The sequence below is a fragment of the Kovacikia sp. CALU 1929 genome (assembly GCF_056784235.1).
The window spans coordinates 173,015-230,202 of the sequence record NZ_JBXBCF010000049.1; the positions used below are offsets into that span (position 1 = coordinate 173,015).

Sequence of the window (57,188 nt, forward strand, 5' to 3'; positions counted from 1 at the left end):
TTAACTACCTAATGGCATAATCACTTATATGGCTCTTCTGCCTTTAAGGTTTTCTGCTCGATTGGGCGATCGCTCCTCGTTGTGAGCGCCTAACGCCCTTAAAATGAGAAGTGACCTCGCTGTTTGCACCAGCTCAGGTCACTTAGTCGTTAATCAGTCGATTTTCATCCCTTCCGGTAAGGAGAGGGTTTCTAATGCTTATGGTAACACCTCATAAAGCCGAGGGGGACACTTCCGCAGTACTTTCCTCATCTGATCAATCATGCAATCCTGACATGGATTTGCATGATCTACTGTTCTTGAGTCAGAAAGCTCTTGCAGACCTGCAATCGTCAGTTGCTTCGGTAGAGCAATGGCGTAGGTTCTTCGAGAAAGATGCCCTTTTCGGACAGCTTCATGCATACGAGGACAAGAATGGACATACGCGATGGAATTATTATCCTCACGGTGAAGACCCTCGCCCAGCAAGGAAAGATAAGCGACAATATGTGCGAATGGCGGAAGTAAGTGAATATCGGAAGGCGATCGCTTGCGGTGAGACGGCAAAACAGCTACGGGCAATTGAGCAGCAGTTGGTAGACCTTTTGCAGGAAGCGCGATCGCTTCAATAGTTAGAGTTCTTGATCATGTAGTTGCAAGCAACTTTTGCATGATCTAGAAGTTGATCTGACTGCTAAACGGCTTACAGCGTTATTGGATCATGTAAAAAGCTTTTTGTTTTGCATGATTCAATAACCATAGATAAATGTACAAAGCGTACATCTCATTAAGCTGATGCTATAGCTTTATCGTCTTCGAGTAGGCTGTTTCCGCTGAGAAGTCTGCCCACTTTGCATACTTAGCAGTGCTTTGCGGATAGCAAGTTCAGCAGGCAACCCACGCAGGTACCACCGTAGTGCTACCTCAATGAGTTGGATTTCAGTCCACTCGACGGTATTGAGCAGGGAGACGTTGTTCTGGGCGTAGGATCTCAGGAATTCCTGAATAATAGTCGCTACTGGAGTGGGACAGAGCTGAATTAACTCAGAAAGATTAAATTCGCTAAATTCATCTTTGGCTTTTGGCAGTCGCAGGTGAATCAGGTCAGTAATCTCAACATAGGGTTTGTCGAGTATTTCCTGAATGTTGCTACGCAGGTTGATTCCAGGCGTTTGTATCGACAGGTTGTCAATGGTTGCTGGTAAAATGCCACTGCGTCTAAGGTGTTGTTTCAGGAGAGTATGAGCTAGTTTGATAGTGGATATATTTTGTTCCTCTGAGGGTGATTGCAATTCCACTGCGGTAAATTGCTGCTTAAGCTGTTGCATTTTTTGGACAGAAGAAGACGGGTTTGGAGAAGATAGGGCTTTCTCGATCTGCTGAACGATCTTTGAGTCGTGGATGAAGACAACAACTCTTCCAGTAAATCCAATGTTAAGTGCTTTCCGAAGTCCCAAAATGAGTGCTAACCAATAGCTATCTGTACCAATCTGGTCAAAAAACCGACTGACCGTTATAGGACGTTGATCCGTCAGTTGGAGAATAGCGGTAACAACACCGGGTCCATTCAATGTCCAACGAGCTTCCACAAGGGTAAGGGTGAGGATTTGAACAGATGACTTGGCTGAGCGATCGCTTGAAGGTTTTGTAGTGGTCGATGCAGAGGGTAGGGGCGCGCAGCGGAGCTGATCCCTTTGGGATCGCGATAGATCCAATACTTTCCCAGGCTTCTTGATTTTGGGTAGGATGGTCGTCTGAATTGAATCGACACGAGGACGAGATGGACGGAATGGAGGCAGTTCTGGAGTTCGTTGTTCTGCTTCTGTTGCTGTAGTGCTTTGGTGGTTACAGAAGGGACACGGGCGGAAAGGCTGCTCCCGTGTTCGTTCATAAGGGCTTTCTTCCCATTCATGGGTCGGATCGACTGAACATTGCCACCAGACCGGAACAGCACTGTTCCAGGGAATGGTGTCCGCGCTGTGGTTGCCATTTTTTGTTGGATGCAGTTCTGGGGCGATCGCTCTGGCACAGGTGGAAATACTGCTAGAAAGTAGAGGAGCGGGGTGCGCTTTAGTTGGGGATTGAGTGTTTACTATGGGGGTTGATGGTTCTGGTGCTTCATCTGTAGAAGGTTGAGGGGCTGAAACAACTTCATCAGGCAATTTATCAGACAATCGCACCGTTGATGAGGGTGTGTCTGGCTCTGGTTCTAATGTTGGTTGCTCATGGAGAAGAATGGCTGGGCGGCGAGGATGAGAAGGATCGCAAAGAGGGCATCCTGGGTATCGGAAGCGGAAACAAATTGAATCTCGCCATTCGTGTTTGGGGTTTTGGGAGCATTGCCACCACACCCGTCGGTAGGATGCAGACGTGAGTCGATCTTTCCGAATCATGCCATTGTGGTTTGGATGCCACTCGTTCAGCAGATCGGGATGATCAATTAACCGATCTGAAATGGCGATCTCAGTTTGACTAGCCAGCGAGGTGGAAGAAGGCATGTAGAGAGTTTCGATTTTGAGCTTCTAATACCGTTATACTGTATGTGCTTTAGTTTTTTTGATTGTTAAACTAAATCAATCAGACATTGTTTTTGGGTTGAGAAATTGGGTTTGCAGTTGTAAATCCTACTACTTCTCAGACGAAAGCAGCACCCGTTTGGTGTATTAGGCTTGCTCGGTCTGAAGGTGGATGCGTTTTTGGTAGATTCGATCAACAGGAACAAAGCATCCAGCGAGTTCACTAGACAATTTAAGGATAATGATGTGAGGAATGCTAACTGACTACAATGGGTGCTGAGTGGGAAGTTTCTGCTGAGTGCAATAGCTCTTGAATATAGGCTTGGAGTTCCTTCAACTCTTGAGGATCTCGTTCATGGAGATGGTGCTTGATCTCACTGATGGTTGCTCGACGATCGGGGGTGGGAAGTGATGCAGTTGGAACTAAGGTTGAGTGGTGAGAGCCAAGGTTTGAATAGAACTGTTGTGGCGGGAGTTCAGCAGATTTAGATAACTCGGAGTTCTCCTGAGTTGCCTCTAGAGAGGGGATGGTATCTGAAGGAGCAGGGTTGGGATCAAATTTAATCAAGGGCGGGGGTGCATCAGGATGTCGCCATCTACGGCAATGAGTCGGCATATCGTAGATGCGTTCTTCTTGGATGGTGTCGTGATAAAAGCCGCAATAAATAAACCCGTCTCCATCGCTGGGGTCGTCTGGATCATGCCAATCGCAATTATGACAGCAAGGAGTTAACCCTGAGTCAAATGATACGGCTTCTGGTTCAATATCCTCAGGTGTGATAGCTTCGACGGCGATCGCGCTCAACTTCTCAACCTTTTGTTCTGTCCATTGTTTAGCGCGATCATACCACCATGCTTCTACTGTAAGGGGATTTCCCATTGCATAGCTAAGTGCTACTCCAGAGAGTTCACAGTTCACAGCAACCCGGTAGGGTAGTTTCGGACAGGGATAGGCACTGATACTCCAATGAGGACCGATCAAGACTTTGACCTGTTCAAATTGTTGGGTCATAAACTCGGTTCGCCAAGCTTTGTACTGTGACATTAAGTCGTTGTAGTGCTTGAAGTAGTGCGGAACTCCCTGTCGATCAACCAGATAGAATTTGAAGTCTTCATTGTTGTCTTCACAGATGCGGAGTGTACCCCACATGCTGACGAGCATACTATATCGAATGAACCGTTCAGAGTTTTCAATGTCCTGGGGACTGCGATGAGTCCGGATTAATTCGACAACCTCGGTTTCAGTTGGGGTTGCTCCTGAAGTGACCAGTTCAAAGAATGCTTCGCGGGCTTTGATTGGAACGGACATCCCGGCTATGCGATCGAGAGCAGCAGCACTAATCCGGTCTAGTTGGTGAAGTTCTCCCCGTTCTTCAAACGGTAGAAAGGCGCGAACAATGCGCTGTACCCGATCTGCCATACTTTCTCCCAGTCCAGTTTCTTGAGATGCCAGGAAAACAAATAGTTTTCGCTGCCCGTGGGAGAAAAGTGGTTTGATTTCCAGCAACTGCTTTCCAATTGTGTAGTCTTCAGTGAATCGCCGCCGTGCATACTGCCGAATGCTGATTGTAGTGTCGCGAACGAACTGTTGTTGTTCGGGAGATAATTGAGTAGTAACAAACTCATCGAGCTGTTGTTTTAACTCAAAAAATGCAGAATTAGAGGAACTCGAAAGTTCCCCACCACTGGGATGATGAGTCATGGATGTTTAAGAGTGCTTGTGAAAAGATGGGTGATGCTCCAATAGTACTGAAGATCTAAAAAAAAATCACTAGAAAATGTGAGTTTTACTGAGGAGAGATCGGGTTTTGCTTGACGCGATCGCAGTGATATCATTTGTTTCTCATCCATAGGGAGTGTTTAATCTTAGATGTAGTACGTTAGAATTACCTCAGCACCTAGCCTACGAAGTGGATGATGTTCAAATTGCGTTATTAAATGCGATTTGGGGTGGGACTAGGTGATATGGGTGAACGGGTGCGGACTATGGATGGTTCAGCACCCGTCATTATTGGGAGTCTGTTGAGTTTGAGAAATGGAGAATGTCTGGCTAGAACAATCCAACCAAACAGGTTTCAGTTATTTATTTTTGTTGTTGCCTCGCTTAAATGGTTTATAAAAGAACTTTCAGTCGCGAGGTGTGATAGCCGGTCCAGAAATAGCGCAATAAATCTGAGTCGGTTGGTGGTACAACCTCAGAGGAAACTTTTGGTAGTTGGTACGAAAGTGTGATGGTGCCTTCATTGTCGCGGTTAATCGGGATTAGACTCTTGCATAAGTGTTGTTGCCGATCCATTCCTGTAATTGCGATCGCGGAGGCTGGGTGAGGGGATGTTCTTTCAAAGGTTTCCGTAATCAGAAAGGTGTATTGAAGGTAAGGATGATGAATTTCAAGTCTCAATCCGGTACGGAACATGAATGCTAGTTGTTCACTTGGGCAGTAAAAATCATCTTCATCCAGTGCCAGGTTCGATGTCCAATTCTGTGATGTATTTAGTTCAATCAACAGCAGTTTAGGAATCCAAACATCAGGTTGAACAGATTGGCAATAATCAATTGTCTGGTCGGTGTATTGACGCAGCAATGCAGCAAGGGTTGATCCCCTGGCAGGTGAAAGGGTGTGCATAGAAGGCTTGGGTGTAGAAAGTGGATGTGCCTTGATAGTATTTCAGCTTGAGTCAAGTTAGCCCTATCTCTCGGAGGATGTTTTCCGAAAATAGGTAGCGCCATGACATATCGATTCTCTTACAAGGGCTTGTTCTTGCTACGGGAAGGAGTTTTAAGCTAATAATTTGTATTTGCTTAGTTACCTAGTTGCTCAACGACGTAACGCCTTAATTACTTGATGGCTAAAGAAAATTTAGCGCTGAAGAGTCAGGTTAGGCAGAGCACATCTGTATTAAACAGCAATTCTAGAATTACTAACCCCAAATATAATCGGTGTAGCTCCTAAAGTCAGCGATCGCCTCGTCCGTTAAGTGTTAGTGAGCGGGAATGGTTAACGTGGTTTTCGTAGTAACTGGAAGGATTTCAAGCAGGTCTGTAATGCTTCGTGGACGATAGCCGCCGGAGTAGTTTTCTGTGATTCCACGAATCGCTGTAGCGATGTCTGCCAAGACCCGGAAGTTCACGGTTTCGTTCCGTCCGTGATAGAGGTTGTTGATTGTTGCAGGAGAACAGCCGCTTTTGTCGGTTAATCGTTTCTGGTTAATGTTTAATTCCTGCATTAAATTCTGAATACGAAATTCGATTTCCAAATCGGGGTTATTTTCCCAGTAGGCTGGTAGGTAAGGTTCAGCATCTGCAAGGTCAACCAGTTGGGCAATGGATTTTAAGCGGAAGTAGCGACAAACCGCGATGATTCCTCCAGTGTGAAGTTCAATGGTGTTACCACGCTTCATGCGATTTAGGGTCGTTGCTCCAACAGAACCTTCAAGCTCCGGATAGACGCGCTTAATCTGTTCCGCTAAGGTTGCGGATCTGCGGATACCCGCTTGGTTCATGAGCTTATCCAGCTTCCAATTCCAGCGCATGATTTGCAAAGTGATTCTTTGGGTTCCCTCAAGCTAGCAAATTTGAAACTTGCAGTGATAGATAAACCGGGCAGTTATATTCAGTTAATGGGCTAATTGCTTGTTTTGCCGTCTGACCAAAGGGGGATTTTGATTTGAATATCTCAAGTAGGCTGTCGTGAAATTAGAAGAGATTTCTTGTGAGATTCATATTAACGTATAAATCCTAAGAAGAATGCTCCGATGGTTGTTCGTGCAACAGACATTTTTCTAAAAACTGAATTGTGTAGAAGTGCCAGAATCTAGATGGATTCAGAATGAGTGGGGCTTTCGGTTGAAACAGAGGCTGGTTAAGATATCGCCACAGTGGAAATCTCATTTTTTGTTTGTTCACGTAGAGATGAATGAATTACTGTCTGTGGCTGGCTAACTGCTGTTAGTTGATTCAAACGATGAGTGATTTTTGTAAAAATTTCGATTGAAGGATGACAGTGCGTTGGCTTTCCGGTAAATTTCTTATTTGTGCGCCAGGAGTGCGAATTGATGGAGTAGTGGGAGTGAGTCGCTCAGTGGCAATTTTAGCGAGAGCAGTGATGACAGGGATGGACACTTGTGCAGATTGGGCAGCTATCCGAACAGGCGTTCCATTCCGCATAAGGACAATCATGTGCTGTACCTTTGTAACGATCGGATCATTCGCTTGAGTATAGCCACGAGTGATCGCCAACCGAAGTCCTATCTCCAGGTCATCTGCTGTAATCTGTCGGCTATCCACAACGACTGGTTGGGAGAGTGCATTGGGAGCGATTCGGACACCCAGGTAGGTCGTGGTGTTGCCCTTGCTGGGGATGATGTTGAAGTTGTAGCTTCGCTGCTGTCCTCGCTGATCGATAGTTTCGATTCGCAAGTTGGTAATTGCAGCAGTAGTTGCGCCGGGAAATTTCAGAGGTTGGATAGCACGCAGATATAGACTTTTTGCCTTACCAAGGGGAGCACTGGGAGTGTAAACAACTCGCGAGGGGTCTGCCAACAAAATGTAGGTAATAATTTCATCAGTCTGGCTGAAGTCAATGGATGTGGCTCGTCCTGGGATGATCTGAAGGTCAATTGTTCCGCTGTTAGCTGTTTGTCTATCAATAATTTGATAGGGACTGCTGGTAGCAGCTTGAGCAGCAGTGGGTTGAATAAAAGATGCAGTGCTTAAACTCAGTGCCAGTGTTGCTAGGAGGTGGAAATGTTTCATGGATTTACCCTCAAAATATTCTGAGCCATGATCATAACGGTTGTACCTCTGGGAACAACGGCGATGTTTGGCAGATTTTCCTGGCGGCGCTGCTGTTCTTGTTCACGGGCTGCAATGCGTTGCTTCATTCGTTCAGTAGCAGGCTGTAAAGCTCCTTGCAGAATGGCTCCGACAACATTTGGATTACGGCTGCGATTGGTTATGGTCTGACTTATTCCGTTGCCACTGAAAGTGCTACTGCTTTCAGTGCGATCGCGGTTGAGCACCTCTCCAAGTTGACCCAGCCCTCCCAGGATTCCGACCAGAAAGTCGTCACCTTTGAGCAGAGCAGGATCGACATCATTGATATTTTTGCCCAACAGTGGTTCACCATTGCTAGAGCGAATGACGAGAATGTTGGGGGGTAGAGGGTAGTGCTGAATTTCCCCACCACGATTACGGATAACTGCAATGACACTGGTTTGAGGAACATTACCAACAAGAGCCGTTTGGGTAATTAATTTGGTTCCTGCGGGTAAGGCAATATTGCCATCTTTCGCAAGCAATGGTTCATTCAACTCGATCGCGCCCCGTTCAGAGATAGAAGTTTTCCCATTCTGCCCCCACACCAGCGGGACACTAACCGTTCCAATAGCAGAACTGCCCAATGCCACTTCTCTGGGCTGATAAGTTGTAGAGGAGGATGGAGAAAGAGATTTGGCGTTGCTGACTTCGGCTTCAAGGTATGAAGCAGGCTCTGAAGCTTTTGGCGTGACAGAAGCGGGAGCATCAAAAGTCGGAGGTGCTGTTTCTAGAGAATCTAAATCAGTTGAATTTGCTAAACCAGTAGAATCTGTAGGTTCTGCGGTTGAACGGTCTGTGTCGCTAGAATCTGGGCTAGAGATTTCTGAATTCATAGCAACAGCCGCTGAATTGATGGGGTCTGTTTCATCGACCGAAGTGGATTCATCCATCGCAGTTATCTCATCAATTGGAAAACCTGTTTCATCAACTGCGATCGCGATATTGACTGAAGCAGATTCATTTGATGGACTTACTGAATTATCGGTAGCTTGAGTAACATCCTGATGATTGAGAATTCCGTATTCCCCTTGTGTTAAATCATTGGAAGGGGGTGGAGGATCTCCGATCGTAGCTGTTTGAATAGTTGTTTGGGCATACTCTGGAGGTGTTGTAGAAGCTGGCTGATTTAAGGTGCTGACAGGCTGGATGGCGGGATTGGCAGTAGCGGCTGTGGCTTTGGCGGTTGCTGTATTTGTAGCGTTGGGTGAGTTGTTAACGCTGTCTCCTTGCTCTTGTCCTAACTGCGCGAGCTGTTCCCAGGTTTTGAATGGATCAACAGGTTTTTCAGGCTTCGTTTGGGTAAGACGGGGTGTCCTGATTGGTACTGCGGCACGAGCAGGAGACGCGATTCGTTGAGGAATTGGAGCAGGGCGACGTGCGGGACGTTCTGCAACTGTTCTAGTGCGAGGAGTGCGAGGTTCGCGGGAATTAGTTCGCTTCTTGGTCTTTGACGTAGAAGCTTCCGGTTTCGGTTGGTTTGATTCTTCCAGACGACGTTGCTGTTCTGCAAATGCAAGTTGGCTCTTAAGTTCAGCGGTTTGATCGGGCGTTGTAGCAGCCGCTGGAGTTGCCTCCGGCTTTTCTCTTTTGGCTTTCTCGACAGGGGATTTGGGTGCCAGGAAACCAGTCCAGACAGTGACGATCGCCAAGAGTGCGACACCAATGCCACCTGTCACTGCAAACAGTCGAACACTTCCTTTTTGGGATGGAGAGCGTTCAGTAGAAGCTTCCTGGTCCTGTTTCAGTAGAAATTCCTGACTAATCAAGGCATCTTCTTCAGGATTGTAGTTGCCCGCAATGTGGTTGAGTTCTTCGGTAGTTAATAGGGTTGATGAATCATTAACTCCTTCCATTTCAGGATGAGAGCGTGATGTTGAACTTGGTTTAACATCATCTTCTTGGATTGTGTTTTTACTGTTTGTAGATGTAGTTTCATTACTTTCTGGAAAGGTTTTTGAAGTATCATCCAAATTACGTTCCGATGAAGCAGAGGAATTCGGGTTAGACGAATTTTGAGGCTCCTGAGTTGGAGAATTGGTGGAGAAATCAAAGAGATTGTTTGCCATGATCAACAACAACTATTGAGTTTGGTTCGGCTTGAAGGGCATCATTTGGATGATTTCGAGTCCGGCAGAGCGAAACTCATAAACTTTTTGATCTAGTGAGGATGCATCTGCTCCTAGCGGTGGAGGGAGCTTCTCTACAGCCTTCACTGAGAACGTCCAGTTAAGTGGGTAAGATTTGCTTTGTCCAGTTTTACGGTCCACTTCGAGTCGTTCTGCAAGGACATCCACATCCCAGGTTGCGATCGCGGTTTGTCGCGGTTCTGAGACGTAACGAACAATTGTGGTACTGCGGATTTGCCCGTTAAAAACTTCGTTGGGTGTCAGCTCCGCAAGAATGGGTTTTGATGCTTCCCCAAATCGAGGTTCCATCATTAATGTAGCGGCATTTGCAGCAGTAGTGATGCGTCCTCGTCCAACTTTAATTCCTTTGTCCGGTTGATCAGTGCCAGGAATTTTACCATCCCAGTTAAACGTCAACGCCAACCAATTGCCAACAAATTTTTGGATGACTTGAGGATAGCGAAATAACCGTTCTTCCTCACTGATCCAGAAGGTGGAACCGTTGACAAGCTGGACTTGAGTGGTTCTTCGAGTGGCGAGTGTATTTTGTTTACCTGCAATAAACAGAATTCCTAACGTGTTGAGGCTGCTAAGCGCAAGCAGCCCAAGAACGCAAATTGCCAAAAAGTTCCTCTGTTCAGGCAACAAGGGTGCCTGATATTTTTTGATCTGCATGATAGTTAAAGTCTTGGAACTAGCCTTTTTGGATTTTGGAAACGGCAATGCTGGTTGCTGTACCGAGTGCATTGCTGACTAAATCGGAAATTCCTTTGATGTTGTTTGAGAGGGTATGGAACAGGGCAATCCCACCTCCGCCAGCTACGCTGACAGCCAGAATAGGTGCGAAAATGCTGAGGAAGATGAGAAATGCCAGGTCACTAACTGCAATAGTTTCGGCATAAGTCATAACGGTTGAGCACAACCCAACGACGATGTTGTACCCAAGCTGCATGCCGATTAAGGCAAAGAAGCTAATCAACCAGGCGATAATGGGACGACCCTGAAGCGGGAGTAAACTAAGACCCATCGCAATCGGAGAAAACAGTGCGGTGAGCAGCATGGCAGCTTCGAGCATGTTGACGAACGCCCACTGCAAGGCGTACAAAATTTCTCTAGCCATGAAGAGGAATGGTGAACTGAATACGCCGCTTAATGCAGGTCCGAGGTCAAGGTTTCCTTGTGAATCTGTATTTTGATTGACATATTGAGTAACTCCGTTGACCCATCTCCGTAGAGCTTGTAGAGGTCCCCCGTTCTCTCGTTCAGCTTCGACAAGAACTTGTTCAAGAACGGGTTGCTTCTCAGTCCAGCATTGTTGCAGTTTGCCAGGAGGTAAGTTTTTGCACTCGTTTAGAATGCCTTCAATACGGGTTTTGGCAATTGTTGAGATGCCAGTGGCAGACATCGCGGTCTGAAACGTCACCTCTCCAAGTTGGATTTGCATGACTTTTTGAACCTGTGCCTGTCCAACAGCTTTGATCAGTTGTACGCTGCCAGAAAGTAACCCACCGTTACCGCCAAGGAATACCAGGATGACGAGTGGCCAGACAAACATGCTGACCAGTTCTGACCAGGAGTGGCGATCGACGATTTCTTTGCCTTGAGTAAAGACCAGGTAGATAATGCTGAATGCTGTAAGGAGCAGCCCTAGACTGACTAGGGCATACCATAATCCTGATTGTGGATCGAGTGCTGCTTCCCAAACTTGTTGCCAGGACTGGTAGGTTGCCTCAGCAAGGTTGATGGAATCGCGCAGGTTGATAAGGGCATTTGCATCCTGGTTGTTAAAGGGACCTGGTCCAAGTTGTGCAAGAAGCTGGAACACCATGACTGAAGATTGAAGAAAGGATTGGGGATGGTACTACCTAAACGCAGGTAGTACCGGAGAGGGGATTGTAACTACTGCTGTTTGCGGTCTTGCCCTAAGACAAAGCCTCCAGGCATGAGCATGAGTCCCCCTTGGCGGGCAGCGTTCATCGCAGCCGATGAAGTCTCGCGTCGATGGCTGATGTTGGACCCGGCAGTTTCTTCGGCAATTTCCGCTGTCAAAGTGTTGCCGATCGCGCGATCAACTCGTGCCTGTTGAGCTTCATCCATCAGTTTCTTATCTACCTGACTGCCCAGGGCTAATTGCTGTGAGACGTTTTGCAGGATTTGCTGAGTAACATCCAGGTTCTGAGATTCTTCTCCCAAGGATGCGTTTTCATTGGCTGCCGCTTGAGTTTCCTGCATTACCTGCATCATGCGCTCTTGAGCTGGTTTGCTTAAGGTCGCTTGCTGTGAGGTATAGAGGCTGGAGCTGCGAAATGCTTCGTTGCTAAGATCATTCCGAACGGAAAATGATCCCTTCCCGCCCATCCGGTTTTCCAGTGCTTCTGCTAATTGACCACTGCTGGTTTGGTTGGTTGAACCGTTGAGAATGCTAGTAACCAATTGCCCAAGATCAGGGGCTTTGAAGGCTCCCAGTGTCGATTGAACCAACTGTCCTAAGTTGTTAGGAAAGTTTTCGATGAACTGGCTAACTTGATTAACTGCCTGTTTACCCTGATTGAGGGTACTGGTGATGAAATCTTGAGACTGTTGTGTTGCCGCTTGTGGGTTTGCTACGTAAGCCCTTGGCTGTGCAGGATTAACTGGGTTGACTTGAGTGGTAGCGTTAGGGTCTTGTGTCAATGCTTGAGCATTAACTTCAGGAGCATAGACACCGATCGTTAACGCGATCGCGCTAGCAGCAAACCATTTGATAGTCGGGTTTTTCATAAAACTAACTCGCTTTCCGAGGATGTTGATGCGAACTTTCTGAAGAAAGTGCTTGTTTAGAAGGTTCTTTAACAACGTGCATCGTAAGAACCGGAGGGGTTCGCCCGATTGTTTTGAGTTCAATCTCTTCGCGACGGGCGTTACAGTACTCACGGCTGAAGTGACTCATCCCCATGAGTTGACCTTTCATCGTGTTGGGGTAGTAAGCCAAGATGCGGTTGCGCGCAGCAACTTCATCGTGATTGTTGGCAACACTGGCTAGAACCATCTCTCCCGGATAGAACTTGACATCCCAGAACCGTCCAAGGGTTTCGATTGTCCAACACGAGCAAAGTTCATTGTGTCTGGGCATATAGGTGTCAGACGCATTTTTAGCGATGATGCGAGGGTCATAGCCGAAGTACTTTTGATAGGACGGGATTGCCCCGTTAGTAATGCGCCCAGTTAGGCGATAGTTCATGTTTTGAATAATTTGGCTACCTGTGGCGCATTCAGCGATCGAGTCAGGGTCTTGAGCCAGGAGAATCATCGAGATTCCTTCTTTCCGTCCGGTTGCACAGGTTTCGCCAACAATCTGTGCAAATCCATTTCGTTTGAGCAGAACGGACAATTCATCCCCAACAAACAGACTTTTGGGGTGAGATAGGGCATTACGGATGCAGGCAGTGTGGGCAGAAATTGCCATTAGATATGCATCCTGTTCGTTGCTTAGGTCGCTGAGTCCGAAAAATTTCACGGCTGGTTCTGGTGAGAACGTGCTGGGGCGACCCACCGCTTTCCCAAGTCGAGAGACGAGTAGAGCGCTGATTTGGCTGTGGATTTGATTCAGGGCACGGGCATCAATTTGCTCAAAGGATTGCAGATTGAGTCGTTCACGGGAACAGAAGTTGAGCAGATCGGCGAGTACTGGAATTTGTTGCCATTCAGGTGACTTCCAGCCGTGTTCAAACGCTTTGTTGTAGCGATCGATGATCTCAGGATCGCGCAGGAACATATCCAGCATTTTTAGGAGTAGGGCATCGACTCGCTGAGCCAGGGCAGGGTCATTCAGTTTCCCCATTGCGATCGCGGTTAGGGCGCGTCGAATGAACTCTTTCCAGGACATTAAGCGGCGTTCAAGCTCACTTTTGTGTCCTTTGAATTTGCGGAGGTCTGGCGGTTCAAGCAGGTTGGAACTGCCACTCGAAACATCATAATAAGCACCCTGATCGCCCAGTAGCTCGATCGCGACTTTGAAGGTGCTGTTGGCTCCACTCGAAATGTCCATCCCGACGACTGGGATGTTTTGGGCTAAAGCTTCCAACATGAAGCGCCATGCCGTGACACTTTTACCAGAACCAGAGGTCCCGATCATGAGTGCTCGTTTTGCTTCTCCAGAGAAGAGATCGATGTAGACAGGTTTACCGCCCCGAGCCGTTAGAAATTCAACTCCACGACGGTCAATGTTTTTTGGGGTAGTCAGCGGTAAGAAGCCTGCGATCGTTTGAGTATCAGGGGTCAGACGACGCTGGCTGATCAAATCGCTGCTGTGGAGTAGCCACTTTGAGGTGACCGGAAGCGTTTGCAACCACACATCCCAGGCGATGTTGTCTTCTCGTAAAACCTTGGCAGAGTCAAAGCTGTTGCAGAGAAGATTACAGGCATGTGTGAGTTCTTCAGCAGTGTTGCGGTAAACCAAAAAAACGGACGCACAGTTGAGAGCGCGGGCACCTTCGTATAGCTTACGTTGGGCTTCAAAGGACTCCTCCTGTTTGACTTCTGCTCCAACGTCTCGTCCTTGCCCTTTTACAACGGCACGGGTGCGAGCGGTTTTGGACTGTTTAGCTTGTTTAGCCAGGTTATCTTGAACGAAGAAATTATTTGCTGAGGAGATTTCGACCCAACTCTCAGTGTTGTGTACATAGGGTGCACTGGTAACTTTCCAAATCCATTTCAGTTGTTCGCGAGTATTTGCCCAACCTGCTGGTGTGTCTGCCATTGTCAATACGGTACATTCCTTGCTTTTGCCAGCGATGTAGACGCGATCGGGATTTCCATTGTGTTGAGGGCACGATGATTTTCCGCTTTTCCCTTCGACAAGCACTGTGACTGAGTGTTTTTCGGTTGTCTTCGTTTCTGAGACGAATAGTCCGGTTTCGGTTTCTTCAAGGTGTAGAACTTGAGGAATTTCAGGGGCAGGTCCATCATTAAACCTCTCCCACAACCACTGCCAGAGTTCCTGGGAGGTACATGGGCGAACGGGTAAGCCCATTTTGGTGGCAAGTATTAACTCCCATTGCACAAATCCCTCCTGATAAGCTTTGAGCAAGAGTTTTTTGAAGAACTCTTCTTCGTAGTGTCGCTTGTTGTCAGACACGGTATTGAGAACTGATTGAACAGCTTTATTGCCGAGCGTGATCAGTTTGCCGATCGCATCTTTGCGTTGAGAATCAGCTTCACTATCAGCGCTCCAACTGCAAAAAACCATTTGTCTCCACGTTTGACGGGAACCACGGCGGCTAAGGTCTTGAATGCGTAGCTGTTCGTTGCGAACTAGAACCGATACAGGTGCAAGGTCGCAGGTATCTGAAAGAATTGATAACTCTTGTTGACGAGCTTTATCGTCGCTGTAGCAGCCGGTGCAGAATGTGATCTTTTCTCCAGGTGGTAATTCCTTCATGCCTTCTTCGATCGCATGAGCAAACTCTGTAACCTCGTTTGTGAACAGGATGTCGTGGATACCGTCATTGTGGAAACCAAAGATTAATTGGTAGTGACCACCTTGTTCCAGCAAAAATGCTGCAACTTCGCGATCGTCTTTCTTGATTTCGGCTAAACAGCAGAGGTTAAGTTCATTTTGAAACGGCATAAAGGTGCTCCTGCCTCCAGACTGTTTGGGAACGATGAGGGGTTTGATGCGGACCCTAGTTTGATGATCTGCAATCCGCTGTCGAACCCTGAAAGAACGAAATTTGGAGATGGGGGAGATGTAGAGAGTACGACCGTCAATCCAATCACCGCCTGATTTAGCACCGGGAGGATTGCGGAATTTGTCGATGAAGAGATGGGGTTGTTGTCCGGTCAGTAACCACCAGCTCAATCCCAACCAGAAGGTGGAAACCCCAAACCACACATTGCCCAGACTAAAGAAGCCGTTGGTGACTGTGTAGCAGATGATAGCGATCAGGATGAATGGGATGAGTTGCTCGGCTGGTATGAAGCCGATGCTGGCTTGTTTGCCAAGAATCTTGTTGATTTTGACGAAATCACGTTCAGGATCTTTATACATACCAGTTGCTCAGGACTCAGCAGGAGGATGGAATTATGGGCGTGTTAAGCAATTTGGGATAACAGAGATATCCCATGATGTACAGCAGAGTGAATGCCATTGGAGATAAGGGCAACATTATTGCTAATACTGGGTAGCATCGCGGCAACACCACCTTCGTCATAAAACAGGGCGGTCAAAACATCGACTGCAATCACAATGGCAATGGCGATCGAAACTTGAGTCACAATAGGTCGCCAGTCATTGCCTTGTTGTGCTTGGTTGTAAGCGTAAAGTGAAGCAGCAACGACCAGTAGCAGAAATGCAATTCGGAATAAATTGAAAACCAGATGAACAACGTCTTCGGGAATTCCTTCGCCGCCTGAAGCGGCTGCGGTATCTGTGACAACGTTGGTCACAAACGTTTCTAGTCCGCCTAGAAAAACAGCGTGTGCTGGGGTGGATAGGTCTAAGAAGATTCCGACTGCGAAAATAGCGGTGAGGACATGCCAAAACTTAAAACGAGTTCTGAGTTGACGTTCCAGTGCTGGAATAGAATGTCCAACAAACCAGACGCTAGAGGCAATCAGTGCAGCAGCACTCAAAGCACACAGCAGTAAAGGATCGCGAAATCCGACGTAAAGAATGACGAACGCAGCTAATGCACCGAAAGCCAAGTTCTTGGCTTTGTTGTCATTTTTAGAACGACGGGTGGAAATAAGTTTTGGATAGTCATGTTGGTCTGATTGCAATTGCATAGGTTCAATGGATTGCTAAAGTTTGTCTACTACAGCTCAACTTGTTTAGTTGTTCTGGTTGGTGTAGCTTCTGTCTGTTGTTCCCTGTATTCGTTGGGTTCCTCAGAGGAAACGGGTTGCTTCTGCTCTGTAAGTAGCGGGTCGATGACCGCTTGCAGATAGTGAGTGGAAATGTCGTTCTGGCGAATGCTCGCTATCCGACCAAGTGCGCGTTCTGTGATTGCATCGAAGACAGGTTCTTCTGTCTTTGCGTTAAATCCTTCAATGAGGTACAGATTGCCTTTCATAGGAGTGACTTCAAATCGAAAGTCGGATTGGTCATCTTGACCTCCAACTTCAGCATTGCGTTGATTTTCAGGAGTATTGGGGTCAAATAAATCTGGCATTTTTGTCTTCAACAGTTCCACGAAGTCTTGAGCGGTTGCCTCTGATTCATAGGTTTCACGAGTTTGAGGAAGCTTTAGAATTCCGGCTTTATCTGCCTCAGACAAGCCTGCCTCGGTTTTGACTGTCCATTGCTTGTCGTTGATGCGGAATGCGTCGAATGCCGCAGCACCGTTGTTATCCACAATCAGGACATGTGCATTTCCTGTGTTCTGATTCAGATAAAGTGCTTTAGTGTCGGATAGTGGGATACCGTCAGTTGCCCTGTTTTGACTGATCTCCTGAGTCACCCAGGCATAGCGCAGTAGTGCGTCTGCAACTGGAGATTCCTTAACCTCAACGGCTTCTACTGTCTGGGTAACAAGATGTTGGTCTTTTTGTGATAAGGAAGGGCGTTGATTCAAGCTATAGTGCCTGGTGTTGGAACCATTTTGGGAATTTGTTTCTTGGGTTGATGTTTCGGCTGAAGGGTTGAGGCTTACCTCAGACTTGGCTTCTGTGGGGATAACTGGCTCAGTTGTAGACTCCCCTGCCTCTAATTGGGGAGATTGTCCCTGCTGAATTAACTGTTCTTTCAGTTCCTCCAGCTTGACTTCGAGGCGATCGAGCCGTTCATTGAGTTTGTTGAGGTAATCTTCAATTTGAACCAGCTTTTGTTCTATATCTGATCGCGGATCTAACTCTAGAGAACCGAGTGGCTCAAGGGGTTGCTCAGTCTGATTTTGGGTGTTGAGTGTAGATTCAATCTGATTAATTTGTTTGCCAAGGACATTGGATGCACTGGCAAGTGGATTGGTTGGATCTGCCTCTGAAATTGTTGCGTTGACGGTTGCCTGGGTTCGTTCTTGAAGGTGTTCTTGCTCAGGCTGCTCAGGTTGAGGAGTTACTGTTTCTTCGATTTCATCTAGAGCGGGGAAACCGATTAGTCCTTCAACTTCTTCACCAAGAGTATTTACACGTTTACCTGTTTCAATAATTCGTTTTTGGAGACGGTTGAGGCGGCGGTCTAAATCATCCCCTGCTAGAGCGGCTGTGCCTGCAATTCCAGCTTGAAGGGCGACACCCGCTAAACTGATGCCGTTAAGTTCAGAGCCATGTTTTGCCATGCTATTGCCCAGATTATCTACAGAATGGATATCACGGGAGTCTTTCCATCGCTGGGCATCCGCTTTGCTGACAGAGCGAGGGGGAGCGGCTCTGGTTCTTGGTTTTTGAGAAACTAGATTACTGTTGTTGCTGAAGTCCGGGGTTAATTCGTCGTCCTCATTGAATGCTTGCAGTAGTTCTGTTTCATCAGATTCAAGTTCATTGTTGAGATCATCATTCGCGAGGTCTTCACCATCTACGTCAAGGTCGAGTTCTTCAAGATCTGCTTCTGCAAACTCAATATCCAATGCCTCTTGAAGCTGTGATGGAACAAACGGGTGCTTTTCTGAGTCCAAGTCTAGAAATTTAATCAGTTTTGCTCCTGTGACAGTTTGACTAGGTTCTTTTTTGAGAAAGAATCGAAACCCTCGAACCTCACCAGTTTCGTCTTCACATAGATCCATTCCAACACGAGCTTTGCCAGTCTGTTCGCTATAGCCTTCAAAGGTATCCTTGACCTCTGTCCAGGATCCAAACGACTGATTTTGCTCCTGAGTAAATTTAATGAAGCCATCTAGATGATTAGCGATGTGCCGTAGCTTCTTGGGGTCTTGGATGTACTTTGTTTCTTTCTCAGCAGAAGACTTGGCGGCGAATTTGGACGATTGCCGTTTCGATGGCTGTTTTGTTTCTTTAGTAGAGCGATCGCGGTTTGCCAACTTTGCCATAGGACATTTTCTCGAGTGCAGAATTGAATGCACACATCTGTGAGGACAGTGAATTTTCCGAAAGCCAGAGAGATAACTTGTAATGGATGCGTGTATGGGTTGAGTTGCTAAAACTCTTCCGACTGTGAAATGGATAGAAATTCTGGTGGCTTCGCCGAAGGTTGTAATCGGTGAAGGGTTGAGAGAAAGAAGTGATGAATTACTTTATTTCAGCCTGAATTTATTCATCGAATTCTGTTGCCCTCTCCTTCTATTTATAGAAAAGGTTTTGAAGATTGTGTGCGTTATTATGTTCTATTTCTAATAATTTTAGATTTACTTTAGGATTTATATCACCGCTTGTATCCCTTGTCTTTGTGAGATTCTAGAAATAGAACGAATCAGAAAAGCTATTTAAATCGATTGCTTGGTAAATATGTAAGTATGTAATTTTGTAACTTGGTAATCGGTAAAAATGTACTTCTATAAGTGTATAAGAATGTAAATGTCTAATTTTGCAGCTTTGGTGGAGAGAATAGCTTTAGATCAAGAAATAAGAAACCGAGCCGATAAACATGACTCGGTTTCTTGTGTGGTATGGAAATGTGAGTAGTGATTGTGGCTCAATCTATCTGAATGCCAGTTTTAATCGCTACTGGTTGTGTACTATCGCGATTGTAGGAATTCACAGAAGCAAAGGAGAGTTCGGTTTTTTCTTGGGGTTGACTATCGATCATATGATTAAGCTGTTCGACATTCTCATCGGAGAGTGGGATTAAGACTTCCTGGGTGTCAAGGTTTCCCTTGAACACTGTTTTTCGGTCTAGCGTTCGGATGGTGATATCCCCGTTTGGGCGAACGTAAGCTGTCCATTCTCCAACGCCTACTGGAGTTAGAGGTTCGGGATTGCCAGTGGTATGTTGGACATAGGTTTGTTGAATCGCGCTCAATAGGTGCTTGGTAAATGCAGTGCGATCGCGCCATTCATTGGTGATCGGATCTTCTGAAAAGTTCTCCTGTATATCATTTGGCAATTGAACGGAACCAGGAATCACTTCCAGAAAAATGGCGGAGCGGCTTTTGGGTTGAAGCGCTGCCTCGAATGTTGCACCAATTGCCAGTTTTGCAGATTCCTCAGCAAAAATGCCAAGCGTTTTTCCTTCAACCTGGACAACTGCGGCACCATTGTATCGGAGGTAGTCTGGATGCTCCCGGTCAAGTTCGAGTTGCCCTACCTGGCAAGTGAACGACTGGTCTGCCCAATGGGTGCTAGTAAAATCTTCGTCAGCCAGTTCATTGCGACGAATACCAGTGATGGTTAGAGGCTCAAGTTCCTTCTCCTGTAGTCGTTGAGCGATTTGTTCGGCGCATAGGTTGAAAGCGAGAGCGCCAGTGCCAACAGAGTCAATGGGTTCGACCCAGCGATCGTGATCTTCTGGGGCAATGATCCGCAGGTCGTCTGGAATGTCCAACTCGTCCAAGTCAATGATGCTCTCCCCAAACAGGTTCTCAAGTACCTGAATGTTTTCCGATTCAATGGTTTTGAACACAAACTCAATCATTGGCAGGGATGGATGAATAGCAGCGTCGTAGGGTATCCCGGCATCGTCTAAATCCATTTTCCATTGAGTGGCTCGTTCACCAAATGGAACACTGAGAACATAAGCGTCCTGGGGGAGTGCTTCACTGGGGACAACATAATTTTCCTCCAACCCAAATGTGATAGGGAGGGTTTCTGCAACCTCCAGGCATTCTTGCCGCAGTCGATACAAATCTGGGCGTGTGTGCTGGCTGTTCCAAACGGCCGCCGCCGCAACCATCTTTTCTTCAAGAGTCGGAAACAGTTCATTGAATTCAACACGAAAGCTATCGTAGAGCTTTCCTAACTCCTCGTTAAATACCTTGCGATCGCCCCCAACTCGTTGAGCAATCTCGTAAGTGGCTTCCTGTGCCCGGTCTTTTAAGGATTTTGCCCAGTCATCTGCTTCCACCGCACATTCCTTTGCCCAATCTGGGACGTTAAGGTCTTCCACCTGTTCGGGAAATAGGTAACGGAAGTGATGGCGATCGATCGCATGGAGATGAGTGGCTTCCCAGGCAGGATTGATGATCTCACGAGACAGAACATAAAGCGATCCGCCTTGATCAGCAGGCATGGGGTAGGTGCGGTATAACCTCCTATCCTCATCTTTCTTGAAATCAAAAAATGGGCTGGGATGTTGTTCTGCCCACTTTTTGCAGTCTTGTAATAAGCGGTGCCCATTGATTGGGTGTTCAGTACCATCTGGCAAGGTGACGACATCAATGTCTTCAAACCGCTCCGCGTTTTTGGTGTAATCCACTTCAACTTGTAGAGCGGGCATGAGACGAGCGAGCAGTTCTTGCTTCCGTCGTTCAAAGAGGCGTGAGGTTTCACCTTTAGCGGGAACTGAGGCTTGCACCCGTCCAATATTGGTTGCAATCAGTCCAACGCTATTTTGGCTGGCAGCAAAAGCAACCTCGTGCAGTTTGGTATAGGCTCGGTTGCCTTGTTCATCGGTAATTTCGTTGTATGCCTTCTTGGGGCGTTGGAGAACCGGAATGTATTGCCCTGGCTCCCCCGCACGGAGAGTTTCCTTGGTAATAGTGGGTAATTTGCTAGCGGAAGTGCAGACAAATTGGTCGCCATCAAAGTCTCCCTGATGGTATTCCTCTGCATCTTTGGGATTAATCCAGATAACGTTTTTGGTTCGATTGAGTTTGGGATGATGAATGTTGTTGTAGAGGCGGATGTTGTCTTTGGATACGATCGGGTATCGAGTGACAATAACATCCCCTTCGGGTAGATGGGGGATGCAAACGGTTCCTCGTTCTAAGTGAGAAGCAGGAAGTGCCATACCAGAGCTGTGCTGGAACCCGCTTTTGATCGCAAGATCTTTCCACTTCCCAGCGACATACTCACGCATGAAGCTGGTAACTTTGGGGTGAGACAGGAGTTCCCCATGCTTGTCAGCCCGTAGGATGGTGATCATGCGCTGTTCTTGCTGATCGTTGGGCAGGTTGTCTCTGCCAAACCCCGAATCTTCCTCGCCATCCTGGGATTGTTCAATTCGTCGTTGTTGTTCTTTGTCGTACTCCGCCACAATGTAATGAGCCAGTGCTAGCGGATTGCGTTGGATGTCTGCCAGTTTTTCAGCTTTTTCACGGGTAATCGGTCCGAGATCTTTGAGTACAGCGTCTTCCGAGTACCAGCAGTTGAATTGCCAGCTACTGTCATAACTGGTTGCTTTGGCGTTGTTACGATTTCCAATGACTGCGACTGGAATCTCGTAGTTTCCACAGGGGATCCAATCCTGGAGGACCTCCTTGCTAATTCCTTTAATCGAGGAGCGGTCTAAGATGATGTCATACCCTTGGGCTTCGGTCAATTTAGCATTTGGGAGCAAGGTTCCCTTTGCCAGAAATCCGTTTTGGGGTTCGTTAGGATTTCCGGTTGCCCATTCCTGAAGCCACGCAAATCGGAATTGGAAGGGAGCATTGCGATCGCCACCGAGAGCCTGAGCGAGCTGGGGAGAAACTTTGCCGTGGCAGTCTCCCGTTTGGTAATGGGCATCGTTAGGATCTTCAAAATCAACAATTTTGACTTTGATGTTCTCAATCGTACTGATACCCTTAAAGCAGTCACTCACTAATAGTCCACCATATCGACAGGCTGCATCGGGTTGAGATTTGAACAGGGGGGAAATAGTTTGCGCCTGTCCTAACGTTCGCTTGGCTTTGTGGAAATGCAGGCGTAGTTCTTCACTGCCAAAGTAGTGATTATCGCCACTGCTAAAAATCAGGCTACGAGCTATTCCGTCTGCAAACATTCGAGGAGCCAGTCGTTGAGGCTCCTTGTCATTATCATCAAGTTTGACCAACACCAAAGACTTGAGTTGGACTGGAGAGAACATATTTTTTAGAACAGAGTTCTTCAGGGTTAAGGGTTCGGATGCGAATTCTCCCTTCCCATTGTTCCTGGATGCATGAAATATGGGGACATTGAGTCCCTCCTTGACAAAGACGGTTTCGACCATAGCAGTGTAGGTAAAGGTGTGGGATTGCGGTGTGGTTGAAAAAATTAGAACGAGTCCGGCACGTATCCCTACTGTCATCATAACGAGTGTTCAAGCAGGAGGTTTGAGCGTTATCGTTAAGGGAAATTTGAGAGGTATGTGCCAATGACTGTATTTGTTCCAGTTGAGGAGAAGCAGAACCTGTTTCGCCACATTCATACCAGGAAGCTGTATTCCTATGTTTCTAGCCAACAGGGATATCATCCGGTTGATGAGCAGGGCAACCCAATCGTTTGTTCAGATGCGGCAGACTACGAGGAAGGTGAAGTTGAAATTGTTCATGAATTGGATCAGCAGCTTGTAAATTGGATACCTTCTGGTCGTCCCACTCACCGCTACACCGCTGCCAACGAGGAGATTGAAGAACGGTTGAATCAACCCGATGGGGTTGAATTAATTTGATGCTTTCAACCCCTGTCTTAGTAGCAGAAGCGGTTCTACGGTTCCAAGTTCCTCGTCTGCAACGCCTGTAACTAGAGCGTCTGCTACGTCAACACGAAGCTGTCGCAGTAATTGGAACAGGTCGTTGGTGATCGGGACAAGAATTTTGATGCTGGTGCCTGCTTTAAGGATCAGTATTCGATTGCGGATTTCATGATGAATCCGATCGTTCTCGGATAGTTTCAGGAGAACTGGGGTAGAGGTCATTGTGGGGTTCCATAGGAAAAGGTTGGGTGGCTGATTGACAGGTGGCAGGGTGTTTGAGAAGGAGTTTCATACTCCCTATCGTCAGTTCAGCAAAGACTGCTGAATGTCGTCTTTAATCTGTCCGATGGTGGTGGCAAGGTTATACTCAACCCGGCGTTTGCGGTAAACATAGGTGCCCGGAACAGGTGTCCCTTTCGTCCAGGCTTTGATAATCTTGGTTTTGTCGGGTTTATATTCAACCTTCTCTTTCTTGGCGAGGTACTCTTCGGGAATTTGAGATTCATCAACAACAGTGCAGGAGGGTGGGTTCTCCTTGACCCTAATTCGACGGGTTTGTCCTGGAGAGTCTGAGCTGAGAAGACCAGACTCATTCATGTCGAGAACGGTTTGGTCGAGTCGATCGCGGAGGTTGGTCAGTCGTTCAATCTCGCGATCGTGTTTCTCAACAAGATGCTGTTTACGTGCTTTGATGGCTGTAATTTCTGCATCCAGTTGATCAGCGAGTTCGGCAAAGGCATCAATGGCTGATTCCTGGCTTTCTTGTAACTCCAACAGTTCTGTGAGGATGCGAGATTGATCCTCCTCTGACTCGGCGGTCTCTAACTGCCGCCAAGTTCGTGCGGACAGGATGCTAATTCCTTTTAAGGATTGCATCATGATCGAGCGGGGTACTGGTTTTCTTTGCACCATTACCACCTCCCGCAGCTATGGTAATAGTCGTTGCGGGTTTCAATGTCAAATTCAAGTTGAGCCAGTGAATGGATTTCTCGTTTGGAGGTTGTTAGTTTGGAGATTTGTTGGCGGCAGTAGTTATGAATGAACTGAATCAGTTGGATGAAGTATTTCATGCAGATATTCAGACTTGCTTCATCCAAGAGGCGCAGTAGCGCCGGTGAAGAAGTCTATTGCCCAGCTCTGCGGAAATCCTGCTCGATTAGTTCAATCGTGTGTCGAGTGTCTTCACTCCAACGCAGTCCGTGTGCGATTGTGATCAGGCGCTGAAGATCGGTTTGAGACAACTCTTCAACCGCAGCAAGTAGGATTTTGATGGTAGGAGATGCTATCTGATTAGCTGCTGCAAGTGTGTTGTAAGCCTCTGGTTCGGTTTGGCACGATTCAATGGCATGTAGGGCAGTGTTATGCAAATGATACTGGAGGTGACCCAGCGCTTCATGGTATTGGGAGAGAATGAGGGTAAGCAGAATTTCTGCTCCCTGGTAATCATGAATTATCAGGCGATCGCGAACGATTTTCAGCAGTTGAGCAAAGTTATCGAATGTCTTAACCTGCTGAATTGCCTCGAAGACATCATTTTTGTAATTGACGGGAACTAGCTTGTTCATGAATAGCGGGTTATAGGGTATGAAAGTGTAAGTGCAATACTTTCTGACGGGACTAACAAGCGGTAGCTTGGAGTTGATACCGTTGATGCATTTCAGTATTCAGTAACTCCCAGGTTTTCAGCTTTTCGCGGCTGGCGAGAACTAGTGCTGCGGCTTCTCGCGCTTGCAGAAGGATAGTCTGATGTTTGATCAGGTCAGCGAAAACAAAGTTGGGAACACCGGTCTGGGCTGTACCCAAAATTTCACCGGGTCCTCTAAATTTGAGATCATGATCTGAGATATCAAAGCCATTCTGAGAAGATTCCAGAATTTGAAGTCGGTGGAAGGTTTCAGGTTTGGTGGAGTAGTTGATCAGGTAGCAATAGGATTGAGCATTACCACGACCAACTCGCCCACGTAGTTGATGGAGTTGAGACAACCCAAACCGTTCGGCATGTTCAATCGCGATTACAGTCGCGTTGGGTGTATCAATCCCGACTTCCACAACCGTAGTTGCTACCAAAATTTGTGTCTGTCTGCTTTGGAAAGCTTTGATGGCAGCCTCTTTTTCAGCGGCGGACATCTTGCCATGCAATAGTCCGACTTGAAATTGTGGAAAGATGTTGGTTTGTAGGTGTCGATGCTCTGCGATCGCAGCTTTAAGGTCTGTTTTCTCAGATTCCTCAACCAGTGGCAGAATGATGTATGCCTGATGCCCCTGGCTAATTTGTTCCTGAATTCGCTGAAGGGCATGGGTTTGACTATCTGCATCCAAAATCGCGGTTTGAACTGGTTGTCGTCCAGGAGGGTGCTCGTGGATGCTGCTGATTTCCAAGTCCCCATATAGAGTCAGTGCAAGTGAACGAGGGATGGGAGTGGCTGTCATGGAGAGCAGGTGTGGGCAGTCACCTTTCTTTTGGAGAAGTTCGCGTTGCTCGACTCCAAAGCGATGCTGCTCGTCAATTACAGCCAGAGCCAACTGATTGAACTGGACAGCCTCTTGAATCAGGGCATGAGTTCCGACAACAACGGATAGAGTGCCGGACTGGAGCGCTTGGTAGATTTGAGTACGTTGAGTGGAAGAGGCTGATCCGGTTAACAGCATAACTGTGCAGTTCAGGGGTTGTAGATAGTGGCGCAGCGTTTGGTAATGTTGATTAGCAAGAATCTCGGTAGGAACCATGAGCGCAGCCTGGTAGCCCGCTTGGACAACGGTGGCGATCGCGGCGCTGGCGACTACGGTTTTTCCGGAACCAACATCACCTTGAAGAAGTCGGTTCATGGGGGTTGAGGACTGAAGGTCTTGGTGGATTTCAGCGATCGCCTGCTGTTGAGCATGGGTCAAGGAAAATGGAAGTGCCTGGTAGAACGATCTCAAGGAGTCCTGATCTAGGATGAGAGGTTGACGTTGGGTTTGCTGCCTGACTTGACGGCGTTGCAGCAGTCCAAGTTGGAGATAGAAAAATTCATCGAAAATAAGGCGTTGGCGGGCAGCTTTGAGGGTTGAGGGCTTTTGCGGAAAATGGATTTCGGTGATGGCTGATTGCAAGTCTATCAAGTCGTAGCGTTTTCGCACTTTGAATGGCAATGGATCTGCAAGGGTGATGTGGTTCAGAACGCAGCGTAAGCATTCTTGTAGCAGAGCGGTCGTTACTCCCCGTATTAGAGGATAGACGGGTTGAATCTGTGTACCTGGTAGGGAGGATGCTTCTCCAGCAAGGTCGATGATGCGTACCTCATCGGCATCGATCGCCAACTTATTTGTGTAGGAGTCTATTTTGGTTTTCCCGGACAACGTAACAATTCGCCCAATACGGTAGAAATTCTGTTGCTCTTCCCGCCAATGTTCAGATTGATAACGATCATGGTGATGGAAATGGGTACATTGAATGAACGCAGTCTTGGATGCGTTGCAGATTACCCAGCGTTGAATCGTTAGCTTGCCTGATCGGACAGTTGTAATCTGGTGAGATTGAATGTACCCAATGATGGTGACAAATTCCCCTTCACGAACGTTGATCAGTTTGGTTCGTTTGAAAATTGTGTGGGTCTTTGGAAAGTAATAGATTAAATCTCGAAGCGTTTGAATTTTTAGGCGGTAGAGTTTGGGTAAATAGGTTTTCAGTAACCGTAAGTAAGAGATTGGGATGTCATGAAAGTCAGACATAGGAGAGAGTTCAATGGAATCCCCCAATCGCTGCGGTAGCAGTTTTTAGTTTTGAGTTATGAGTTGAAGATTATGAAGCTATCTGGTTCTTTCAAAGATGCTAACGCCACAACCAGTTACGCTAACCATCCTGTTTCATCTAAACGCTTCCAAGCTAAATGAATGTGGCGAGATTCAAACATTTGTTTGCGATCGCTCCATGCGTGAACTTTAGTGACGGCTTCTTCTGCCGTTGCAGCTTTTTCTTGCGTAGCAACCCAGTGAACAGTAGACAGCAGCTCCATGCCAAAAGTCGTTTCAAATCCTTTAATGAGATCTGCAACGCGATCAAACCGCTGCTGAGTTTTTTCATGCTGTGTCAGAAATAGTTCAGCTTGTTCAGATGCATGAGGCATCAATTCTAGTGGCTTGTCTGGGCAATCTTCGGCATCTCCATAGCCACTGATGAAATGCCCCTCAATGTGGCTAAGAACATGGCGGAGGTTTTCAGCATAGGGTCCGTAAGGAGCCTTCTGATACTTCAAGCGCAATGGTTCACCAGCCTCTTGCATAAAGTACATCAGCTTGTGAATTTCCAACAGGGTAACAGTCGGGTCCATCACGGCTGCCAAGTAGCGACGCATGAGTCCTAGTAAGGCAGCTCGTCCAACCGTCATATTCGGCACTTTGCTTTCTTTGACCATCACGTTAGCCTGTGGTGCCCCAGTAGGCTCAAACAAAAGTACATTTACCTCTGGCTGGGATTGGAAGGCTTCGACAATCAGCGATCGCACTTCTTCCCAGTTCAAACCGCCTAAGCCGCACCCTAGTGGGGGAATTGCTATGGAGTGAATTTGATGCTGCTGTATGACAGCTATCAGGGCTTCAAGCCCCAACTCAATATCTTCGATGCCGCTTTTACCTTTCCAGTGGCGTTTAGTGGGGAAATTGATGATAAAGCGTGGATTATATAAGCGATTGAGGTCATAAACGAACATTTTGCCTGGTTGCACCTGTCCAGCATCGCAAGCCGCTTTATAAGCTTTGAAGTTTTCTGGAAAGGCTTTGCGGAATTGCAGTGCGATACCGCGACCCATAACACCGACACAATTCACGGTGTTAACCAATGCTTCAGCATCGGCTTTTAAGATGTCTCCTTGAGTCAGCTTAATCATGGGTCTAGCCTCTCCGATCAAAAATACCAACTCGGCTCTACAACGGTAACAGGCTGATGCCCGATGTTAACCAAAGCTGTCTGAACTTTCGCTGCTATAGTACTATCGATTGTCCCAATTTTGTCGATCAGTGTCCAGGGAAAGATATCAAAGACCAGAAACTCAGCTTGTTTACCTTCCTTAATCTTGGAATCTCGAAAGTCTGTGGAGGCAATGGCAGACCAATTAAGGTGGATGAGATCCGCTGAATTTTTATAAAAAGCGGTTATGTAAGCACCCGCATTACCATCACTAAATGCCCAACGCACCCCATTTGCATTTGCCCAGTTCATTACTTTAGTGAGGTCAGCCTCAAGATGAATAATGGACTGCTGCCCGCCTCGATAAGTCAATTCCGGATGATTCGCCATGTGCAAAATATAGAGCATGACGGAGCGTGGGCAGAAGTAGAACGGCACATATTGTCCGACCGTTGTTTCTAGATGGCAAGAAACCTCTATTTCGCTGAGGCGGCGTTGCTTAATACTCGACATTCCTACAAGGGAGCAGGTGAGTCCATTCGCAATACGGTTTGCATCTGAAACCAATCCCATGTTCATTGCGATGCTTGGCAGATTGTCTACATGGGTTATGTGATAAATCTTGGGACTGGAGGGCATCGATGCCATACCGCATCATCCTTTGAAACCTTGTCCGAGTATGGCATCACTTTGTATGAAAAGAAATCAAAACAATTAGACATTGGAAAAAACTGTATACAAATCTTAACTTGTGATGAGATTAACGGGTTGTTTCGATCTGAGTGAGCCTACTGATACTGCTTTGCGGATGCTTACTTGAGTTGAGGTAAGGAGTTCATGTCAGCAGAGTTAAATCAGGAGTTGGAACTGGCTGGATCGAAAACAGAACCACAACGATTACATCGGTACGATCGCTGCCAGTGGTCATAGGCAGGGAAATAGACTTCCTTATCGTACTCTTGGTTCACCTGGTTTCGCTTCCAAACTGCCCAGAGGGAGATCAGAATGATGGCGACAATCGTTGCTGGTCCCAACCCTTGCAGAATGGTACCCATGATGAATTGAATTGCCAGGGGAGGATGGAAGACAACGTCGATCGCAACCATCGCAAGCCCGATCGCATAATGGGCGATCACTGCCAGAAGCCAACCGAGTAGCCCGACCCAGATCCAGCGGGCACCGGGGTTTGCTCTGAATGGAGGGGCAATGCGTCTGGCAAGATGGGTGGTGTGGTTCCCGCCACCAGCAAAAATGCCACCGTTCCAGGAAAAGCCGTTGATATTGAATGATGCAGTCCCCTCTTCATAGAGGGTAGATAAGCGTCGGGTGTCACGACTGCCACAGGAAGGACAGTCGGGGTGAGGATGATTTTGAAGTCGAGGCATGAGAGATTCAGGGTTTAGGCAGCCTGGGTAGGAGCGGTTGAGCCAGGTAGGATTGCAGCGATCGCAGATTGAGTAATATATTTGGCTCTGGTTGTGCGAGTTTTGAGGTCAAAGTGTACCGCAAATTGGGTCAGTTTGCCCGTGACCAGTTCAAGCACCAGGTCAGCGGCTAGGGTGGCTGATTGGGCATTTACCGTTAAACTTTGCTGGTTCAATAGTGCCAGTTCCTCACAGGATAATTGAGAAGTTTCCTGCTCTTCTGATTTGTCGAGTAATAATTCGGGTGCTTGAATACCGGGTGCTGGGAGGCGGAGGCATCCAAGTTCGCTGAACTGATAGTCTTTGAGCTGAGTTGAATGACTACTGCCAACCAACACCTGCCCCCAGCGATCGCCATTTCCAGCATCGAGATACCACAGATGCTGGGCGGTGTAATAGCGGTTGTCAGCCAAAGCAGCGTGCAATGTTCGACGGGCAGCCGCATTATCAACGCAGCCCAGCAGTATAGTTAGGGTATTGAAGGGGTGCTTCAACCAGCGAGGGTCAAACTTTTCCGGGATGGCTTCAATGGTCAGTTGTTCACACGTCCATGCAAGCGAGTAACGAGCCGCTAAGGCTTTGGCTTTGTTAAGTCCAATCTCAGCTTCGCAAAAACATTGACGAGTGATCACATTTTTAAGTTCAACCTGATCCGGGTCTACTAATGTCAGGGTAGACGATTTTCCACTACCAACCAGCGATCGCGAAATCCGAATAATGAGCTGTACCAGAAAAGAGCCTGTACCACCGCAACCAACAATCCAAAAGTGAACATGCTGGTGAGGAAGAAGCACAACGGGAACGGCTTCAAGGCAGTCGTAACTCAGGGGTTTGTTCATGGCGTGGGCATTGGTAGAAGGGAAGAGAATTGTGTTGTTGAAGATGGTGTTGAGTCAAGTCAAATAAGAATGTTGTACCCGGTTCAATGTCAAAGACCTGATGAATGGGCAGGTGACAACAATGTCCAAAAATACAGACTCGTAACACCATCTCAGGTTGGGAGGAACGGACTTTGCCAAGCACCCCGTAGACTCTAAATCCGGTCGCTTCATCCTGATCATCTGTGGGAGAGAAGAACGCTGGTAGGTGTCCGTGGGAATGAATTTCGACGGTTGCCCGATGGGCGGTAGACCCATAGCTGGTATTTGTGGGCTGACACTGATTGGGGCTTTGCTGTTGATCGGGTACAGTCAGATTCCAGCGCTCCTGTTCGAGGGTGAGATGAAACAGGATTTCCAGAGATTGGGTGGCACAGGCTTGACAGGCAAGGCTCCACATCTCCAGCAGCAGAGGCTCAGGAATTTTAGGGGCAATCTCAATGTTCAGTTTGATGTCTGCCAGCCCTTTGAGGGGTTGTTGATGGGTACTTACGGGGATAGTGACCTGAATGCCGGGACGGATCGCTCGGACGAAGATTCCGTTACTGCCAACGATGTATTCAAAGCCTGTACTGGTGTGCTCAGGGAGCCGCTCTGAGTCAGCAAATTTGTGTCCGATGATGCGGGATAGCTCGGTTTGGATGTCATTCATGAGTTAGGAGGTGGGTGATCAGACGATCGAGGGTGGTTGGGTCTTGATCAAGAGGGACAAGTGTTTTGCTGGGGTAACGCTTTGTCCGGTTCTGATGCAGGGCGATTAGCTGCTTGCAAATGTCAAATTGGTACTTTTTGCTCGTGGATTTGCCATGAATCAAATGATTTGAAAATGGACTTGTGATGAAGTCATTCCAAGCTTCAGGGAGCGTTTGAGGACTGGCGATCGCCGGAGTGTTTGATCCCCAGCAAATTTTTAGGGAGTCATAAACATTCGGTAGAGGTGCGTGATAACACAATGCTGAGGGATCAAAAGTTTCACCCGCGATCGCGCATATCCAATACGTTCGCTCCAGTCCAATCAAGGCGAGGGCAGGTAAGGGAATTGTAATTTTGCCTGCATAGGATAAGTCAATAGTATGGTGCGTTGGGGGAATGAATAGGACTGCCCATCTGCCGCCAATGCTGGTTCCGCAACGAACAACCCCAGGGGGAATCCATCCCGAATCGATGGAGGTGTTGTCGAAGGCGATACGAAGGGTGTCTGGGGATATGCATTTGTAGCGGTACGTTAAAGGCTCAATGCTGATTCGGCGTTGATAGAGGTAATGTCCAACCGCCTCAAAGATATAAATCGCGGCATCAATCCGTTTGGCTTCCTCCGGACGAGTGATAAGGAAATCGCGAATTAGCGCGGCTTCAACGGCTTGCAGGTCGTTGGTGGATAGGGCTGGTTCCATAGGTCAAGCAGTTGGTGGAAATGGTTTGGCAGATCTTGTGCCAGCCACTGGGTGAGGATGTAGCATTGATTCATCAGGTGGTTTGCCTTCTTCCACTGGCGCTGAAGGGTTTGAATCGCAGAAACGGACCAGGGCAAACTGGTTTCACATTCCGTTCCATAGAAGGCTTCATTGGAAAGAGCATCAAGCCAAAGATTGTTGGTAGATTTATCCAGAACAGCTAAGGTAAGCGGTAGGAATTTGAATGGAGAGCCTGCTTGTAAACAACGAAGGCGCAGCAGCTTAGCTGGAATCTTACTGGGATGCTGAATTGAGTCAATGTCGATGCCAAACTCGGTTTCATACCATTCAATGCAATCCATATCGACTTGTTCAAACCAGTAGCGTCCTTCTTCTGTTAGTGGGATGAGCACAAGCCATTCAGGTTTGAGGGCTTCAAACGCATCTTCTTCATGCCAGTCAACACCCATGTCGAGGATTGGAATCTCATAAATGAGGCGATCGTACGCTTGATCGAGTGTCCACGGAGAAAGCGGAAAACAGTGTTTATCAAGTAATTGGAAAAATTCAATTTCCCGTTCGCTATGGATTGCTTCTCCATCACAGCGTCTTGGAAATCCTGGTTTTGTGCTAGCTGCTAGCTTACTTGGGAAGAACGTGTTGTAGAGATGCAACAGACGATAGCTGATTTGGCGATGGGTTAGATAGTCAAAGGCTGCCTCGTGGTTAAGGATGAGACGAGGGTTGTAGGATCGCAACCGCCCAATGGCATCGATCGCAGTCAGAGGGAGAGTTGGCATAGTCAGAACCCAAAGGGAATTTTGGAAGCGGATGCGGCATTGTCTAGACGACGGAGTGTTTGTTGAATGGAAGCCTGCCAGCGCTGTGATTCTGAAATAGTGTGGGTGATGTACTCATCTAATCTGAGTGCTTGTTCCGGGTTGAACCCTTCAGCGAGTTCCGTTTGTTGAATCACTAAACAAGCCGTGATCGCAGGGTCAATATTGCTTTCAGCGGTGTCCAAATAACTGAGAGCTTCCGAGGTGATTGCAGGTTGATTTCCTTTCGTGCCTTTTTTCGGTACAACTTCGATTACCCCATTGGTTCGTTTGATTTCGGCTCCTGCCAGCTCCGGACCAATTTGGCTGAGTAATCGGCGTAACAGTTCATCGTTCTCTGCGATCGTGCGGCGAATGTGATGCTGTTGCCCTTCCAGGACGACTAAAACAGTGTCTTCAGTGATCGTATCCATAGCTTAGAAAAAGGAGATTTGGGTGTCTTTGGCAGTCGGTTGTTTAGGTTGAGTAGGCAATGTTGATGGTTGGGGAGTCATTGGTTGGGTAGAGGATCTAGAAGGGCTTGAGGAAGTTGATTTCTTTGGCTTTGTCTGTTTCTGTTGATAACGAATTTTGCGAACAGACAGGTCTGCTTTGAGCTGATCAAGCAGTTGATTTAGAGGGAGGGGCAGCTTTCCCAACTCTGATTCTGTCAGTAGATTACAAACTGGAAAGTCGTCATAGCTGGTTGCCCAGATCAGAACCTGTCGATCTTGAGTATTTGAATCAAGCGGTAGCCAGGTAACCTCTAACCGAATTGGGGTATTCTCCCAGCGGTAGGTTCGTTCTGAATTTGGAGTAGTGGCAGCTTGTAGTGGAGATGAACTGAGTAATTGCAGAAATTGCAGATCTTTGTTTTTCCACCGAGTTCGATCAAATAAAAGTCCGTGCGGTTGAAACTTTTTTTCGGGAGCAGGGTCGCTGAGATGAGATTGTAGGGTTTCGATGGGAACTGAAACCGCTTCAGCGGCTGCTTCCAGGGTGAGCCATTGGTTAGCGGTCATGATGAGTGTTTACTGGGTTGGGATGATGCGATCGCCCGTTGTTCGGGCAGAATAATGGTCAGTAGTACAAATTTTCTGAACGTGTGTACTATATATACGCCGGAGTGACAGGCGGTAGCCTGTTGCATTCCAAGTTTCTCAAGTATAATCACAGCAGCATTTTGAGGCAGTGAACTATGAATAAGGGCGAACTCGTTGATCAGATTTCACAGAAAGCAGGAGTGACTAAGAAAGATGCGGATGTCATACTTACTGCTGTTCTCGATGTGATTATGGAGTCTGTCGCGGGGGGAAATAAAGTGACATTAGTTGGATTTGGTACCTTTGAGCCAAGAGAGCGGCAAGCACGGGAAGGACGAAATCCTTCTACAGGGCAGCCAATTAAGATTCCAGCAACAATAGTCCCAGCCTTTAGCGCAGGAAAGTTGTTTAAAGAAAAGGTGGTTGGCTGAGTAGGAACAATGAGGTTATACGGATTGGAATTGAGATGTTAGAGGGAGAGCAATTGTTGAATACGGTATTGGATGATCACCGTCGCTGGACTCTGACATCACTCATTCGATTTATCCAGGCAGTCGCAATCACTCAGAAGGCGTGGAGTGAGTTTACGTTGGCGCTGATGACTAGCCGTCATCGAGTACCTGTCGCAGCCAGGGAACACCTGGAGGATTTGGAAGGCTACTATGGTCGCTTCAAAGAATTGATGTTGGGATTGTCGTTGGTGATGGATCGGGATAGTGGTTTGAGGCAAGCTGCGGATCAAGGATTGTCTCATCCCGAACTTCCTCTGCAAGCATCCCTTGGCTCAAAGTCTTTGACTATTTGGATAAACGGCTATTATCGAGACAAGCGCAATGGCTATGTTTTCAAAGCGTTGGATTTGGTTACCCATTTAGAGAAGGTCGGTGAAGAGGGGACACGCGAGATCGTTGTCTTGTCCTTAGATTCCTCCTCTCCTTTGAAATATGTGTTGAAACCCTTCTACGTTTTTCTAGTCGAGTTCAAGGCATTTTTTGAATACTTGCCAGACCACTCAGTTGTGCAGCTTGTACTAGAGTAGTAGTTGAGCGTTTTTTGATGCCTGGGAATGCTGAAGGTTCCTTTTATGATTGGAATAATGGAGGAACGATAGGTTTATAGGGGATGATAAATAGCCCTCGGATCGGACTACTTTTATGAGTCTGATTGTTGTGCTGAGTTAGTGTAGATCCTGTTTCAGAAAAAGTTGCTTCAATTGCAATTTCGTTGTTGTTTGGGATGCTGGGATCATAAATCTGGAGGGTACTGCCGGATTCAGTTTCCCTGTAGCCATAAGCAATAACCTGATGATTGGTTGTTAGCCTCCGGACAGATTGGGTGAGGATCAATCCGAGTACGACTGGTTCACCTTGATCTAGACGCTGTTTGACTTGATTGATTTCTGTAGTGGTTAAGCGTTGGAGTGTAGCGTCTGAGCGTGCTGTCCACAGAAAAAATAGTCCAATGACCCAGCCTCTTCCATAGGTGTTGACCTGGCGGCGATCGAGATAACGATAAAGGGCAGAAGGTCCGGCAGGGACTTCATCGATCGCAGGAATGGGACGGTTTGCCCAAAAATGGTCAAGCGCGGCAAAGCACATGCCACCGCAAAGCCCGTGACGGTATGGATCAGTTTTGAGCAGGCGGGTCAGCCACGGCATGGAGTTGATCCAAGGCAACCCAAGCCCGATAAACGAGTTGCAGAACCTGAAGCCGTGCTGCAAGGGGAGGAATCGGGTTTGTTGAGATGAAAGGGGTTTGGTCTGCATGGTTGTAGAGGCTAAACTTGACCAATTTAGGTGCAATTGGGTGCTTTGGTTGTCTACCTTGAAGCAGATTTTTAGATGCAAGTTAAGCGGCAGCGGGTGCGAGAAGCCGATAGACCGGGGCGAGTGCCTGCTCCTGATTGAGTTGCCGAGCAATGGTTCTTCCAATGTGCAAAAATTCTAAAATTTCTGCGCGATCGATATGTTGCAGCCCTTGCTCAAGGGTTTGAATCAGGCTAATCGCAATACTCTCCATGCCCCGATTAATCAGGATAAATTTCTCCAGGATTTTGGGGATGTATGAGAAATAGCCTTCGCGTTTGGGAGTTTCGATAAAGTCTAGCTCCACTAGCTTACGGCTATCATCATTATGCTCATAGAGAGAATTGGCTTTAATGTCTATGAATGCAGCTTCCCAGGTCTGCTTGCGTCGCAAATCTCCGTAGCGCGACCGGATTGATCGCTTAAATGCTTCATCGGTTGTTTCAGACAGGTCGGGGTAGTCTGGATCATCCAAAATGCGATCGATGAGCCAGATACTATAGGTTTTCTCCTTGAGCGCTACCAATTTCATGCAAACCTCCCCGAAGCATTTCCATTTTACTCCACCTAGCCTTAAACGCATCATCTAAGCGGATAGTTGTCAGGAGGCTCAGGCAGGAGGGCTTCCGCTGCCTCCAGACTGCTTAAACATTCCGCCCAATAGAGGGCGCGTTTAATGATCAGGGTTGCAATGCGGCATTGATTGGCTAACTCCCGGTTGATGCCGCGTTGGTCTTGAGCCTGAACAATGTGGCGATCGACGCGACGCTTGGCTGCAACTTCGTAGCAAATTAGGAAGCGGAGCACTTCTGGCGGCAGCTGCGCTCTATTCCCTGGTGTCAATCCAAAGTGGGCGTAGAAATCTTTTGTCCTCTTCCCAAATCCCGTAACGTAGATCGACCCGGTTGCCAGCGCTTGACCTTCTTCATTTGCGCCTTTCTGATGCAGGGAGCGGCTCAACGCCTGACGTGTATCCGTCCGTTCGATGTCCAAACCAGTCGGTTCAGGGCGACGGCGGCGACGTTGTGGGGATGGAGTTGAATTCTCCATTCCTGGCAATGCTAGCTGTTCATCCTGATTGCTGGAGCCGTCATTTGAAGGGGTATCAGGCATTGGGGCTGTGAGGGGGCGAAGAAGGACACCCTATTTTTCCATAGTTTTGGGGAGTGGGGGCAATTCGTTGGGTTGTTCGTTTGAAATTGTTAAATTCATAGATTGAGATGTCATTTCAGTGAGTTTGGATGTCACGCTCAAAACAATGTTGAAAAGTCCGAGGATGCAGGAGTAATGGAGGGATGGACTACTTGCAGTTTTTTTCTTCAGACTACGCTACGGCACAGGATCAGTTTCGTTCTGTCGTAGAAGTGGAGGGGTATCACTATGAATCTCATTCAATTAATCAACAAGGACCAGTTGGAGAAGATCTGGCGATCGATGTGGCAATTCGGGAGTTTGGTAAAAGTCCTCAGAATGCGCTAGTTGTCTCCAGTGGCTTGCATGGCGTTGAAGGATTTCTGGGTTCAGCCGTGCAACTGGCGTTACTGAAGGATCAATTGTGTTTGACTTCACAGCTAAATGGTGTGCGATTGGTGTTGATCCACGCCCTGAATCCCTATGGATTTGCTTGGCGACGACGGTGGAATGAAAACGGAGTAGACCTGAATCGTAATTTTCTATTACCTGAAGAAGATTACCACGGGAGTCCAGAAGCGTATTCAAAGCTGGACTCATTTTTCAATCCCCCTTCCCCACCCTCTCGATTAGAACCGTTTTTACTCAAGGCTCTGGGGTTGATCGCCCGTTATGGCATGAATAGTTTGAAAGATACCTTGCCCGTGGGTCAGTATGACTTTCCTAAAGGGTTGTTTTTTGGGGGAACTGCTGCCTCCAAAACTCAGCAAATTCTGGAGGCGAATTTAGTTCGCTGGCTTGGAGGGGTTCGGAATGTACTGCACCTTGATTTCCACACTGGCTTAGGTCGGAGAGGGAGCTATAAGCTGTTGATCAACAAGTCCGATCCTGGGTTCTTTCAGCGATCGTGCCAGCAATTTGGCAGTCAAACCGTGCTTGATTCTTCTACTGCCGGAAACACGGTTTACAGAGTGCGTGGCAGTTTTGCTGACTGGTGTCAGGCGGTTTTCCCCAACGACCGCTATGACTTTATTACTGTGGAGTTTGGCACCTACCCAGTTCTTCAAGTTGTAAAGGCATTACGGAATGAAAATCGTGCTTACTGGTGGGGAGAGTCGGGTGATCAGTATGAGTGGACAAAACGTCAACTGGTAGAAGTGTTTGCGCCCACCAATCCTGTTTGGCGAGAGCGATGTGTAGAACAGGGACTCCAGGTGATTAGGGAAGCATATTTTGCTTGGGCAAGCTTGTAAGTGGATCTACAAAAGCTAGAGCTTTACTTGATGGTGGAAAAGGTGTTCTGATTATAGCTACTTAGAGCCAGAGACTTTTGTGTTGTGGGGACTTGTTGTCGTCGATATTTTGTCGTTGATCGTTGGAAGAGGATTAATGCAAGGTGGTTCCTGGAGTGAGGAGTAGGTAGTAGGATTTGTGGTTTGAACGACAAGACTAATTGTGCCATTTGAATTCCATTTCCACCCTTGAGCTTCAACAGGTTGTTCTGATCGTTTGGGTGAGAATGTTTGGGGTGGAAGTACTGGCTCTGCTTCCGGTTGTTCAAGCCAGCCGGTGCGACTATGTTGTTCATCTTCAGGTGATTGGGGAATGCCGCCAGTACCGCTGATGATCAGTTGGCTTTGGTTAGCTGACTGTTGGCTCTGGCAAACTGAGATGACTGGAGGAACTTGAATTGGAGGAGGAGTGGTGAGAGGTCCGCGACTGAGGTCAATATTTGGGGCTTGAATTTCAACCACACCACTGAATTGAGGTCCAAGCTCTGAGGATGCCGTTAGGATTGTTTGGGGTGAGAGGAACACCCCTTTTGCTTGGATGAGGATTCGTCCTCCGAATGCCCCAGCGGAGTTTGCAGTGATCTGGTTTGGAGCGTTTACGGCAGCGAGAACATTGGAGAAGATGGAAACGTTGCCTCCTGATCCGTCGCCACTTAGTGCAGAGGCAGTAATTGCTCCCCGCTCTAGAAACAATGTGTTTGAGCGAATTTCAATATCTCCACCAAAATTAGAAAAGGTGGTGGCTTCTAGTACGCCTAAGTTTGAAATCTCAACTGTTTTTGCAGAAATTCTTAGAGTTCCTCCAGACTGTGATCCCTGATTGCTGAGATTGATGTAGCTGCGATCGGTAATTTCTAAGCGTGGTGTTTCGATCGTGATGCTGCCAGACGCTCCTGTAGGAGTTGGTGGTAGGTTAAATAGCTGTTCATAGAAAGGAATTTGTCTAGCCGCCGCTGCCTGAATGGTGCTAGATACATACGGTCTTTGCAATCCGTTTGATCCGCTAGGTCTTTGTTTTGGTAAGAGAGGAAAAGATGTGTCTCCAGATGAAACTGGAGTGTAAGGGTTAACACCAGCAAGGTACACAAAGTTGGATGCTCGAATAAATATATTTCCTGCGTCTCCGGATGCTCCAACGGTTGCCGAAATAATTGCCCCATTTGTTACCGATAAGCGAGCGGTTTCGACAGTAACGTTACCAGCGTTTCCAGAGCCAGTCGTGGTTGAAAATAGCCCACTTCCCTGTAGTTGGGGTGAGGAGCCGTCAAAACGAATATCAGTTGCCTTTATTAAAAGGTTACCTCCCTGTCCTGTTGCCAAAGTAGCAGCACCAATAGCTCCACCATCTTGTCCAATCAGCGTTTGGGTAGCAGCAATGACGTTGCCAGCATCCCCAGCACCTCCTGTTCCGGCTACGATTAGGCTGAAGAGGTCTGGAAATACCGGAGAGAACCCACGGACTGCGATCGTATTGGGAACATTAAGGATGACATCACCGCCCTTTCCTGCTCCATAAGTTCGGGCTGAGATGTTTGCTCCTGCCTCAACCGCCAGGTTTGGAGACGAGATAACAACATTGCCACCTCTGCCCAGTCCAACACTTTCATTAATTACACGACTGGGAAACAGTGAATTCCCTTGAAAACCGACTCCAGACAAAAGCATCTGCTCTCTGGCATTGACCTCAATTGCCCCTGCGTCTACTACACCAGCATTCTGGATAAGTGCGGCAGCGCCTCCTATAAAAGATACCGTTCCACCATTGATCTGAATGCTGCCGCCTGGAATTCCACTTGCATCAAGTAAGGCTCTGTTGCTTAATTGAATAGGCTTCCATCCACTGACTGTTCCAGGTGTGAGGGCAAAGCCTTGGGGAATAGCGGTTAAACCAATATCTCCTGAATGAACAGCAGCAACTTCTACTCGTCCACTGGGAGCTGTCAGAATGCCTCCGTCTAAAGACACTATACCACCAATGAGGGCGATCGTCTTTCCAGCTTGAACGCGAAGTCCACTGGTACTTTGTGATGCACCGATTGTGGGGGAGAGTAATGGATTTTGTAGGGTAAGTGCGTGACCAGTTCCGAGGACTTGAATGGGAGCGGGAGAACTGCCAAACCCTAACCCAATTGGAACATTGATACTTAATAGAGGAGAAGACTGGGCAGGATTGGTGTTGAACTCCCCATCGGGGAACTTAATGCTGGTTGCGGTGCTTGCCAGGAATGATCCGCCAATGTTCAATCGGGCGTTAGGTCCAAAAATAATACCGTTTGGGTTAACTAGGAACAGGTTAGCACTACCGTTGGTTCGCAATAATCCATCAATAGTGGAGGCAGATTGCCCTGTAATCCGGGTCAGAATGTTTTGAATGTTCAACGAGTTGTTGAAATAGGCGCTGCCGCCTGTAGGAACAGAGAATTGTTCAAAACTATGAAATAGGTTGGCACCTCGAACAGTTCCGCCTGTGATTGTGCAACTGCTACAACCCGGTGAAACGTTGGAGTTTACAGGTAATGTACGATCAGGAACAATTTGTGAGATCGCGGGTAGAGGAGTAAGTCCCAGTAGGGCAAAACTATTGACTATCCACTGAACACGTTGGAAAGCCATGATTAAGTGTGCGAACAGATAATTGTTTCACCCTACTTTATCTGAGGCAAGTAGATAATCTTTCTTCGGACATAGAAGCTTTTTGTATCATAGGTTATCTTTCCTATGGGAGAGAGACTAAGGACTAAAATGGTTGTAAGTTGATGGAGTTTTGCAGTTTAACCATTGGATTGTTGGTAGATCAAACTCATCTCTACTATTAGTTTGCCTTGTTCGTATTTGGGTTTATTGACATTGGTTGAACTTGCTCTCCTGATTTTGTAAATTGAATTGATATTGGAGGTATCAGAAGTGTTTCTGACACAGCTACAAGCGGCGATAGATCTGCAATGGGCTGAAGTGAAAAAGGGGCTGTTTTGGCAGCACATCAAACAATATGGTGTCTCTAGGAAGTTATGGCAACGAGTCCTAGTTGAGATTTACCACTATACCCGCCATAACTCCATCAACCAGGCATCGGCAGCAAGCCGTGTAGATCCTAAGCAGCACGTTTTGTTGGCGTTTTGCTACAAACATGCTCAAGAAGAACTGGGTCATGAAGAAATGGTGGTACGAGATTTGGCATCCATTGGCTTGAATGATTCTGAACAGTTTAATGCCTCACCATTGCCGCCGACTGAGGCATTAATTGGCTATCTTCGCTATGTTGCGGCTGAGTTGGGGGCTATTCCTCGATTAGGATACAGTTTCTGGGCAGAGGATTCCTACAAGCACATTGGTACTGCTTTAGCGATCGCGCGTCGTGACCTCAATCTTGACGATAAAAATATGTCATTTTTCGTAGCTCACAGCGACATTGATGCAGAGCATTCGCAGGTTGTTCGGCGGATAATTGAACAATTTGTCACCCATGAGCAAGACCAGGATGATGTGATTCAAGTTGCCAGAACAACATTGTATTTAACTGGCAAAATTCTGGATGCGGTTGCTGAAGCAGTGCAAGAAAACGAGTCTGACCCCCTGTTGATGGCTAGTTCAGTTGGTTGAAAGAAATGCTGCATATCGAACCAGTAACCACTCAGGTTGCATTGAATGATGTTTATCGGATTCGCAGGATGATGTATGAGACTCGTTCTCCTCATGTGAATTTGGATGATGAATTCGATGCACTGCAAGATGAGTATTCCACGATCATGCTGCTAAAAGCGCGTGGTGAACCTATTGCTACGGTGAGGGCAACGCCAGTTATGACGAATATGACATTGTTAGGAAGGTTAAATCTTTTGCCATCCGATCTAGTAGAGCGGAAGGATCTTGTAGAAGTTTCTAGACTTGCTGCTATCCCTGGACGATTGGATGATGTTCCTTACTCGTTGGTTGTTCTAGCGGCAGGTGCCCAATACCTGCTTAGTCAAAGCGATTACAGGTACTTTTTTGCTTATTGTCGCTCATCATTGTGCCGTTTGTACCAATTGGTAGGCGCAAAAAAAAGGGGACCAAGTTTCACAATAAATGGCTACGGTGATATTAATTTTACGTTAGTAGAGGGGTCGCTCTCATTGGCGGCATTGGTGGTGTCTTCCTCGCTTCAGTGGGAAATGTCAGAGGACCGTCTAAGTTTACCAACCCTAGCACACGTTTAGTTTTAGGCTGTAGAGCTGCGATGTAGAGCTGCGATCGCAGGCTTCAAAATTCCGCCTAGTTTTACGCAAAACGAAACGCTTTAGAGTTCAATTTGTTTCCGTTGCCTCTGGGATTTAAGAGATCTTTTTGATGCAGATTGCCGTTGAGAAGTTTTTGCTTCCTCTCTCCAAACTCCCTGCCAACCTTGCGGATGGTATGAATCAATTCCGACTGCTTGGGGCACCTGCTGATTTAAGTGAGCTTTAATCGCATCGGTGCATTGAACCGATACGTACACCTTCTCCATGTTTTTGAGGACCTTGAGGGGCAATTGTTCTGGGCGATCAGCACTGAGATACAGAGTTGGTTGAGAGTTTGGATTATTTACCTTTTCCAAGACGTACACCGCTAAAGCTTCGAGGGGATGTTCGACGATTACTGCTTCTTGTAAGGGTAAGTCGTTATCCCCTATCCAAAATGTGCTGTAGAGGTGATGTTCTATGTCGGGTTCTGTTGCTTCCAATATGCCATTGCTGTTTAGTGTCAACCCGTGATAATCATCATCGTCGAGCGATCGCTCCACAAAAACTGGGCGCTTATTCTGATCCGCGTAGAGCCATCCTTGACGATAGAGTCCATTGAGTAGTTCAGGTGAAAATTGATATTGAGTAACCAGTTGTTGTTGTACCTGGTTCCAGTTGGAGTTCTTCCGTTCAGGCAACAATGTTTGAGAGTCTGAGTTTGGTAAATGTTCAGTAGTAGCTTCAGTAGTGGTAGAAATGGATTCGGCAGGTTGTTGCATCAATTGCTGAATTTGCTCATCATCGCGATCAGGGATGTAGCTCACCCTTTGGTGTTTTTGCAGTCCATTGAAGCTGTAAGCTCGACCTAAGTGGTAGCCCTTAAACTTCACGTTCTTCAGTTGAAAACTAATACCGGGATGCTTCAAGTTGACTTTTACTTCAATGCCCTCTTGTTGTAATCGCTTCACCAATTCAGGCATTGTAGGAGCATCCTGTGTCTGGGTTTGAATGGCAGTGAGTAGCTGCTTGCGAACAGATAACTCTGGAGGATTGGAACGAGTGCCTTGTTCATAGGCATGTTGTTCTTGTTCGTAGCGGTGTTGTTCAGCAAAACTGGGTGCAGTTTGGAGGGTGTCCCAACTACAGGCAACGCTAGGTAGTTCATATCGCTGCTCAATTTTGCGGAGTGTGGTTTCGGCTCTGCGGTGGTCCCAACCGTCATGCACACACCTGCCATCTAGCCCAATTCGTCCAACCGTGAAATGGATGTGGTCGTGAACTTGGTCAGTATGGCGTGTGAGTTGATAGGGGTGTCCGACAAACCCCATTTCATCTAAAAAGTCTTGGGCAATGATGTTCCACAGTTCATCGCTAAGATAGTCACCTACTGGTAAACTAAGCGCCCCGTGATAAATGAGACGTTCAACGCGGCGGTTGAGGGGTTGGGCAATGAGAATCTCTTGACTAAGTTCTCTGAGGGTTTCTCCTGCCATGTTCCCACCGATCGCTTTTGCTCCAGATTTATTGAGGTCGTAGGCAAATGTTTTGTAGACATCACGAGGTTTAGAGTGAGTCGCTAGCATCGGAGATTAGTCTCGTAGTGGTTAGGAATAAGTGTTGCTATGGAAGAGAGATGTGAGATAAATAGAGGATCATGTAAAACCGAGGTTAGTTTACATGATCTAAAGATGCGCGATTTTCTAGACATTACCTGATGGCATGAATTTACTTCACTACATCGCTGTTTGTGCTTGGCTCATCATTAGGTTTTCTCTGTGCTGTTTTCATAGCTAGTGAAAAGAATTTGCCTCAAGATGGCACGACTGGCTTTGATGCTCAAGTTGCACGCTTCATTCAGAAGTTCTAGATTGGCACCCTCAATTCTGCCAAGCTTTGCCTGGTTTTTGAGGTATTGCAAATGTCCGGTGATTGCTATCTGATGGCGTTGAAATTGCACCGCTATTTTGTAGATGGGAAAGTGCTGGCTTTGGCGAGGAAAGCGTTTGTTATTGAGATAGCAATCGAGGCAGGTGCAGACCCACTGGCTGCGAGTCATGCCACAAGCGTTAGCGGTAGAGTCTACCTGCTCAAGGAGTTCGGATGGGACGTAGGTTTTGAGAAGTTGTTTGGCAGAAGTCATGGGTTAAGGCTTGTTGCTCGTTGGCTCAATAGGGATTCAGGTTCGTGCAGGACTACTCAACGATCCTCGTGAAGAGTGCATTGATGTACACATTATCTGTCAGACGATGCGGACTCAATGCTTATTAGCATCACTAACGAGTCGCCTGTGTTGAGGATCGAACTGTGAATTGCAAACTTGTGTGCCAAAAATGTGGGCACTTCTTGCCATTGTAGTGTAATGGAGCCACGATCGCCGAATGCGATCTTGATTGAGGACATCGTTTGGAAATTGTAAATTCTTGATGTGTAGAATTAGTCCCAATCGGCATTGCTGGACATCCGTCCTTAACATTATTCACGGTTCAGCAGTATTAAGAGACCTGGGTGTGACGTGACACAACAGCGATCGAATTCGCTAGTGTAAGTGGAGTGGCTTTCCGTTTCCTCCCTATCCGATCATGCGGATTGTGGACGGATTTCTAACCCACCTGATTTCCTTCTACTCAGCTCACTGGTTGTTACCTTTGCAACTCGTGGAGCGTTATATCGCACAAAAACGACTCCCAGTGTTCTCCACTCGTTGGGCAATAGGATAGGTCGTTTGTGTTCCCGATCAGGGATCGACGACGACCGTTGCACAAGCGTGATTAAGTACTGCCACATTCTTCGTATATCAGGAGTTTTTCAATTGCATGACTCGATCGTCAAAACTACTTGGTGTTTCAATCGCTCAGGCAGGAGACTTTGGCATGTCTCGCACCAAACCTATCTCGCAACTCGCCGATGGTCTTCTCAGTACACAGCCGACAGACCCGCAGGTTGTTGAGCTGAACCCTGATGACCTCAAAGATCTGCGCTTTCGCTACAAGCCCAACCTGCCGCCTGAAAATCAAGCCTGGGTGTCTTACGGTAAGGGCACCTTTGTAGTGGGGAACTTAGCGCGTGTCAAGCATGGACAACTGCACATCCACCAACTCAAACAAACCCGGATTGTGCCAAAAGCTCTGACTGCGATTTGGTCAGCCTATCAACAACATGGACTGAACAACAAAGCTGGACTCGCATTTGTGGGACAACTGCCTGCGGGTGAAATGCCTGCTCGTGAAGCCCTGACTCAGGAACTCAGCGAAGCCCTGAAGGAATTTGAAACCCCGACAGGCACCTTTAAAATTAAAGCCCGCATTCGCTTTGTCCCTGAAGGTAGTGGTATTGCCGCTTACAAAGAAGCCACCGACCCAGACTTTTCTGACAAGGTTTGTGCTTTCTTTATGCTAGGGTTTCGCAACGCTTCGGTGCTTGTGATGGAACGCGGGGTGGAATCGATCGTGCGAAGTTCTAAGTGGGGCTTTGCTCATTTGGTTCAGGAGGTGTCGGACTCCGACAAAGTAGTTGAGCAGTCCATTGAAACCCTTACTCCTGTACTGGCAGAGGCGTTTGACCCGAAGCAACTGCTTGGGCGTGAGGGGATTGTTGATCGCCAACCCTTCTACCGAATCACTCACCATCGCTCTGGTTCTGACCAAACTGAGGAAGTGGATCGCTTGGTGTTGGCTACGGAGCAAGCCTGCGATCTCTACCTACGGGAGTTAATGGGCTGGATGCAAGATGTGCTGAATGAATTGACTGTCCGCTGCGACGAAGTGATTCTGAGTGGCGGTACGGCGGAAACGCTCAAGCGAGTAATTAACCGACGCTGGCTTTCAACCTTTCCAGAGCACAGCTTCCACGGTGGAGTCAAACTCCCTGAAGACTTTGATGATAAGGGTTTAGGAGTGCGCCTATTTGATCCGTATGCAGCACTTCTGGGACTGACAGCAGAGGTCTTTCCGCATTTGGCGGCGTAGGAGGCTACAGCAATGTCAAATGCAGAATCATTGTCAGGCAAGCCCAGTACCCGCAAAAAACGAAAGCGGGAGCGCTTGCAGTGTTTGTATCAGCCGGAGGTTGGCACCGATGATGCGGCACTCATTGAATACCTGAAGTCAAATCCCGAAAATCGCCCCGCCAAAGAGTTGCTGCTCGAATCCGGGCATCAGGTACAGGGGGTGGGGATGCTCTTGATGCTCAAAGAGTCTGGACGCTTGAGTGAGGAGCAATATCGACGGCGGAGTTTATTGCTGATCAGTCAACTTGAGGGGTATACGGCTTATGCTCGTCGAGTATTGGGACTGGAAGCTCCACCCGTGGTGCATCACCAGCAGGTGTATGTGATGGGTGGAACATTACCGGACAGCATGATTGCTTCGGTTCCTTTGGCAGAAGCTCTTCCCCAGGCGTTGGTAAGTGTATCACCTGCATCAATGGAGATCGCTCGATCAAACAGGAAAGAATCTGAGTCGGTTGAGGAGACTGAGGTGGCATCTATTTCTTCTATCCCAGTTGCCACTAATGGTTTCAATCCCTTCAAAAAGGGGCAGCGATCGCAGGTATTCGGAGATGTCTTTGAGGGACTAAATGACTCCAATGATGAAGATGCTTAATTGGTATTGGAAAAAGTTTTTAACTGTTCGTAATTGATTTTTGATTCAAAGGAGATGCATTCTATGCCTGATATCAATGTTGTGGGTGGTCGATTAGGAGGAGTCGGCAAGTCCACCTTCTCCTGTTGCCTGATCCACATTCACCAGATGCTGAAGATACCCTACCTCGCCATTGATGCAGACCCCCAAACTTACAACGTGCATCACTTTTATCCAGATACTTACAAACTGAAGTTTTCCGAAGAGGATTTCGATAACGCCGACATTGTTTGGGAAACGGCATCTGAGCAGGGTAAGAACATCATCCTCAACCTGGCTGCTAGTTCGTCGGAGGCAGTGCATCAGTGGCTGGTGCAGAACAACCTGCTACAACTGGCAGCCGATTCAGTCAACGCCAATCAGCCATCTGAACGGGTTCGGTTTATCGAATGGTTTTTGTGCGATGCCGGGGAGTTCAGCGTCGCACAGTTTATTGAATCGGTCAACACCTATGGCAACCAGATGACCCACGTGTTGGTGCGAAATCAGGGTAAGAGTAAGCCCAGCGCCTGGGAGCGGTTGGAGGCAAATTCTGAGCTTCAAGAGGTGCTGAAGCGTCCGTATGTGAAACAAATGGACTTTCCGAAATTCCTCAAACCGACAGGCTATGATGCCATGCAACTCACCTTTGCTCAAGCAATTGACCCTGAAGCGAAAAAGTTGAAGTTGCTCGATCGCCAGCGGGTAGTTACCCTCTTGCGTGGCACTCAAGATGCTGTTGAGAGGTTAGGGCTGCTCAGGGCTGACATGGCTCCACTCGAAACGGGTGCTGCCAATGGGAAGTCCGGTAAAGGATTTTCTAAAGGCAAGGAAGGGAAGGATTCGGAAGTTTCCCCGGTGTCATAAAGATGTAGAAGCATATTCCTGAGTGGAGGATTGGATGCAACTGGATGACCCTAAGCATTTAGGTGATGGAGAGGCGGATGATTTTGATTTAGACGATCGCCTGTTACCCGATGAACACCAATCGCGGCATCGATTGTGGGAAACGGTTGATCCTCGCTACACGTTGTTGTCTCTCACGCTAGAGGGGCGGGATGCCAACTTCAAGTCTGAGGTGTATGAAATGGTGGACAATTTGGGGATTGAACCCGATGATCCACTGTTCCTACCGTTGATGGCAGTGGGTCATGTAGAGACTCTGCTCAAGGAACATCCAGATTTGCATGAACAGTTCAAACAACAGCTTGAGCAATTTAAGCAAGACCTGCGATCGCTACAGGAACAGTCTTCAGACTGGATCATGAAAAACCTGGAAGCTTACGAGCAGGCAGTTAAAACCAAGCTTGACTCATTAGAACGAACGGCTGCGGTGATTCACCGAAAAGTAATGAGTCGCACCGTGGATGAACTGGTTCGCAAGGTGAGTGTCCGGGAAGTGCTGACCCATCCGTTTACGCTGATACGGGCTGGCGGGATTTTTTTGCTCATCCTATTGGTTGGAGCAGCGATCGGTGGAGTGGTTGGTGTGATTGGCACGTTGGTTCGCCAGCAGGTGATTCCTCTCGATCCGGGAGCTCCCCGTCGGTTGACCACAGAGCAGGTTGAGGCGTTGCGTTGGGCACAAAGTGCTGAGGGCAAGTATGCCAAGCACCTGATTGAGTGGAACCGAGATCTGCTGGCGGACAACAACTGTCAGAGAGAGGTAAAGCGGTTGGGAGTGGTCTGGCAACAGAACGGGCGCGAAGCGACTCGTGGCTTCTGTCCGTTGTGGACGGTTCCACCCAACGAGCGTCAGTTTAAGTGATAGGTAATTGTTAAATGGATCTCTGTCATCGGTTCCTGTTTTATGGAGGCGGACAATCAATTTCTGAAGCTGGTAACAATCCCTGGCAAACCGATCACTTCAGCGACGGTTATCAGGAAAACATTTTTGAGCAAAACTTTGGTGACACGCCCTACTTGGAATCTGCCGCTAACCCCACCCCCTACTTAAAGGGTTATGGCAAGGGTTCTGGTTATCAGCCAAAGACGGAGCACACTTTTTCTGCACTGGACTTGGGGCTTTAATTTTCCTTAGCTCTGCCTGTCATGAATACCCCATTGAGAATGCCGGACGGCTTCAAAAGGCAGCGGGTTCTAGCATGGATCATTTCACTGTGCTTAATTGTCATGAGTAATTGCGGGTTCAATGCATCTGCATTTGCTCGTACCATTGACGATGGCAGCCTACCAACCCGGATTCTAGAAATTACAGGGAGTCAATCTGGGCTGCCTGCAACTCAAGTTTTATTGCCTGATTGGAGCCTGATTGCTCTGTCACAGATGCCGAGTATCAGCCGTGTTGGCTCAACCGATGGTAAACCCTATAGGTAAGTGTTGGGGTATGACCCGAGCCGCCGTTGGAATACTGGTATGACTCCCGATCAGTATTTGAAGCTGGGGACATTTCGCAGGCATTTCAGGCAGAAGTATTTTCGTCAGGGGCGATCGCCCAAATCACCAATCTCGATCTCAATCAAGTTGCCCTGAGCACGTTTACACTGGCAACCGATCAAACCTTGAGCCATCTGGCAGAGGTTGTGCCAGGGTTGGCGCAGACCAATGTGCGGGCGATCGCGCCTGTTGCGGCACTTTTGGCTGCCAAAGTCGTCGGCATTAATGTCTCTGATCAGACGCTGGCTGAAGTATTGGCACAGCATCCCCAGGTTGGACAGTTACGCTTAAAAGACATTGATCTTTCTGGTTTTTCTGTTAACTCCATTTCCAATCTAGAAGTTGTTCAGCTCCAACAGTTTGAGGGCGGGATGAACACTCATTCCGTTACAAGGGTTATACCAGGAAGTTTTAGCATACAACTCAAATTTGCCCTTTGAGTAGTTCCATCTGCTTTGAAGCGAGTTTTACTAGCAGAGAAGAAGATTTGTTTTCTTGCCCTTGTTACACCTACATAAAATACACTTAATTCTTCCAAGAAATTCTTCTCATTTCTACTATTTACTGTTAAATTACAATTACTTTTATGGGTGCAAGCTCCACAAAGTCCATACCAGTTAGGTATAGAGTATTGTTCCATATCTGGCATTAAGACATAATCCCATTCCAATCCTTTTGCCCCATGAATAGTTGATATAATAACGTTTTGATCAACATATTCCATATTTTGTTTTAAGGTTCTGTTTTCAAAAGTATCCCTTATGAGAATTAACTTATCCTCGGCACTTAAAAATGAATAATCGATTAATATCCTAGACAAAAATACTTCTAGTAAATTCAATAATGATTTTATTGTTGGGCTACTACTATTTTTAAATACTTCTTCAACTTTAAAGTAAAATTTTTCCAAAGTTCCCTTTGAAATCCTAATATCCTTTCTTAATTGATCGGTGAATTGAGAAGAACACTCTCTATGAAATGATAAATAATCTGAGTCATCATCTCCAAATAGAGCATAAAAATAAGAAATTTTCTTTCCCACAAGTACCTCAATAATTTTATCTATATTTGCTCCTCTTTGTTTTACTAAAATTGTGATCTTACATGATCTGTCCTCTTCGGAAGAGAACAAATAATTTATTTTTTGTATGATTTCCTCTGCTTCTTCTATTTGAGTATTTACAGATATAAGTGAGACCTCAGCATTTGCTTGAATAACTGGACTATTAGGCTTTTCTGCATTTAATCTGATATTTCTATCTAGCTGGAGCATCTGTGGGTTAGACATAAATCTATAATTCTTTTCTAAAGCTATCCGATCCATAGAGAATAGTTTCTCTGCCTCAACTATTAAATTGGGTATAGCACCTATAAAGCCATATATTCTTTGCAATGAATCTCCCATAAAAACCAGTTGAGATTTATCTCCCACTAGCCTCTTTAATAAAGCCCAGCTTAGAGCATTAGTATCCTGAAATTCATCTACAAGAATTACGGGAAAATAGCCTTGATAGAATTGAAGAACTTCCCTATATTCAATAAATAATTTCAATGTGAGTGCAAGAATCCCATTGAAACTGATACACTCTTTATCAAGAAAATTTTCTATAATTCCATCCGTATATTGATTGAATTGTGCTGATAAATATTGCTTGTTAACACTTTTAACGGCATCGCTAAATCCAGAAAAAATTGATGCTTTTTGAAAGGATATTTTCAACGCACTAGTTATTTGCTCAGCTTTAGAGTCATCTACAGTTTTTATCAAATCTAAATTGGGGAGATTAGGATGAAGTAGGTAACCATATCTTTTTAGAATATGCCTACAAAATCCATGATAATTCGAGACAAACAATTTCTCATTGATTCTGAGTTGATTTGAATTGCCAGACTGAACCAGAGAAGGTAAATGCTCAGCAAGCTCTTTTTTAATTTTATATGCTGCATTAACACTAAATGTTAGTGCAAGGATTTTCTTAGGATAAGAAACTTTTCCAGTAGCTAACAGATAAGCTACCTTACTGATCATAGTCTTCGTTTTTCCGTAGCCAGCAGGAGCCTCAACAATAAGCCTTGTGGACTCCGAGAAGATAACCTCAAGCTGCTTTTCATCGCCAGAATGCAGGTCTCTAAGCTTCTGAGATAATTGACTCTGTTCCGATTGATTCAACATTTTTCGATAATTCAACTGCTTTTTGAATTAGATTCTTATAAACTTTAGGGATTTCAGTGACATAGTTACCTAAGTCTCCTCCATCTAGAATACTCTTGCTATTTCTCATACTCTTGAGAATATGCTCCTTTGATAAAGCCTTAAGCTTCTGGATCTCATCTAGTGATAGTAACTCTAACTGAGGATATATAAGATTTTGAGGATCGAGGGAAGTACCTATCTCTCTAGCCTTGCCAATGAAATAATCAGCTTTTCTCTCATCGGGAAATTCTTTTTCTAGATATTTCACGTAATCTGTTACATTGAAGCTTGCATATATATCTTCTTCGAAATCTTGTCCTTGAGTAAAAGATAATCCTGCAACATGGTTATATTTCGCTTCCTGATCACGATCCATTAGCCCTATATTTTTAATGCCAAATTCATCTAGTAGTTGCATTAAAGATGGAATCGATTTTGCACCTCCCGCTTGAATAATACTAATTCCAAATTCATCTAGGTCGATATTCATCCTCTTGCTGAAGATGGGGAGCGCACCAAGCTCAGTATCACCTTCGACTAAAATCACTACTTTTGAAAAGAATGCTTCTTTAACATAAGGCAAATTCTTAAGTAGCTGTTTCTCAGTAGTTTCATCTAAAGCTATATCAAACCCGCTTTTAACGATCAAATAACCACTTTCATTCTTGTAGAACCTCAAAAACTGTCTGTAGTCATTGAGTAAAATATTAGGCGAATGTGAAACAATCAGGATTTGTCCAAGCAATCTATTGATTTGAAATATGTCTGTAAGAAGAGAGCTAAAATCTAGCTCATCATTATTTACAACCCGCCCAAGATATTTGATTAAACTTCTTTGAGCATAAGGATGTAGGTGGATTTCTGGCTCATCCAACCCTATTAAGACTGGAATACACTTTTCTGAATTTGAGCTATCCTCGATAATGCATCTATCTAATCGCTGCTTGCTAAGGCTTAGTAACCTCTCAAAAATTGATAGCGTGATAATTATAGAGAACTGTACTCCATAGCCTAGGCTTTCCAAAGCTCGATTGTTGTTATCTGCTAATAAAATGAGTTTCGCCAATAGATTCTCTTTGTTCTCTTCTCTAATCGCCTGCACGGAGAAATCTTTAAACGATTTAATTTTTTGTAGAGATTGATTAACCTCAATCAAAAATTTATCAATCTTCTCAACGATTACGAAATCAAAGTCTTGCAATTTGCTAGCTTGTAGGTATTTAACTATGATGTGATTGAGAAATTTGCCAACACCTCTATTCTTGGAAAAACTTAGTTCAGATGATGGATTTCTGAGTGAGTCATAGTTTATATAGTTAACGCATCTTACTATGCTGTTAGGAATCACTGTTCCTGATTCTTGATGCTGAAACTTAGTTACGTCATCAGGAGATTCTTGAACGGCTACTATATTAATCTTCCCTCTATCAGTAGGATCAAACAAATCATCAAAGAAGCCCTGCTCAATTTCTGATAGTCCTAATGAAAAAGTGATGTGGATTTGCTCATCAAGGTTTAGAAAATCTGATTCAGCAAAGTTATTTTTATTAAATAGAATATTTAATAAATCAAGTAAATTTGACTTGCCTAAATTATTTTCTCCGATAATGAAGTTCATTGTCGGATGGAATTTTATTTTCACTCCGTCTAAATTCCGGTAGTTCTTGATCTCAAGCGTCAAAATCCTCATAGGGCTTAGGCATCATACAGACTGCCGTACATTGTAGCTTCAGAAAATTGAAACCCCTAAAATTTACATATCCTTGACAATCCCTTCATCCCCAAAAAAATGTTCAGATGGTTACCATTCATGAGTTGGCAGAGGCGAACTGATGAGAGGCAACCCCCATTCTGAACGATGAGGCTCAGAACGAGAGTTGCTGCCAAGTGCCAATCAGACAGAAATTTAGCCACGATAGTGGCTAAAAAAGAGTACCTCAATTGAGGGGTGGGATGGGATGGGTAAAAAGTAGCCCCACACTCTACAGGGTGTGGGGCTACTTTGATTTGGCTGATTAGGAAGCCAGTTCAGCCGCACGGCGACCCATCCGACGCTTCAAAGCGTTGATCTGGTTGCTGCGTGCCTGTTTCACCTGCTTGTAGGTCTTTAGGCCATAGGAGCGGATGATAACGCTCATCAACTCCTCATACGATTTCTCGCCGTGAGCTTGCCGGAAGGCTTCCTTAAATGCATTCCAGTCAAAATCCTGTTCTTGGGCACGAGCCGCTTTCGCGCGGTCTTCACCAACGCGCTGCATCAGGTAATTGAAGACGTTTAGACGCTGCCGCTCGTTAACATCGATCAGGTTGTCCAGCGAAACATCAATCGTAGGTTGAGCTGCTTTAGTTTTGTTAGCCATTGGTTAAAACTCCTTAAGTTTCACGTTGATCAGGCTTTCACGCAGGTCGCGACGGTTGTCGCAATCTGTTCTGAGTCCGATTCCTCAAACTCACCCAAGTTGCAACGGCAGTTGCCTTAGCGGACCTTGAAAGTCCGCCTGGTTCGCTTTCATGTACACTTCTGTAGCTGCGATCGAAAAGTATTCGGTGAAATTGAGGGTTGAATCAGGTGCTTCTGGCATCTGACTTTAGTTGCCAAAAAAATAACCGGAGACCCAATTGAGTGGGTTTCCGGTTGTACTCAGGTTCAACAGCAGGGAATGGGGAAGAAGGTTAAATATCCTCTTCTTCGTCCTCTTCCTCTTCTTCTTCGTCCTCTTCTTCGTCAGATTCGTCCTCCTCTGCTTCTTCTTCAGTGGTCTCGTCAATATCATCCAGATCTTCGAGATCACCTTCGAGTTCGTCCACGGGTGCGGCGTAGAATCCGCCTTCATCCCGCAGGTTGTTCAACATCCGCTGGAGGTTCATGCGGTTCATTTCCTCAACATTGATCAGGATCATTTCCCGCATAGCATCAGGAGCAGTGCTAACGCGAGGACTTAACCGTTTGCCGATTTCAACCAGTTCCTGAATGTTGACTGAACGCTCTTCTGCGTTGCCATAGATTTGGCTGAAGATTTGATTGAACTGTTTGTAATCAAAAGTAGGTGGCTTTTTCTTACCGCCATGAACCGTCCGAAAAGCAGAGTTGGCAGCGGCGGTTGCTAAGGACCGAGCGGCGTAGTATACCTGGGTGTACACTTCTGCGTCAGGACTGGTCGGCAGTTTTGCACGGCTAAAGGCACGGCTACTGTAGATAGCCGCTCGCAGTTTTCCATAAAGACTGGTGTCCTTTGTGGCGACTGCTTTGCCATTTCCGTTGCCATTAGAAGAGGTGGTTTTGCTGTTGGAAGCAGGTTTGGTTGCAACTTTTGCCATAATTCCCTTAAATTCCTTGTTGGATTGGGTTTTCACTCCAATGCCGCAGTCGCGGCTTTCAAGGATTTCGACTTGAAGGAGAAATCCTCTCAAAGTGGCGGTAGCTGTCTTCGTTCCGAAAACACCAACATTGCAGTAGCAATGCTTATTTCTCCTTAGCTGTATTCTGCTCCTGAAACTTTAAGTTTCATATAGTTGTAATGTTGAGAACCCTTGTACTGGGATTCAGCGTTAAGGTGAAGGAAATGCCGAATGCGATCGCATTCGGCATTGAAGTTTCTGCAAATTGAATGGTTATGAGACAGTTTGATGACTGGGCAGTACTCGCTGATCAAGGGACTGCTGTAGTGGGTTTGGAGTTTCAAAGCCCCGATCGCGCGCGAGTGCTGCATCAATTTCACCTCTGGGGTGATCAGCGATCGCTCCCAGTTTACCTATGGAACCCTGGATTTTCTGGACTGCAACAGTTGGTGTGGTCAGGTAATAAAACCGTTTTTGAACCGTTAGATTCAGGTTCTGAGTTAAGCAATGGGACTGCGGTAATGCAGTACTTGTTGGATTCAGATACCTCTGGAATCGTGCTGCTGGAAGGAGCATTACAGGTGAATGAGTATGGTGATATTGGCGATCGCCAGTCCTATCAAATTCTCAACGCTCACTACCAGGCAGAACTACGCTCTTCACCTCAATATTGGGTGCTACTGGAGGATACCGTTCAAGTATCAATGCACCTACAACCTTTCGTTCCAGTGTTGGAGTTCCCACTTCCGAAGCGAGAGGAGTTACAAGCAGCCATTGAAGCCTTTTGTCGCGCCCATCCTTCATTCTTAGACCAGGCGACTCATGATTCATTGTCACAGCTAGTGCGATCGTGCCAGGGTCTACCATTGGGCGAAATTGATTTGGTTTTGGCACACTATCAGCCGTTTGCTCATTCCCTTGAGCAGCTTGCTTCATCGGTGCTGTCCCACAAAATCTCTAAGCTGAAGGGACGGGGATTGGAGTTTATTTCTGAACCAGATGTTCCGACAGCAGGTGGTTTGGAGGTGCTGGAAGCAGATCTAGGCAAGGTTGTATCGCTGCTGGACCCTGATGCGGAACGATTTGGATTGAAGTTTCCCAAGGGGATGATCCTCTGGGGACCTCCGGGAACGGGTAAGAGTTTGAGCGCAAAATTAGCAGCCCAAAAAATGGGAGTCCCGCTGTTAGCAGTGGATTGGGGGCAGATTTTGGGTACTCGTCAACCCGATAGGACATTGCGGTTTATTCTCTCATTGTCAGAGGCGTTATCCCCTTGCGTACTTTATTTTGATGATTTTGATAAAGCTTTTGCTGGGTTCGACTCAAATGCTGATGGTGGAGTTGGACGGCGGATGGCAGGAAAATTGTTGACCTGGATGCAGGAGCATCAGTATCCCATCTACATGATCGCAACAGTGAACCGGTTGGGGATGTTACCGGCTGAGTTAATCCGCCGTTTCGATGACATCTTCTTCTGTGCATTACCGACCGAAGGAGCACGGTATGGCATCTTCAACCTGCATTTGGCAAAGTACTTCCCAGCGTTTCGCAACCTAGCGCGATCGACCAACGGCTCTGTAGGAGCATCACCCTTTACTGAAACGGAATGGCGATTGTTGTTGCGCGATTATAAGCTCTGCACACCTGCTGAAATTGGTAAGGCGGTACGGAAAACTGCTGAAGCTATTTATCACCGCAATAGACAGCAGGGGATACAGACGAAGGAGTTGACAGTTACACTCAAAGACTTGCAGGAACAGCGATGGAAGTTTACTCCGGCGATGATTCGAGAAGAAAAGCAGATGTATGAGATTCTTAATCAGGCGACTTACGCCAGAAATGCTGCTGCACCGGATCAATCAAGATTTGCCATTCCGCCCCAGGAGTTATTTGGAGGCGTATTAGATGATGTAGCGTGACTGCCCCAACTGTTGGCTACTTTGATATCGACGGCGATCGGAATAGGTTTTAGCCATCGTTCAGCCGCTCGAACCATAACGTTGTTTATAAGTGGGGTAACCTGGGCTACTTCTGCATCAGGACATTCCACTACAATTTCATCATGTAAAACAGCGATGATTTTGGCAGATAACCTGTGACGTTTGAGATGCTCATTGAGCTTCCAAAGTGCCAGCTTTGTAATGTCTGCATTAGACCCTTGAACGGGGTGATTGATGATTTCGTTGATAGGAGGTTTGTCCTTCCACTTCCAAACTCGCCGCCTGCCAGCCAGTGTGTAACTGTCATTGCAGCCTTTGTAAAAAACATTCCGACGAATCTGTTCCTGCCAGCGTTTGATTTGAGGGTGTCCTTTATAGAAGTTGTCAATGAATTGACTGGCTTCTTTTAAGGTGATGAAGTAGTTCGCATCGCTTTCCAGAGTTTGCTTGAGTTTCTTCGGTCCCATTCCATAGATAATACCGAAGTTAATGATTTTACCGACGGCTCGTTCCTCTAGCGTAACTTGCTCGACGGGTTTGCCAAAGATAAGTGCGGCTGTTAAAGCATGGACATCCTGTCCAGTCAAGAATGCTTTGATTAGTGGTTCATCACCACAAAGTCGAGCTAGGATGCGTAACTCGATTTGGGAATAATCTGCTTTGATAATTTTCCAGCCAGGTTCAGCAACAAAGCACCTGCGGGCAAGGTCAGTGCGAGGAATTGTCTGGAGCGGTGGGTTCTGGCACGAGTATCGTCCGGAGCGGGCACCCAGTTGAAACCAGTTGCCGTGTACACGTCCAGTAACTGGATGAATATGTTGTGGAAGCCCTTCTGCCAGGGTATTGGTGAATTTGCTCAGATGTCGGTAATCGAGAAGTGCTTGGACAACTGGATATTTGCGTGCGTGAGGGGTCAGTTCTCGTTCACT

Annotated in this window: 53 protein-coding genes (1 of these 53 cut by a window edge); 15 read left to right on the top strand and 38 right to left on the bottom strand. The window is 46.7% G+C overall.

Annotated features, from left to right (window positions below):
• Window positions 1-275 precede the first annotated feature (275 nt).
• Complete coding sequence (locus AC1S52_RS04540) at window positions 276-611, top strand: hypothetical protein (RefSeq protein WP_482027852.1); 336 nt, start codon at window positions 276-278, stop codon at window positions 609-611.
• 174 nt (window positions 612-785) lie between these two features.
• Here the strand turns inward: AC1S52_RS04540 and AC1S52_RS04545 are convergent, their stop codons facing one another.
• From AC1S52_RS04545 to AC1S52_RS04605, 13 genes are all read right to left on the bottom strand, one after another.
• Window positions 786-2,477 carry a zinc-ribbon domain-containing protein gene (locus tag AC1S52_RS04545; RefSeq protein ID WP_482027853.1) on the bottom strand — a complete coding sequence of 564 codons (1,692 nt, stop codon included), beginning with the start codon at window positions 2,475-2,477 and terminating at the stop codon, window positions 786-788.
• Between the two features lie 274 nt (window positions 2,478-2,751).
• Window positions 2,752-4,197, bottom strand: a complete 1,446-nt coding sequence (locus tag AC1S52_RS04550) for a hypothetical protein (protein ID WP_482027854.1) — start codon at window positions 4,195-4,197, stop codon at window positions 2,752-2,754.
• Between the two features lie 411 nt (window positions 4,198-4,608).
• Window positions 4,609-5,121 carry a hypothetical protein gene (locus tag AC1S52_RS04555; protein WP_482027855.1) on the bottom strand — a complete coding sequence of 171 codons (513 nt, stop codon included), beginning with the start codon at window positions 5,119-5,121 and terminating at the stop codon, window positions 4,609-4,611.
• A gap of 355 nt (window positions 5,122-5,476) precedes the next feature.
• A complete protein-coding gene (locus AC1S52_RS04560; RefSeq protein ID WP_482027856.1) occupies window positions 5,477-5,998 on the bottom strand; it encodes a helix-turn-helix domain-containing protein in 522 nt (173 codons plus the stop codon).
• 454 nt (window positions 5,999-6,452) lie between these two features.
• Window positions 6,453-7,250, bottom strand: coding sequence for a hypothetical protein (locus tag AC1S52_RS04565; protein ID WP_482027857.1), 798 nt, complete (start codon window positions 7,248-7,250; stop codon window positions 6,453-6,455).
• The gene (locus AC1S52_RS04570; protein ID WP_482027858.1) at window positions 7,247-9,166 is read right to left on the bottom strand and encodes a hypothetical protein; all 1,920 of its coding nucleotides are present in this window, start codon (window positions 9,164-9,166) and stop codon (window positions 7,247-7,249) included. The genes AC1S52_RS04565 and AC1S52_RS04570 overlap by 4 nt, the downstream gene beginning before the upstream one ends.
• A gap of 225 nt (window positions 9,167-9,391) precedes the next feature.
• Window positions 9,392-10,114, bottom strand: a complete 723-nt coding sequence (locus AC1S52_RS04575; protein ID WP_482027859.1) for a hypothetical protein — start codon at window positions 10,112-10,114, stop codon at window positions 9,392-9,394.
• A 19-nt stretch (window positions 10,115-10,133) separates the two neighbouring features.
• Window positions 10,134-11,267 (bottom strand): hypothetical protein, encoded by a 1,134-nt coding sequence (locus tag AC1S52_RS04580; RefSeq protein WP_482027860.1) that lies wholly within the window; start codon window positions 11,265-11,267, stop codon window positions 10,134-10,136.
• A gap of 71 nt (window positions 11,268-11,338) precedes the next feature.
• A complete protein-coding gene (locus AC1S52_RS04585; protein ID WP_482027861.1) occupies window positions 11,339-12,199 on the bottom strand; it encodes a hypothetical protein in 861 nt (286 codons plus the stop codon).
• Between the two features lie 4 nt (window positions 12,200-12,203).
• The gene (locus AC1S52_RS04590) at window positions 12,204-15,467 is read right to left on the bottom strand and encodes a hypothetical protein (protein WP_482027862.1); all 3,264 of its coding nucleotides are present in this window, start codon (window positions 15,465-15,467) and stop codon (window positions 12,204-12,206) included.
• A gap of 44 nt (window positions 15,468-15,511) precedes the next feature.
• A complete protein-coding gene (locus AC1S52_RS04595; protein WP_482027863.1) occupies window positions 15,512-16,204 on the bottom strand; it encodes a hypothetical protein in 693 nt (230 codons plus the stop codon).
• A 29-nt stretch (window positions 16,205-16,233) separates the two neighbouring features.
• Complete coding sequence (locus AC1S52_RS04600; protein ID WP_482027864.1) at window positions 16,234-18,402, bottom strand: hypothetical protein; 2,169 nt, start codon at window positions 18,400-18,402, stop codon at window positions 16,234-16,236.
• Between the two features lie 602 nt (window positions 18,403-19,004).
• Window positions 19,005-22,517 (bottom strand): RNA dependent RNA polymerase, encoded by a 3,513-nt coding sequence (locus AC1S52_RS04605; RefSeq protein WP_482027865.1) that lies wholly within the window; start codon window positions 22,515-22,517, stop codon window positions 19,005-19,007.
• A 63-nt stretch (window positions 22,518-22,580) separates the two neighbouring features.
• Here AC1S52_RS04605 and AC1S52_RS04610 point away from each other — a divergent pair, with 63 nt between their 5' ends.
• Window positions 22,581-22,877, top strand: a complete 297-nt coding sequence (locus tag AC1S52_RS04610) for a hypothetical protein (RefSeq protein WP_482027866.1) — start codon at window positions 22,581-22,583, stop codon at window positions 22,875-22,877.
• Here AC1S52_RS04610 and AC1S52_RS04615 read toward each other — a convergent pair.
• From AC1S52_RS04615 to AC1S52_RS04680, 14 genes are all read right to left on the bottom strand, one after another.
• Window positions 22,869-23,123, bottom strand: coding sequence for a hypothetical protein (locus AC1S52_RS04615; protein ID WP_482027867.1), 255 nt, complete (start codon window positions 23,121-23,123; stop codon window positions 22,869-22,871). The two genes, AC1S52_RS04610 and AC1S52_RS04615, sit on opposite strands and share 9 nt — an antisense overlap.
• An 81-nt stretch (window positions 23,124-23,204) precedes the next feature.
• The gene (locus AC1S52_RS04620; protein WP_482027868.1) at window positions 23,205-23,780 is read right to left on the bottom strand and encodes a siphovirus Gp157 family protein; all 576 of its coding nucleotides are present in this window, start codon (window positions 23,778-23,780) and stop codon (window positions 23,205-23,207) included.
• Window positions 23,781-24,025: 245 nt separating this feature from the next.
• The gene (locus AC1S52_RS04625; RefSeq protein WP_482027869.1) at window positions 24,026-24,466 is read right to left on the bottom strand and encodes a hypothetical protein; all 441 of its coding nucleotides are present in this window, start codon (window positions 24,464-24,466) and stop codon (window positions 24,026-24,028) included.
• Window positions 24,467-24,518: 52 nt separating this feature from the next.
• Entirely contained in the window at window positions 24,519-26,612 is a 2,094-nt protein-coding gene (gene recG, locus AC1S52_RS04630; protein ID WP_482027870.1) for an ATP-dependent DNA helicase RecG, read from the bottom strand.
• 116 nt (window positions 26,613-26,728) lie between these two features.
• On the bottom strand, window positions 26,729-27,766 hold the full coding sequence (gene darG, locus AC1S52_RS04635; protein WP_482027871.1) for a type II toxin-antitoxin system antitoxin DNA ADP-ribosyl glycohydrolase DarG: 1,038 nt from the start codon (window positions 27,764-27,766) through the stop codon (window positions 26,729-26,731).
• 17 nt (window positions 27,767-27,783) lie between these two features.
• Window positions 27,784-28,434: a type II toxin-antitoxin system toxin DNA ADP-ribosyl transferase DarT gene (darT, locus tag AC1S52_RS04640; RefSeq protein ID WP_482027872.1), complete on the bottom strand. Its 651-nt coding sequence runs from the start codon at window positions 28,432-28,434 to the stop codon at window positions 27,784-27,786.
• A gap of 206 nt (window positions 28,435-28,640) precedes the next feature.
• Window positions 28,641-29,171, bottom strand: a complete 531-nt coding sequence (locus AC1S52_RS04645; protein WP_482027873.1) for a hypothetical protein — start codon at window positions 29,169-29,171, stop codon at window positions 28,641-28,643.
• Between the two features lie 14 nt (window positions 29,172-29,185).
• Complete coding sequence (locus AC1S52_RS04650; protein WP_482027874.1) at window positions 29,186-30,049, bottom strand: ThiF family adenylyltransferase; 864 nt, start codon at window positions 30,047-30,049, stop codon at window positions 29,186-29,188.
• Window positions 30,018-30,740, bottom strand: coding sequence for a Mov34/MPN/PAD-1 family protein (locus tag AC1S52_RS04655; RefSeq protein WP_482027875.1), 723 nt, complete (start codon window positions 30,738-30,740; stop codon window positions 30,018-30,020). The genes AC1S52_RS04650 and AC1S52_RS04655 overlap by 32 nt, the downstream gene beginning before the upstream one ends.
• Complete coding sequence (locus AC1S52_RS04660; RefSeq protein ID WP_482027876.1) at window positions 30,733-31,482, bottom strand: hypothetical protein; 750 nt, start codon at window positions 31,480-31,482, stop codon at window positions 30,733-30,735. Before AC1S52_RS04660 ends, AC1S52_RS04655 begins: the two co-directional genes overlap by 8 nt.
• Window positions 31,431-32,282: a hypothetical protein gene (locus tag AC1S52_RS04665; protein WP_482027877.1), complete on the bottom strand. Its 852-nt coding sequence runs from the start codon at window positions 32,280-32,282 to the stop codon at window positions 31,431-31,433. Before AC1S52_RS04665 ends, AC1S52_RS04660 begins: the two co-directional genes overlap by 52 nt.
• A 2-nt stretch (window positions 32,283-32,284) precedes the next feature.
• Window positions 32,285-32,734, bottom strand: a complete 450-nt coding sequence (locus AC1S52_RS04670) for a hypothetical protein (RefSeq protein ID WP_482027878.1) — start codon at window positions 32,732-32,734, stop codon at window positions 32,285-32,287.
• A 3-nt stretch (window positions 32,735-32,737) separates the two neighbouring features.
• Entirely contained in the window at window positions 32,738-33,322 is a 585-nt protein-coding gene (locus AC1S52_RS04675; RefSeq protein ID WP_482027879.1) for a hypothetical protein, read from the bottom strand.
• Window positions 33,319-33,450: a hypothetical protein gene (locus AC1S52_RS04680; RefSeq protein ID WP_482027880.1), complete on the bottom strand. Its 132-nt coding sequence runs from the start codon at window positions 33,448-33,450 to the stop codon at window positions 33,319-33,321. Before AC1S52_RS04680 ends, AC1S52_RS04675 begins: the two co-directional genes overlap by 4 nt.
• 48 nt (window positions 33,451-33,498) lie before the next feature.
• Here AC1S52_RS04680 and AC1S52_RS04685 point away from each other — a divergent pair, with 48 nt between their 5' ends.
• Together AC1S52_RS04685 and AC1S52_RS04690 are read left to right on the top strand one after the other, a co-directional pair.
• Window positions 33,499-33,774 carry an HU family DNA-binding protein gene (locus AC1S52_RS04685; RefSeq protein ID WP_482027881.1) on the top strand — a complete coding sequence of 92 codons (276 nt, stop codon included), beginning with the start codon at window positions 33,499-33,501 and terminating at the stop codon, window positions 33,772-33,774.
• A gap of 56 nt (window positions 33,775-33,830) precedes the next feature.
• Window positions 33,831-34,382 carry a hypothetical protein gene (locus tag AC1S52_RS04690; protein ID WP_482027882.1) on the top strand — a complete coding sequence of 184 codons (552 nt, stop codon included), beginning with the start codon at window positions 33,831-33,833 and terminating at the stop codon, window positions 34,380-34,382.
• Window positions 34,383-34,425: 43 nt separating this feature from the next.
• On the opposite strand, the gene AC1S52_RS04695 is transcribed toward AC1S52_RS04690, so the two are convergent.
• The 3 genes from AC1S52_RS04695 to AC1S52_RS04705 form a co-directional block, all read right to left on the bottom strand.
• The gene (locus AC1S52_RS04695; RefSeq protein WP_482027883.1) at window positions 34,426-35,109 is read right to left on the bottom strand and encodes a hypothetical protein; all 684 of its coding nucleotides are present in this window, start codon (window positions 35,107-35,109) and stop codon (window positions 34,426-34,428) included.
• 82 nt (window positions 35,110-35,191) lie between these two features.
• Window positions 35,192-35,680, bottom strand: a complete 489-nt coding sequence (locus AC1S52_RS04700) for a hypothetical protein (protein WP_482027884.1) — start codon at window positions 35,678-35,680, stop codon at window positions 35,192-35,194.
• Window positions 35,681-35,730: 50 nt separating this feature from the next.
• Window positions 35,731-36,261, bottom strand: a complete 531-nt coding sequence (locus tag AC1S52_RS04705) for a hypothetical protein (protein WP_482027885.1) — start codon at window positions 36,259-36,261, stop codon at window positions 35,731-35,733.
• 182 nt (window positions 36,262-36,443) lie between these two features.
• Between AC1S52_RS04705 and AC1S52_RS04710 the strand changes: the two genes are divergently transcribed.
• On the top strand, window positions 36,444-37,532 hold the full coding sequence (locus tag AC1S52_RS04710) for a M14 family metallopeptidase (RefSeq protein ID WP_482027886.1): 1,089 nt from the start codon (window positions 36,444-36,446) through the stop codon (window positions 37,530-37,532).
• 57 nt (window positions 37,533-37,589) lie between these two features.
• Here AC1S52_RS04710 and AC1S52_RS04715 read toward each other — a convergent pair whose 3' ends face one another.
• Complete coding sequence (locus tag AC1S52_RS04715; RefSeq protein ID WP_482027887.1) at window positions 37,590-40,184, bottom strand: two-partner secretion domain-containing protein; 2,595 nt, start codon at window positions 40,182-40,184, stop codon at window positions 37,590-37,592.
• Window positions 40,185-40,475: 291 nt separating this feature from the next.
• On the opposite strand from AC1S52_RS04715, the gene AC1S52_RS04720 reads away from it, so the two are divergent.
• Both AC1S52_RS04720 and AC1S52_RS04725 read left to right on the top strand, forming a co-directional pair.
• A complete protein-coding gene (locus AC1S52_RS04720) occupies window positions 40,476-41,171 on the top strand; it encodes an iron-containing redox enzyme family protein (protein WP_482027888.1) in 696 nt (231 codons plus the stop codon).
• A gap of 5 nt (window positions 41,172-41,176) precedes the next feature.
• Window positions 41,177-41,767, top strand: coding sequence for a hypothetical protein (locus AC1S52_RS04725; protein ID WP_482027889.1), 591 nt, complete (start codon window positions 41,177-41,179; stop codon window positions 41,765-41,767).
• Between the two features lie 80 nt (window positions 41,768-41,847).
• Here the strand turns inward: AC1S52_RS04725 and AC1S52_RS04730 are convergent, their stop codons facing one another.
• Both AC1S52_RS04730 and AC1S52_RS04735 read right to left on the bottom strand, forming a co-directional pair.
• A complete protein-coding gene (locus AC1S52_RS04730; RefSeq protein ID WP_482027890.1) occupies window positions 41,848-43,353 on the bottom strand; it encodes a relaxase/mobilization nuclease domain-containing protein in 1,506 nt (501 codons plus the stop codon).
• A gap of 179 nt (window positions 43,354-43,532) precedes the next feature.
• A complete protein-coding gene (locus AC1S52_RS04735; protein WP_482027891.1) occupies window positions 43,533-43,910 on the bottom strand; it encodes a hypothetical protein in 378 nt (125 codons plus the stop codon).
• 673 nt (window positions 43,911-44,583) lie between these two features.
• Between AC1S52_RS04735 and AC1S52_RS04740 the strand changes: the two genes are divergently transcribed.
• From AC1S52_RS04740 to AC1S52_RS04770, 7 genes are all read left to right on the top strand, one after another.
• The gene (locus AC1S52_RS04740) at window positions 44,584-45,735 is read left to right on the top strand and encodes a hypothetical protein (RefSeq protein WP_482027892.1); all 1,152 of its coding nucleotides are present in this window, start codon (window positions 44,584-44,586) and stop codon (window positions 45,733-45,735) included.
• Window positions 45,736-45,747: 12 nt separating this feature from the next.
• Window positions 45,748-46,371 carry a hypothetical protein gene (locus AC1S52_RS04745; protein WP_482027893.1) on the top strand — a complete coding sequence of 208 codons (624 nt, stop codon included), beginning with the start codon at window positions 45,748-45,750 and terminating at the stop codon, window positions 46,369-46,371.
• A gap of 63 nt (window positions 46,372-46,434) precedes the next feature.
• Window positions 46,435-47,256 (top strand): P-loop NTPase family protein, encoded by an 822-nt coding sequence (locus AC1S52_RS04750; protein WP_482027894.1) that lies wholly within the window; start codon window positions 46,435-46,437, stop codon window positions 47,254-47,256.
• A gap of 34 nt (window positions 47,257-47,290) precedes the next feature.
• Window positions 47,291-48,157 carry a DUF6753 family protein gene (locus AC1S52_RS04755; RefSeq protein WP_482027895.1) on the top strand — a complete coding sequence of 289 codons (867 nt, stop codon included), beginning with the start codon at window positions 47,291-47,293 and terminating at the stop codon, window positions 48,155-48,157.
• Window positions 48,158-48,171: 14 nt separating this feature from the next.
• Window positions 48,172-48,420 carry a hypothetical protein gene (locus AC1S52_RS04760; RefSeq protein WP_482027896.1) on the top strand — a complete coding sequence of 83 codons (249 nt, stop codon included), beginning with the start codon at window positions 48,172-48,174 and terminating at the stop codon, window positions 48,418-48,420.
• A gap of 21 nt (window positions 48,421-48,441) precedes the next feature.
• The gene (locus tag AC1S52_RS04765; protein WP_482027897.1) at window positions 48,442-48,726 is read left to right on the top strand and encodes a hypothetical protein; all 285 of its coding nucleotides are present in this window, start codon (window positions 48,442-48,444) and stop codon (window positions 48,724-48,726) included.
• Between the two features lie 26 nt (window positions 48,727-48,752).
• The gene (locus AC1S52_RS04770) at window positions 48,753-49,226 is read left to right on the top strand and encodes a hypothetical protein (protein WP_482027898.1); all 474 of its coding nucleotides are present in this window, start codon (window positions 48,753-48,755) and stop codon (window positions 49,224-49,226) included.
• Here AC1S52_RS04770 and AC1S52_RS04775 read toward each other — a convergent pair.
• From AC1S52_RS04775 to AC1S52_RS04790, 4 genes are all read right to left on the bottom strand, one after another.
• Entirely contained in the window at window positions 49,166-50,959 is a 1,794-nt protein-coding gene (locus AC1S52_RS04775) for a UvrD-helicase domain-containing protein (protein ID WP_482027899.1), read from the bottom strand. The two genes, AC1S52_RS04770 and AC1S52_RS04775, sit on opposite strands and share 61 nt — an antisense overlap.
• Window positions 50,916-52,670 (bottom strand): ATP-dependent nuclease, encoded by a 1,755-nt coding sequence (locus AC1S52_RS04780; protein ID WP_482027900.1) that lies wholly within the window; start codon window positions 52,668-52,670, stop codon window positions 50,916-50,918. Before AC1S52_RS04780 ends, AC1S52_RS04775 begins: the two co-directional genes overlap by 44 nt.
• A gap of 325 nt (window positions 52,671-52,995) precedes the next feature.
• On the bottom strand, window positions 52,996-53,340 hold the full coding sequence (locus AC1S52_RS04785; RefSeq protein WP_482027901.1) for a hypothetical protein: 345 nt from the start codon (window positions 53,338-53,340) through the stop codon (window positions 52,996-52,998).
• Between the two features lie 313 nt (window positions 53,341-53,653).
• Window positions 53,654-54,391: a hypothetical protein gene (locus tag AC1S52_RS04790; RefSeq protein WP_482027902.1), complete on the bottom strand. Its 738-nt coding sequence runs from the start codon at window positions 54,389-54,391 to the stop codon at window positions 53,654-53,656.
• A gap of 203 nt (window positions 54,392-54,594) precedes the next feature.
• On the opposite strand from AC1S52_RS04790, the gene AC1S52_RS04795 reads away from it, so the two are divergent.
• On the top strand, window positions 54,595-56,238 hold the full coding sequence (locus AC1S52_RS04795) for an AAA family ATPase (protein WP_482027903.1): 1,644 nt from the start codon (window positions 54,595-54,597) through the stop codon (window positions 56,236-56,238).
• Here AC1S52_RS04795 and AC1S52_RS04800 read toward each other — a convergent pair.
• Window positions 56,175-57,188: the 3' portion of a DNA polymerase gene (locus tag AC1S52_RS04800; protein ID WP_482027904.1), read on the bottom strand. Its footprint extends 846 nt past the window's final position; only the last 1,014 of its 1,860 coding nucleotides appear in the window; its start codon lies off the right edge, out of view; it ends in the stop codon at window positions 56,175-56,177. The genes AC1S52_RS04795 and AC1S52_RS04800 overlap by 64 nt on opposite strands.

What these genes read in the sequence shown, in the direction of transcription:
- AC1S52_RS04540 (WP_482027852.1), top strand. Translation starts at nt 276, where the DNA reads ATGGATTTGCATGATCTACTGTTCTTGAGTCAGAAAGCTCTTGCAGAC.
- AC1S52_RS04545 (WP_482027853.1), bottom strand. Translation starts at nt 2,477, where the DNA reads ATGCCTTCTTCCACCTCGCTGGCTAGTCAAACTGAGATCGCCATTTCA.
- AC1S52_RS04550 (WP_482027854.1), bottom strand. Translation starts at nt 4,197, where the DNA reads ATGACTCATCATCCCAGTGGTGGGGAACTTTCGAGTTCCTCTAATTCT.
- AC1S52_RS04555 (WP_482027855.1), bottom strand. Translation starts at nt 5,121, where the DNA reads ATGCACACCCTTTCACCTGCCAGGGGATCAACCCTTGCTGCATTGCTG.
- AC1S52_RS04560 (WP_482027856.1), bottom strand. Translation starts at nt 5,998, where the DNA reads ATGAACCAAGCGGGTATCCGCAGATCCGCAACCTTAGCGGAACAGATT.
- AC1S52_RS04565 (WP_482027857.1), bottom strand. Translation starts at nt 7,250, where the DNA reads ATGAAACATTTCCACCTCCTAGCAACACTGGCACTGAGTTTAAGCACT.
- AC1S52_RS04570 (WP_482027858.1), bottom strand. Translation starts at nt 9,166, where the DNA reads ATGGAAGGAGTTAATGATTCATCAACCCTATTAACTACCGAAGAACTC.
- AC1S52_RS04575 (WP_482027859.1), bottom strand. Translation starts at nt 10,114, where the DNA reads ATGCAGATCAAAAAATATCAGGCACCCTTGTTGCCTGAACAGAGGAAC.
- AC1S52_RS04580 (WP_482027860.1), bottom strand. Translation starts at nt 11,267, where the DNA reads ATGGTGTTCCAGCTTCTTGCACAACTTGGACCAGGTCCCTTTAACAAC.
- AC1S52_RS04585 (WP_482027861.1), bottom strand. Translation starts at nt 12,199, where the DNA reads ATGAAAAACCCGACTATCAAATGGTTTGCTGCTAGCGCGATCGCGTTA.
- AC1S52_RS04590 (WP_482027862.1), bottom strand. Translation starts at nt 15,467, where the DNA reads ATGTATAAAGATCCTGAACGTGATTTCGTCAAAATCAACAAGATTCTT.
- AC1S52_RS04595 (WP_482027863.1), bottom strand. Translation starts at nt 16,204, where the DNA reads ATGCAATTGCAATCAGACCAACATGACTATCCAAAACTTATTTCCACC.
- AC1S52_RS04600 (WP_482027864.1), bottom strand. Translation starts at nt 18,402, where the DNA reads ATGGCAAAGTTGGCAAACCGCGATCGCTCTACTAAAGAAACAAAACAG.
- AC1S52_RS04605 (WP_482027865.1), bottom strand. Translation starts at nt 22,517, where the DNA reads ATGATGACAGTAGGGATACGTGCCGGACTCGTTCTAATTTTTTCAACC.
- AC1S52_RS04610 (WP_482027866.1), top strand. Translation starts at nt 22,581, where the DNA reads ATGACTGTATTTGTTCCAGTTGAGGAGAAGCAGAACCTGTTTCGCCAC.
- AC1S52_RS04615 (WP_482027867.1), bottom strand. Translation starts at nt 23,123, where the DNA reads ATGACCTCTACCCCAGTTCTCCTGAAACTATCCGAGAACGATCGGATT.
- AC1S52_RS04620 (WP_482027868.1), bottom strand. Translation starts at nt 23,780, where the DNA reads ATGATGCAATCCTTAAAAGGAATTAGCATCCTGTCCGCACGAACTTGG.
- AC1S52_RS04625 (WP_482027869.1), bottom strand. Translation starts at nt 24,466, where the DNA reads ATGAACAAGCTAGTTCCCGTCAATTACAAAAATGATGTCTTCGAGGCA.
- recG (WP_482027870.1), bottom strand. Translation starts at nt 26,612, where the DNA reads ATGTCTGACTTTCATGACATCCCAATCTCTTACTTACGGTTACTGAAA.
- darG (WP_482027871.1), bottom strand. Translation starts at nt 27,766, where the DNA reads ATGATTAAGCTGACTCAAGGAGACATCTTAAAAGCCGATGCTGAAGCA.
- darT (WP_482027872.1), bottom strand. Translation starts at nt 28,434, where the DNA reads ATGGCATCGATGCCCTCCAGTCCCAAGATTTATCACATAACCCATGTA.
- AC1S52_RS04645 (WP_482027873.1), bottom strand. Translation starts at nt 29,171, where the DNA reads ATGCCTCGACTTCAAAATCATCCTCACCCCGACTGTCCTTCCTGTGGC.
- AC1S52_RS04650 (WP_482027874.1), bottom strand. Translation starts at nt 30,049, where the DNA reads ATGAACAAACCCCTGAGTTACGACTGCCTTGAAGCCGTTCCCGTTGTG.
- AC1S52_RS04655 (WP_482027875.1), bottom strand. Translation starts at nt 30,740, where the DNA reads ATGAATGACATCCAAACCGAGCTATCCCGCATCATCGGACACAAATTT.
- AC1S52_RS04660 (WP_482027876.1), bottom strand. Translation starts at nt 31,482, where the DNA reads ATGGAACCAGCCCTATCCACCAACGACCTGCAAGCCGTTGAAGCCGCG.
- AC1S52_RS04665 (WP_482027877.1), bottom strand. Translation starts at nt 32,282, where the DNA reads ATGCCAACTCTCCCTCTGACTGCGATCGATGCCATTGGGCGGTTGCGA.
- AC1S52_RS04670 (WP_482027878.1), bottom strand. Translation starts at nt 32,734, where the DNA reads ATGGATACGATCACTGAAGACACTGTTTTAGTCGTCCTGGAAGGGCAA.
- AC1S52_RS04675 (WP_482027879.1), bottom strand. Translation starts at nt 33,322, where the DNA reads ATGACCGCTAACCAATGGCTCACCCTGGAAGCAGCCGCTGAAGCGGTT.
- AC1S52_RS04680 (WP_482027880.1), bottom strand. Translation starts at nt 33,450, where the DNA reads ATGCAACAGGCTACCGCCTGTCACTCCGGCGTATATATAGTACACACG.
- AC1S52_RS04685 (WP_482027881.1), top strand. Translation starts at nt 33,499, where the DNA reads ATGAATAAGGGCGAACTCGTTGATCAGATTTCACAGAAAGCAGGAGTG.
- AC1S52_RS04695 (WP_482027883.1), bottom strand. Translation starts at nt 35,109, where the DNA reads ATGCAGACCAAACCCCTTTCATCTCAACAAACCCGATTCCTCCCCTTG.
- AC1S52_RS04700 (WP_482027884.1), bottom strand. Translation starts at nt 35,680, where the DNA reads ATGAAATTGGTAGCGCTCAAGGAGAAAACCTATAGTATCTGGCTCATC.
- AC1S52_RS04705 (WP_482027885.1), bottom strand. Translation starts at nt 36,261, where the DNA reads ATGCCTGATACCCCTTCAAATGACGGCTCCAGCAATCAGGATGAACAG.
- AC1S52_RS04710 (WP_482027886.1), top strand. Translation starts at nt 36,444, where the DNA reads ATGGACTACTTGCAGTTTTTTTCTTCAGACTACGCTACGGCACAGGAT.
- AC1S52_RS04715 (WP_482027887.1), bottom strand. Translation starts at nt 40,184, where the DNA reads ATGGCTTTCCAACGTGTTCAGTGGATAGTCAATAGTTTTGCCCTACTG.
- AC1S52_RS04725 (WP_482027889.1), top strand. Translation starts at nt 41,177, where the DNA reads ATGCTGCATATCGAACCAGTAACCACTCAGGTTGCATTGAATGATGTT.
- AC1S52_RS04730 (WP_482027890.1), bottom strand. Translation starts at nt 43,353, where the DNA reads ATGCTAGCGACTCACTCTAAACCTCGTGATGTCTACAAAACATTTGCC.
- AC1S52_RS04735 (WP_482027891.1), bottom strand. Translation starts at nt 43,910, where the DNA reads ATGACTTCTGCCAAACAACTTCTCAAAACCTACGTCCCATCCGAACTC.
- AC1S52_RS04740 (WP_482027892.1), top strand. Translation starts at nt 44,584, where the DNA reads ATGACTCGATCGTCAAAACTACTTGGTGTTTCAATCGCTCAGGCAGGA.
- AC1S52_RS04745 (WP_482027893.1), top strand. Translation starts at nt 45,748, where the DNA reads ATGTCAAATGCAGAATCATTGTCAGGCAAGCCCAGTACCCGCAAAAAA.
- AC1S52_RS04750 (WP_482027894.1), top strand. Translation starts at nt 46,435, where the DNA reads ATGCCTGATATCAATGTTGTGGGTGGTCGATTAGGAGGAGTCGGCAAG.
- AC1S52_RS04755 (WP_482027895.1), top strand. Translation starts at nt 47,291, where the DNA reads ATGCAACTGGATGACCCTAAGCATTTAGGTGATGGAGAGGCGGATGAT.
- AC1S52_RS04760 (WP_482027896.1), top strand. Translation starts at nt 48,172, where the DNA reads ATGGATCTCTGTCATCGGTTCCTGTTTTATGGAGGCGGACAATCAATT.
- AC1S52_RS04765 (WP_482027897.1), top strand. Translation starts at nt 48,442, where the DNA reads ATGAATACCCCATTGAGAATGCCGGACGGCTTCAAAAGGCAGCGGGTT.
- AC1S52_RS04775 (WP_482027899.1), bottom strand. Translation starts at nt 50,959, where the DNA reads ATGTTGAATCAATCGGAACAGAGTCAATTATCTCAGAAGCTTAGAGAC.
- AC1S52_RS04780 (WP_482027900.1), bottom strand. Translation starts at nt 52,670, where the DNA reads ATGAGGATTTTGACGCTTGAGATCAAGAACTACCGGAATTTAGACGGA.
- AC1S52_RS04785 (WP_482027901.1), bottom strand. Translation starts at nt 53,340, where the DNA reads ATGGCTAACAAAACTAAAGCAGCTCAACCTACGATTGATGTTTCGCTG.
- AC1S52_RS04795 (WP_482027903.1), top strand. Translation starts at nt 54,595, where the DNA reads ATGAGACAGTTTGATGACTGGGCAGTACTCGCTGATCAAGGGACTGCT.